Origin of the sequence: Longimicrobium sp. (genome assembly GCF_035474595.1) — a bacterium.
Classification (GTDB): domain Bacteria; phylum Gemmatimonadota; class Gemmatimonadetes; order Longimicrobiales; family Longimicrobiaceae; genus Longimicrobium.
In genome coordinates, this window is the sequence record NZ_DATIND010000099.1 from 1 (window position 1) to 45619 (window position 45619).

Below are 45619 nucleotides of genomic sequence, written 5' to 3' on the forward strand. Positions count from 1 at the left end.
GGCACTCGGAACTCAGCACTCAGCACTCAGCACTCAGCACTCAGCACTCAGCACTCAGCACTCAGCACTCAGCACTCAGCACTCAGCACTCAGCACTCAGCACTCAGCACTCAGCACTCAGCACTTTTCACCCCGGAGCCCGATGCGTCTCGAAAACAAGGTCATCTTCGTAACCGGCGGCGGCAGCGGCATGGGCCGCGTGGCCGCCGAGGCGTTCTGCCGCGAGGGCGCGCGCGTGGCCGTGGCCGACGTGACGGAGGACGCGGGGCGCGAGGCCGCCGACGCCGCGAAGGCCGCCGGCGGCGACGCCTTCTTCGTGCGCTGCGACGTGTCGAAGGAGAGCGACGTGCGCGACGCCATCGCCGCCACGGTCGAGCGCTTCGGGCGGCTGGACGTGCTGTACAACAACGCGGGGATCATGATGGAGCAGGACCGCTCCGTCGTCGACACCGACGAGTCCGTGTGGGACCGCACGCTCGGCGTGAACGTCAAGGGGATCTACTTCTGCTGCAAGTACGGCATCCCCCAGATGGTGAAGGGCGGCGGCGGGTCGGTCATCAACATCGCCAGCTTCGTGGCGCTGGTGGGGTGCAGCGTGCCGCAGGACGCGTACACGGCCAGCAAGGGCGCGGTCATCGCCCTCACCAAGTCGCTGGCCGTGCAGTTCGGGCCACAGGGGGTGCGCACCAACGCGCTCTGCCCCGGCCCCATCGAAACGCCGCTGATGACGGAGTGGCTGCTCTCCGACCCCGAGGCCAAGCGCATCCGCCTGGCGCGCAATCCGTCGGGCCGCTTCGGGCGCCCCGAGGACATCGTGAACGCGGGGATCTACCTGGCCAGCGACGAGAGCACGTGGACGAACGGCGCCGAGATCGTGATCGACGGCGGCATCACCAGCAACTACTTCTGACCGTGCGGCGCGGGGGATGAACGGCAACGGCGGGTTTGGGCGTGTTTGGCGCCGAGGCGCCAAACCGGGCTGCGCGCGCGGTAGGCAACGATACGACCGTTGCCAACCGCGCCGGGCCCCCGCCGCGCCCGGCATCCCGTCGATCCTCCCGCATCCGCGCACGCACGGCGGCGTCCCGGCCCTTCGGGCGCGCATCCCTCCCGCGGGTGCGCGCCCGATCGCCCGCGCCGCCCTCTCCCCGCGCCTGGGAGCGCTCGCCCTCTCCCGTTCCGGGCGAGGGGGGCTGTCCAGCATCGGCGCCGCCTGCATCCTCCGATCGCCCCCATCCTTCCGCGTGCCGGTGATGCCGGGGAAACGAGCCGGGCGGGCAGGATGCGGCCCCGCGGCACCGATCTCGTCCAGCTACCTCTCCCGGTACGGGAGAGGTGGAGGGCCTAAGCCGGCCGGAGAGGGCGCGGCGCCGCGGACGCGCTCATCACCCATCGATCGCACCGTCAGCCGCGCCGGAGGCCGCCCATGAGCCGCCCGCGCATCGGCGTGGCGCCATGCTTTTTCCACGCGGACCCGCAGCGGCCCATCTTCAAGGGCAAGACGCTGCTGTACGCGGAGGAATCGCTCACGCACTGGCTGCAGCGCGGCGGCGCGCTTCCGCTCATCCTCCCCACTCCCGCGGGCGACGTCACCCTCGGCGACCTGCTGGGCGAGGTGGAGGGGCTGGTGCTGCAGGGCGGCTCCGACGTGTGCCCCGGCTGCTACGGCGAGGAGCCGCTGAAGCCCGAGTGGGGCGGCGACTCCATCCGCGACCAGCACGAGATCGCGCTGGTGCGCGCCTGCCTCGAGCGCGACATCCCCGTCCTGGGCGTGTGCCGCGGGATGCAGATCATGAACGTGGCGCTGGGCGGTTCGCTCTGGCAGGACCTGGCCACGCAGAACCCCGCCTGCCGCACGCACCGCGACTGGAACGTGTACGACCAGCTTTTCCACGAGGTGCGCTTCGAGCCGGATTCGTGGATCGCGCGGCTGTACGACGGCGCGCAGGGCGGCCGCGTGAACACCGTCCACCACCAGGGCCTCCGCCGCCTGGGCGAGGGCCTGCGCGTGGAGGCCGCCAGCCCCGACGACGGCGTGGTCGAGGCGGTGCGCTACGACCCCGCCGGCGACGGCGACCCGGACTCGGCGCGCCCGTGGGCGTACGGCGTGCAGTGGCACCCCGAGTTCCAGGACCCGGCCGACGCCACGCTCCTGCACGGCACCCCCGTCCTCGCCGCCTTCCTCCGCGCGGTGGAGATGCGGAGAGGAGCGAAAACCTGAGCCCGAGCTTAGTTCTCCCCCTCCCCCGCGGAGCGGGCGGAGGGGGCCGGGGGGAAGGGGGCCCAGCCAGGCGGGCAAGATGCATCCAGAGTGCGCCGAAGCCTCTTCGCACATTGAGGTCTCCCCCTCCCCCAGTCGGGTTTGGGGACGGGGCCGGGGGGAGAGGGGCTGGATGCCGGGCGACGGCGATCCCTGTGGCTCGCGTCGATGTAGACCCACGAAGAAGGTGTGATCCCCATGCTGCAGGTCGTGAATCCCGCCACCGAAGAGGTGATCCGGGAGCTGGACGAGGACACCCCCGAAACGCTGCGCCAGAAGGCGGGGACCGCGCGCGAGCACCAGCCGGCGTGGGCCGCGCGCCCCGTGGCCGAGCGCGTGGCGTGCGCCCGCCGCTTCGGCGAGCTGCTGGCCGCGGAAGCCGACCATCTCGCCGCAACGCTCACCAGCGAGATGGGGAAGCCGATCCGCCAGGCGCGCGGCGAGCTCTCCGCCATGGCCGCGCGCATCGGCTTTTTCGCGGAGCAGACGGAGCGCGCCGTGGCCGACGAGGTCGTGCAGTCCGAAGGGACGGAGGAGCGGATCCGCTGGGAGCCGCTGGGGGTCGTCGCCAACATCTCCGCGTGGAACTACCCGTACTTCGTGGGCTCCAACGTCTTCCTCCCCGCGCTGCTCACGGGGAACGCCGTACTGTACAAGCCGTCGGAGTTCGCCACGCTCACGGGGCTGGCCATCGCCGACCTGCTGTACCGCGCCGGCATCCCGCGCGAGGTGTTCGCGCCCGTCGTCGGCGCCGGTCCGGTCGGCGCGTCCCTGCTGGAGCAGCGGATCGACGGCGTGTTCTTCACCGGCTCGTACGGCACCGGGCGCCGCATCGCCGAGACGGTGGCGGGGCGGCTCATTCGCGTGCAGCTGGAGCTGGGCGGCAAGGACCCGGCGTACGTCTGCGACGACGTGGACGTCGCCGCGGCGGCCGCGGCGACGGCAGAGGGCGCGTTCTACAACGCCGGCCAGAGCTGCTGCGCGGTCGAGCGCGTGTACGTCCACCGCTCCATCGCCCGCGAGTTCACGGAGGCCTTCGTGGAGGCGGTGCGCGGCTACGCGGTCGGCGACCCGGCGGACGAGGCGACGTACGTGGGCCCGCTGGCGCGCAGGCCGCAGCTGGACGTGCTGCGCGAGCAGGTGGACGACGCCGTCCGCCGCGGCGCCACGCTGCTGGCAGGCGGCCGGGCGCGCGAGGGGCGGGGATGGTTCTGGGAGCCGACGGTGCTGGCCGGCGCGACGCACGAGATGAAGGTGATGCGCGACGAGACCTTCGGCCCCGTCATCGGCATCATGGAGGTGGAGGGGGACGAGGACGCGGTGCGGCGGATGAACGACACCGAGTACGGGCTGACGGCGGCCGTCTACACCCCCGACCGCGACCGCGCCGAGCGCGTGCTGCGGCAGGTGGACGCGGGCACCGTCTACTGGAACTGCTGCGACCGCGTCAGCCCGCGCCTCCCGTGGACCGGCCGCCGCCACTCCGGAATCGGCTCCACGCTCGGGACCATCGGCATCCGCGCGTTCGTGCAGCCCAAGGCGTATCACCTGAACCCGACCTGCGGCATCGCCTGATCGCCGATATGCGCTCGCGGGCGGCTTAGGCCGCCCGCGCTCCTGTGGAGTCACGCATTCTTGTTTGCGATCTCCGCTCCGACGTAGGCTAGGAGCATTCCGCGGAGCCAAAAAAGCAAGCCAAGCCCGTAGGACGGCAGCAATACGAACCAAGGAAAACGATGGACATTCCACGCAAGGAAGGCGGCGTGGAAGATTCCCACCAGACTCCCGAAGAACAGGAAGAACAGGAAGGACTTCATCCACCAGTCGCGAATAGTGTTCATCCATTGAGAATTGGTTTCCCTCTCCAGATATCGCTCCACACTGATAGCATTGGGCGGCGACAGAAGGTACTCCAGATCCATCTCGTACGCTTTGGGCAGCCGGTACCGAAGATCCTCCGAGATTGCGTTCATCAGGATTTCGGCGCCGACCATGGTGGCGACGACCAGGTAGAACAGGGCACCAAGTAGGGGAGGACCTGCGAGCAGGAGCAGTGAGATCTCACTAAGCTTGAACGATGCGATCTCTCCCTCCTTTATGATCCCGGCCGAGATGAGGTAACACAGGATCCAGACAAGCACGAATCCAATGACCAGCCGGTTGAAAGACCGCATGGCCTCAGCGTGATTGTCGCGGAACATCGCGATCAGTTCGCCCAACGAGTGCTCGTTCTCCGGGGCTCGCACTGCATACAGCGCTGCGATCTTCTCGCGGATGCCCTGCTTTACGAGGGTTGCCGTCATTTTGCTCTCGAGGCTCAAAGGGAAAGGGATTCTACTGCCCCGACTTCACTTTCGCCGCTTGGCCGATCACTCTAACTCGCGCAGGCAAGCTCCAACTCGTCGCCCTTGCCGTCAATGTCCACCCTCAGCTGTGGTTGCGGGGGGGGGCGGATGCAGATATACGCAGTTCTGATGTCCATTCTCCACCACACTGATTTGCCGCCTCCGACACGGCTTCTTAGGGGCCGTGCATGAGCAAGGGTGACGATGAGCGGGAGTGGGACAGGGTTTCACCTGTAAAGGATCGATCCTCCTACTCTCCGCACGCGAAGGGGATCGTGGCGGTGACGGGCGCGCCGGCGGGGGTCTGGCCGGTGATGCGCGCGGAGAGGCGCAGGCGCGAGCAGCCGGTGCCGTACAGCCAGAAGGCCACGTACGTCCGCCCCTGCGTGGTGATGATCCCCGTCTCCTGCGAGCGCTGGAAGGTGGTGCGGCCGCGCTCCGTGACCGTCAGCTCCACCTTCCGCTCGGGGAGGTAGCTCCCCGCCTCGCCGGTGACGACGGCGACCACGAGGGTGGCGTTGGACGAGCCGCCCGCGCGGCCCTCGCCCGCCGGCGTGTTCCACAGGTCCACCGGGCGCGCGATCAGGTCCGGCGAGAAGGTGCCCTTGTCGGTGTAGAACAGCATCGCCCGCAGCGAAAGGCGGTACGGCGGCGGCGCGGCGGGCGCGCGCGCGGCGGCGTCGGCGCGCGGGAGGACCGCCGCCGCGAGCAGCGCGGCGGCCGGCAGGATCCGCTTCATTCTCATCGGCATCATCGGTTCGGGGAAGTGGGAAAGGCGGGAGAACGGCTCATCTCATCCGGTTCATGTCGATCCGGAACTCGGCTTCGCGGCCCAGGCTCAGGCGTACGCGCCGCGAGTCGATCACGAAGCCGTTGGGGCGCTCCCGCACCGTCAGCAGCACCCACCCCGCGTCGCTCACCGGCACCACCAGGTGCGCGGTGCCGCGGGGGTTCACCGTGCCCAGCAGCTGCGGCGCGCTATCCGCGATGCCGTTGAAGTACACGTCCAGCGGGCGCGCCGAGGGGTTGTCGACCAGCACCACGCACCGGCCCTGGCAGGGCTCGGCGGCGGCGGCGGGGGGGCCGGCCGCGCGGGGCTGAGTGGCGCAGGCGGCCAGCAGCGCCGCGGCGAGCGGAAGCGTGTGAAAGATTCGCATGGGCATTCGGGGGGATGGGGATCGGGAGCGAATCGCGCCGGGACGCGCATCCTCGCGGCAACGCGCGTGCCGACTGGAGGATGTGGGGATGGCGATCGCTCGCGGGCGATGCGGCGCATGGGCCCGCCCCCCCCCCCGGCGCGCGCATCCGCGTCCACGCCGGAGTCCATGCATCCCGGCGGAGACGCGGGCTCGCGCTCCGCCATCATCATCCGCCTCCTTCCCGATCTTCGCCAGCCGGTGCCGGGGGCGTCAGGGCTTCGCGCCCAGGTCGCCGGACTTGGACCGGGCACCCGCGGACACGACGGCGCTGGCGTCGTCCTCTTCATCCGCATCCGTGCCGTCCACGCCGGTGACGCGGAACGAATCCAGCGCCCGCGCGGCGATCTCCTCGTCGCGCGGGCCGGGGCGCACGCGGACCGCGAGCACCATCCACGCCACCACCGGACCCTGGCGCGAGACCGACAGGTCCATCTGTGTCCGCACCTGGCGCCCGTCGGCCGCGAAGACGACGGGCGTGCGCAGCGTCACGCGGTCGTCGCGCACGATCTCGGCCGGCTCGCCGTCCAGGCGCATGTTGCCGGCGGCCTGCAGCATCGCGGCGCGCATGATCTGCAGCACCGCGCGGCGTGTGGCGATGCTCGTGTCGTTCAGCTCGCGGCTCAGCCCCATGCGGAGCACCATCACCGCGCCGGCGTTGTTCCCGAACACGTAGGTCCGCAGCTGGTACCCGTTCCCCGCGGCGTCCCTCGTGGACAGGAAGCGGTAGCGGGCGGGGAGCACCAGGTCGTAGCCGGCGCCGTGGTACACGGAGTCGCCCCGCTGCGCGTGGAGCGGGGCCGCGGCGGCGCAGAGCGCCAGGGCGAGCGCGATTCGAATCCGCATGTGCTTTTCTCGCAAGATGAAGGGAAGAGCGGGGAGATGCGGTGGGTGCCACGTGGATGCCGCCGTCGCACACCGGCCGCGCGGGGTCCGACAAGGCACGTCGCGGACCGTAGACGGCCCACGCCGCCCATCTTCAAGCGAATATTGGAGATGCGGAATAGCTGAATGGGAGCGGCCGCCTCGGGTCCACGCCTCGGGCGAGACACGGAACGGCCAAGGTGGGACAGCGGCGTCCCGGCGGAAGGCGGCGTGGAGACGGCGGAGGCAGAGACGGAGCGCCCCCGGACGCGGGTGCGTGCGGGGGCGCGGAAATCGTCCTCGCGGCCGCGTCAGCGCGCGGGCGGCGATGCGGCGCCCACCCAGCTCACGTCGAAGCCGCGCACCTGTGACTGGAAGACATGCGCGCGGACGGCGGGGTCCTGGCGCACCACCGAGTCCGCTTCCGCCTGCGACGCCGCGCGAAACACGATCAGCGCCGCGTTGTCCCAGTAATCGCCCTTCATCCCGCCGGCCAGGATGGCGCGCCCGGCGCGGCGCTGCTCGTCCCAGTAGCGCACGTGCCCGTCCAGCGCCGCGTTGGCGGCGCTGTCGCTGGGCCAGCGCCCGGTTTCCTTCCACTGCGCGTACAGGTCCCACCGCAGCCGCAGCAGAACCACGTACGCGGGCTCCGCGGCGGGGCGGGCGCGCGCGGCGGAGGTCCACGCGCTCCCTGCGGCGGCGGCGGCGAAGCACAGGACGAGGGCGATCTTCAGGCGTGCGCGCACGTTCTCTCTTCGGAATTCTCAGTGATGGAAAGATCTCGGACCCGGCGGCGACGCGTCACCGCGCGGCGGCGAGCCGGCGCGCTTCGGCCAGCCCGGGCGCGTCGGCGTCGGCGTGGCGCCAGTTCTGGAGGAGGCGCCCGGCCGCCTCGGCGGCGCCGGCGCGGTCGCCCTGGGCGGCGCGGGCGCGGGCGAGGCCCAGCAGCGCCGCCGAGCGGTTCGGCATCAGCCGCAGCCCGGCCTCGTACGCCGCCGCCGCGCCGCGCGCGTCGCCGCTCTCCAGCAGCCACGCGCCCAGCAGCTCGTGCGCGGGCATCCACCACGGCGGCCCCACCGGCTGCGTCCGATCCTCCGTTTCCGCGGCCTCGCGCATCAGCGCGATCGCGCCGGCGCGGTCGCCGCGCGCGCGGGCGGCCAGGGCGCGCAGCTCCCTTGCGTACACGGGCACGCCCCCGCCCCCCGCGCTCCCGGCGTCGAGCAGCTGCTGGAACGCGGCGGCCGTCTCCTCCGCCTGCGTGGCGTCGCCCCGCATCGCCGCGGCGGCGGCCTGCTGGAACGCGGCGACGTTGGCGAACGACCACGCGCGCATCGTAGCCGCGGCGGAAGGCGGTCCCGGGCGCGACGCGCCGGAGGTGGATGCCGCGGCCCAATCCCCCGTGCCCGCGGCGAAGGCGAAGCGCAGCGCGGGCTCCACCAGCCGCGCGTCGGCCGCCTCCGCCGCATCGGCGGCGGCCAGGTCGGTGCCGGCGAGAACGGCGTGCGCGGTGTCGACCAGGGCGCGGGCGGCGCGGAAGCGGCCCTGCTGCAGGTAGCCGTACTGCAGCCACATCAGCCCGTGAAAGCCCAGCGCCATCGGCGACGCGTTCCGACGCGCCACCCACGCCCGCGACGCCGCCCACCCGCGCTCGTTGGAGCTCACCTCGTCGTCCCACATCCCCAGTTGCAGGAAGATGTGCGAGGGCATGTGCAGCGCGTGGTCCGCGTCCGGCGCGATGCGGGCGTACGCGCGCGCCGCCGCCAGCCCGCGCTGCGCGAAGCCGGGGGCGTCGGTGGCGTGGATCAGGTAGTGCGCCGCGCCGGGGTGCTGCGGGCTGACGCGGAAGACGCGCTCGGCCAGGGTGATGGCCGCGTCGCGGACGGCCGCGCGCCGCTCGGGCGGCACCGCGCCGGTGTACAGCGCCGTCTGCAGCGCGAGGGACGCGAAGGCCTGCGCCTCCAGGTCCATGGTGTCGCGGGCCGCCAGCGCGCGCAGCGAGTCGGCGTAGGCGGCGGTGCGCACCGCGGTCGGCGCGTCCGCGAAGAAGGCCTCGATCGCCGCGCCGTAGGCCCGCTCGCGCGGGGTGCCGGCCAGCGCCAGCCGCGCCTCCGGCGTGGGCGCCAGCCGCCGCAGCGCCGCCCGCGCGGCGGGAAGGTCCTCCTCACCCCAGACCAGGTGCGACCAGGTCAGCGCCTCGCCCCAGAACGCCATCGCGAAGCGCGGATCCGCCTGCTCCGCCGCCTTGAAGGCGTCGGCCGCGTCCTCGTACTCGAAGTTGTGCAGGAAGGCCAGCCCGCGCAGGAACGGCGCCTGCGCCGCCGCCGCGCCGGAGTTGGGAAAGCGCACCGTCCCCAGCCGCGGCGCCGCTTCCCCCGGCTGGTGCGTGTGCGCGTGCGGCGGCTCCTGCGCGAGCGCGGCGGGGGCGGTCGCGGCCAGCGCGGCCAGGGCGAGCGGGAGGAGGTTCGGCTTCATGGCGTTCGGTCGATGGAGATGGCGATCGGCGCTCGTGGGAATCATCTCCCGGACGAACGCACTTCGGAATCGGGGGATGGAGATGCGGGTCAGCCGGGGGAGACGCGCTGCCGCACGCGCGGGGCCCGCCCGGCGCGGATGCGCAGCAGCACCGAGGCGGCGACGAAGCCGATCACCCCGCCGATGAGCACGTGCACCACCTGGCCGAACTCGCTGGCCGCCAGCAGCCACCCGGCCGCGCCGCCCGCGACGGTGCCGGCCACCGTCCCCAGCAGCGCCAGGCCGATCGGCACCGTGCGCATCAGCAGCCACGCGGCGGCGGGGAAAAGCACGCCGCCCAGCACGGCGCCCACGCCGCCCACCAGCTGCAGCGCGCGGAGGTCGAGCGCCTCCAGCCCCCCGCTCACCGCCAGGCCGATGACCAGCGTGGCGATGGCCGCCACGGCGCCGAAGAGCGCACCGCCCACGATCAGGCCCGCGGTGACGGCGAGGATGCGTCGCGCCTGGCTCATGCCGTTCGCCGTCGGATGGAGATGCCGCGTGTCACGCGACGGAGACGCGGGGCTGGCGTCGCGCGTCGCGCGTGGCGGTGATGCGCAGCAGCACGGCGGCGACGAGGAAGCCGATCACCGCGCCTGCGGTGGCGTCCAGCACCGCGCTCGCCTCGGAGGTGGCGCCGATCAGGATGGCCTGGAAGGGATCACGGGCCGGGATCATCCACCCGGTCACCCCGCCGGCCACGGTGGCGGCGCCGGTGCCGAGGAGCGCGATCCAGACGGGGACGCGGCGCATCAGCATCCACACGGCGGCGGGGTAGAAGGCCATCCCCAGCACCGCGCCCACGGCGGTGACGAAGCCCAGCAGCCCGACCGTGGACAGGTTCCCCAGCTGTCCGGTGATCGCCATCGCGATCGCGAGCGCAAGCACCGCCGTGACCGCGCCGAAGGCCGCTCCGCCCACGATCAGCCCGACCGTGACCGAGAGGCTCCGCAACTTCCGCTTCATGATGTCCTCGGTGTTCAAGGGTTCCGCTGTAACAGAGGGATTACCGGCAGGATTTCCAGCGCAGGGTCGAACCGTCCATCATCATCCTCCCCTCAACATAAGCGGGTGCGGCGGAAAGGCATACGATTTTTATTGTCGGGGGAGGTTTCGCGGGGCCCTGGCCGTGTGGACCTTCCCTCGCGAGCCCGCGAGGCCCTCCCCCCGCGGCTGGGGCCGCGTACCCCCTCCCGATAACGGGCCCCGATAACGGGAGGGGGTAACTTCGAACGCGGCGCGCAGGTGATTGCGCATGCGTCCGCGGAGGTGTGGCGCGAAGCCCGAGCCCAACATCCCAGCAGCTCCGAAGTTCGGTAGCGGTGAGTTCTCCCCTCTCCCGCGGAGCGGGCGGAGGGGCCGGGGGAGGGGGCCAGCCTGGCGGGCAGGATCTCTCCTCACGCACCGTCAGCTTCTGCTCTCGCTGTTGTCCTTCTCGGGGTCAGCGCTCCGCGCCGCTCCCGATCACCCGGCGCACGAATGCGGCGGCGGCGGCGAGGACCGCGTCGGGGTGCTCGCGGTGGGGGGAGTGGCCGCATTGGGGGATGGGGAGGACGGCGACGGGGCCGCCGGACTGGCGCTGGATGGCCTCCACCTGGCGCCAGGTGCCGTACTCGTCGTCCTCGCCCTGGACGACGAGCGCGGGGACGCGGATGGCGGGGAGATACGCCTCGATGTTCCAGGCGCGGAAATCGGGATCGAGCCACACGTCGTTCCAGCCGCGGAAGGCCACGTCCACGTTGGCGCCGTGGTGCCGCGCCAGCCGCTCGCGCAGGTCCGTGGTGCGGTACACGTCGCGGATCGCGGCGATGCTGGCCAGCCCGTGCGGCTCGGTGAACACGTGCGGCGCCTCGAGCACCATCCCCCGCAGCCCCGGCGCCGGCGCGCTCCCCGCATGGATCAGGGCGATGGAGGCGCCGTCGCTGTGGCCGAAGAGGACGTGGCCGCCGATCCCCAGTCCCCCGATCACCTCGCCGAGCACCGCCGCCTCGTCGTGCATGAAGCGGACGGGGCGGGGGAGGGAAACGGGATCGGACGCGCCGTACCCCGCGCGCGACCAGGCGACGGCCCCGCACCCCGTCGCCGCCGCCAGCCGCACGGGGAAGTCGCGCCAGAGCCCGGCGCTCCCCAGCCCCTCGTGCAGGAACACCACCGTGGGCGCGCGGTCCGGCCGCGGTCCCGCCCACCGGTACTCCAGCCGCGCGCCGCCGGCCCGGATGAAGCCCGCCATCCCGCCGTCCGCCATCACCGCCGCGTCCCGGATGGCGGCGGCTCGCCGATGAGGCGGCTGAACTCCGCCAACTCCTGGCGCGAGGCGGCGCGGGAGTAGAAATCCCCGTTCCGCAGCGTCTCGAAGAAGTTGGTTCCGATGCCGAACGAGCCCTCCATCTCGCTCCCCGCGCGGAACTCCACGATGGTGTAGGGAACGGGGACGCCGTACCACGGCTGCTCCCAGCCGGCGCGGCGCTCATCCACGAAGCGGACCAGCGCGCGCAGCCGGGCGGGATCGCGGATGGTGTCGCGCCGTTCCTCCGAAGACGCCGCCTGCCCGTGCCGCACCACGGCCATCGTCACCCCCGCGTCCAGCGGCGGAAACTCCATCCCGCGATCAATCCCCCACGAGCACCCGGCGCACGCGAGCAGCACCGCGATGAGCATAGGGATGAGCTTTCCGCGCATCAGGTCGGAATTCATCGATCGTTCCGGAGCACGTGCGTCGGCGAGCGGGGCGGGAGCGGCCACGAAACGGACGTTACCATCCCGCGCGCCCGCCGCAAGCCCGGCTGGCCGATGTGGACTCGCCTGCGGGGATGAAAGGCGAATGGAATTCGCGGGCAACAACAGCACAAAGTCCCTGCGGGACTGCTTTCCCGCATCATCGCGGTCAATCCGGCATCCTGCCACGCCGGAGCCGATCCGTGCGCCGATGCCTGCTGGCCGCGCAAGAACCGTCCCTCCCCCAGGCAGTTTTGGGGGAGGGACAGGCGCTGCCCGGACGCGACGCAGTCGCGCCGGGCAGTCGCCAGGGAGAGGGCCCGCGGCGCGCCGGGGGCAGCGCAGTAAAGCCTACGGCGCGAGTGATTTGCGGAAGTGGATGGTGCGCTCCACCTCCTCGAATCCCACGGCGAGGTGCGCGCGCTCGCTGGCGTGGTTGTCCAGCAGCGTGTCGGACGCTATCTCCGTATAGCCGCGCTCGCGGGCCCACGCATCCGCGGCGCGCATCAGCAGCGCGCCGATGCCGCGGCCGCGCACGTCCGCGTCCACGAACCAGCTTTCCACGTACGGCGTCTCGCCCTCGCAGCCCTCGGCATAGTTGCGCAGGGAGAGCTCGAGCAGGCCGCAGAGCGCGCCATCTTCCCGCTCGCAGACGAACACCGCCTGCGTGTGCGGCCGCCCCGCCGGGCGCGCGGCCAGGAAGCCGTCGACGTCCTCCGCGTGGTCGGCCTCCACAGTGCCGTCGTACAGCGCGCGGAGCATGCGCAGCCACTCGGCGCGGTCGCCGGGCTGGACGGGACGGATGCGCATCGGAAGTCTCGGCGGGTGGTGGGGAGAATCGGGGCGACGGGAGATGGTGTACGCCGCGCGCGAGCCGCGGGGTCCATCCGTCATCCGACAGGGTTGGAAAGTTCCGGGCGCAGCCGATCACCGGCGACTGAAGCCGCAGCAACAACCACGGAAAGCCTCGCAAACTGCGCGAAGCTGCTGCGCTCATTCCGCGGCATCGGCGCTCACGATCGATCTCCTTTCATCCTCTCCTGGACGCGCGCAGCGCTGGGCCGAGTCAGGAAAAAATCAGTCGCGCGGAGAATCAGCGGAGCAGAGAGGGATGCACACTTTCGCACTCTCGCACTCTCGCACTTTCGCACCCAAACGCCGAAGGGGCCGCCCGGCAGCGGCCCCTCGACGTTCAATCCATCTCCATCTTCCAGAACCATCCCTGCCGTTACAGCGAGTTCACGTACGCGACCACCGCGGCCTGCTGGGTGAGGGTCAGGTTGCGGAAGCGCGTGCGCGCGTTGGCGCCCTCGCCGCCGTGCGCGGCCACCGCCTCCTGGATGGTGCTGGCGCGGCCGTCGTGCATGAACACCTCCATGAAGCGCGCGCCCATCAGCGGCTCCGTGCGGAACTCGCGCGTGCGCGCCTGGTCCAGGCAGATGTCCACGTTCTCGGCGCCCATGTCGTGCAGCAGGAAGTCGCTGAACGGCCGCACCGTGCGGTAGCTGAGTGCGGCGATGCCCACGTCGGTGGTGGTGTACTGCGCCGTGTGGCACCCCGCGCAGCCGATGGAGTTGAACAGGTCGCGCCCCGAGGCGCTCTGCGTGGTCAGCGGCACCGTGGGCGGCGGCGCCAGGAAGATGACGAACGAGTTCAGGTCGTCGAAGTCCGTTCCGCTGATCTCCGGCTCCGGCGCGGGGTCCACGCCGAACGGAATGGGCATCCCGCCGATGTTGTTCTCGGCCAGGTTGAACTTGTTGGTGATCCCCATCTCGTTCAGCAGGGCGCCGGCGTTGAAGAGCGTCACGCTCCCCTCGTTGGCCTTGTGCCCGAACTTGCCGATGTCGCCCGCGGACGTGTAGTGCGCGCGCCCCGAGATCCCGTCGTAGTTGTAGTCGTACGGGTCCTCCTGGTTCACGATGGCCGCGTTGGGGATGGCGGCGATCAGCCCGAACCCGAACAGGTCCGGCACGGTCCGCGACCCCCGCGCGTGCGTCACGGTGGGGAAGGGCTCGCTGGTCAGCCCCGTGGCGGCGAACAGCTTGGGCGTGACCGAGTCCTGGTGCACGAACCCGCCCTTGGCCGTCAGCAGGTCGCAGCTGCCGTCGCTGCGCACGTTGGTGAAGTGCGTCTCGACCTCGTCGCCCGTTCCGCCCAGCACGCCGTCGTCCTCGCCGTGGCACTCCGAGCACGAGCTGGCGTTGAAGATGGGCCCCAGGCCGTTGGTCTGCGAGAAGGTCTTGTCGAACAGCACCTTGCCCCGGTTGAACGCGGCGAGCTGGGCCAGCGTCAGGCCGGAGATGGGCTGTCCGAGCGTCGTTCCCGCCGCCGACGCGGCGTGCGCGGGGCCTTCGGGAACGACCAGGGTGGAGGTGGGCGATGGACCCTTGCGGTCGTCGACGCAGGCCGCGACCAGCAAGCCGAAGAGGAGCGTGAGGGGTACCTGGGCCGCGCGGCGCATGCGACCTCCGGGGCGCGTTGGTGGGTGGCCGGACGGTGCACGTTGCGGCGCATGCGGAACGGATGCCGCGGCGCGCCGGGAGGGGTGCCGGACCCTCGCGCGTGCCGCTCCGTGCGCATGCAACGGAACCCCCGCCAGCCGGGCGTCGCGACGCGGGGCCGGGCAGGGGTTCGGGCACTCGGTGGGGAGCGCTTGGGAATGTCGTCCCTGGGTGTCCGGCGGCCGGACGGCTCCCAGGGGGAGCCTTCGCCGGGCAGCGTCAGGTCGCGAAAGCGCTGAGCGCTGGGTGCACGGTCCCGCTGCACGGGTCCGTCGCGTGTGGGTGAGTCATATTAATCCTGGGTTAATCTCCGCGTCAATGATTTTCTTGTCAGAAACCGTGTGTGTTCGTGGTTTTCCACAGGACAAAACGTTGTGGGGTATGCAGATGCCGAGACGGCGGGAAACGGGCGATCCCTCTCTCCCCCCGGCGGCGGGACGGTGTCCCCTGTCCCCCCGCCCCTGTCCCTGTCCCCTGTCCCCTGTCTCACGTGCCGCGCAGCAGGGGTCGGATCGCCGCGGCCAGGAGGAGCGGGGGATCGTCCGGCCGCACGTCGAAGCCGTCTTCCGCGCCCCAGATGGCCGAGAGCACGGCCTGCGCGAACGCCCACGCCCGCGCGCGGTCCACGTCGATCCCCAGACGCGCGCGGAAGATGGCCAGCCGGCGCTCCACCGCCGCGGCCGACGCGAAGAGCTCGGGCCGCTCCACCGGGTTGCGGAGCGCGGCGCCCAGCTCGTACTCCGCCTCGCCGGCCACGCCCTTGGGGTCGATGGCGGTCCATCCGCGCCGCGCGTCGAGCAGCACGTTGTAGTGCTGCAGGTCGCCGTGCAGCAGCCGCGGCTCGCGCTGCGAGGCGCACAGCTCCCGGTAGACGCCGCGCGCGTGCCCGGCCAGGCCGCGCTCGATCCGCGTGTCGCCGGACGCCAGGTAGCGGTCGAAGCTGCGCGCCCACTCCTCCACCGTGGCGCATCCCGGCGGAGGCGGGGCGGGGGTGGAGATGCGGCCGATGACGTCCGCCAGGATCTCCGTCGCCTCGTCGTCGCGTCCGGCGATGGCCATCCCGGCCAGCAGGGTGGCGGGGTGCAGCCGCTCCAGCAGCATCGCGCCGGGAACGTGGCCGAGCACGCGCACCATCCCGCGCCCGCCGAACGCGGCCAGCACGGCGCCCGAATCCCACTCGTCGCCCCGCCGCCGCACCAGCTTCACGACCACGGGCTGGCCGCCGCGCGTGCCGAACGCCACGAGCGACGACTCCGTCTCGCGCGTGGAATCCGGCCGCACGCCCCACGCGCGGAGCCGCTCCTCCATCCGCTCCGCGAGGGCGGCGTCCGGCGGGCGCGGCTCCGCCATCTCCCCGCCTACTTCCCCTCGTCCGCCGTGGGGCCGTACATCTCGGGGACGGGAACGTCCACCAGGCGCAGGTACACGCCCAGCTGCGCGCGGTGATGGACCAGGTGGTTGAGGACCACGGAGCGCAGCATCTGGTAGCGGCTCTGCGTCTGGAGCACGGCGCCGCCCCGCTTCAGCGTCCACGGCACCTGGAAGTCGTCGTCCGCGGCGTTCGCGATGGCCTCGCGGGCGGCGGCGGCGTTGCGGTCGAACTCGGCCAGCAGCGTGGCCGTGGTCTCGATCGTGTACCCGGGGAACTTCGGCCCGTCCACCGGGGCGATGTCGATCTCCGTGCGCGACATCATCATCGTGGTCCACGACGGCAGGCGGGCCACGAGCTGCGCCAGGTGCGCCATGGGGAACGACTTGGGATGCGGCTTCCACTCGCCGCGGCCGTCCGGCACGCGCTCCAGCACGCGGCGGGTGGTGGCGAGCTCCTGGTCCAGCTCCGGCAGCAGCAGTTCGGCGATGGTCATCGGCGTGGGCGGGCGGTGGGTTGGAGATGCGCGGACGGCGCCAGGGTAGACCCGGCGCCGCGCCGCCGCAAGGGAGCTACTCGTCGGTGTCGAACACGTAGGTGTCGGACGAGGACTTCCGCTTCTTCAGGTATCCCTCGTCGCCGTTCGGCTTGCGGATCCTGTACTTCTCGCCCTTCGAGAACATCCCGGAAACGTCCTCCAGCACGTAGTTGCCCGCCAGGAAGTTGCGCGTCTCCAGCGTGCCGCCCCACGTCTCGTGCAACTCCCCCAGGTCCCTGCCGAAGTACCCGGGCGTCTGCAGGTGCAGCTTCCCGTCCTTCGCGACGATCTGGTACTCCTCCATCCGGTTCTCCGTGCGTCGAAGTGTGTCAGCCGCGGACCGACGGGTCGTCGCGGTTCACGGCCGGCTCGCGGTCCTCGCGCCAGACGTGGTAGAGGATGCTCCAGCGGCCGTCGCGCTCGCGGCCGAACACCATGAAGTACGTGCCCGAGCCCAGCAGCCGGGCGTCTCCGCGGGCGCGCGCCTGCCACGTGCCCTGCAGGTGCCCCGCCGGCCCGGCCATGCGCTGGTGCAGCGGGGACAGGCGCAGCGTGCGGTCCTCCATCAGGTGCCCCACGGTGCCGCGCGCGGCCACCTGCCCGCCGGTCAGCACCGTCCCGGACGGCGTCACCAGCACCGCGTCGGGCGCGTAGAGCGAGACGAGCGCCGCGGTGTCGGCGCGGTTGAAGGCGTCCTGCCACGCCTGCCGCAGCTCCGCCGGCGACCCGGGCGAGGTGGCGGGGCGGGCGGCCGGATGGCAGGCGGAGACGAACACGGACGCGAGCGCGGCGAGCTGCCGGATGTGGAGCCGGGACATCGTTTCGGGATTCGGGAGATGGAGATGCGGCGCGGAGGCCAATGCCGCCGCGCGTTCGGCCGGAGACTGCAACGCGCCGGCCCCGCCATCTCTGCCCGGCGACCCCCCGGCCGGCGCGATGAACGTACGTTCCCCCGGAGCCTTCCGAAACGGTGCTTGTCGTGCGCTGTCGCTAACTTCTACGCGCTATTCCTGATGACGTCATCCTGAGTCGAACACCGCGCTGCGCGCGACCACGATGGATGAAAGGGGGAGGCGTCCTCCAGAGCGGAACCGGCTGCCGAGCCGAACAGCCTCGCGCAGTTTGCGACGCTTCCCGTAGTTGTTGCTGCGACTTTAGTCGCCGGTGACCGGCTGCACGCGGAACTTTCCATTCAGGCCGGCCAAGCCACAACCTGCATCCACACCGTAAGTTGCAGGCCGAAGGATCTATCGCCGGTCGCGCACGTGATTCGCCGAGACGCGCCGATTTCCCGCATCCCGCTACCCATCTCCATCTTCCACCGATTTCGCCGCCAATTCACGCAGACAGCGGGCGATCTCGCCGCGGCCCAGGTGCTCGGCCCAATCGAGCGGCGTTCCGTCGTAGACGCGGTCGCGGGCGTCGAGGGGGGCGCCGGCCTCGACGAGCACCTTCACCGCGCCGAGCGAGCCGGAGTCGACCGCGTGGTGCAGGGGCGTGGCATGGGGATGGATCGCGGTGGCGTACGCCCTGACGTCGGCGCCGAGTCCGATGAGCGTCGCCAGCGCGCCCGCGTTCCCGTTCAGCGCCGCGGCGGCGAACGCGATCTGGCGGTCCTCCGCGGTCGCATCCGCCGCGAGGCGCGCCGCGTCGTCCGCGCGGTCCAGGCAGAGCGCGGCCGCGAGCGTCAGCCTCCCTCCGCGCTCGACCAGGTGCGCCGCCGCGGCCAGGTTCCGCGCGGAGAGCGCGCCGTAGCCATCGCCGGGGTTCGCGCCCGCGTCGATCAGCGCGTCCATCAGCTCCGTCTGCATGCCGCAATCGCGGGGGACGCGCCCCGTCACCACCAGCGCGAGCGCGTAGTCGAGCTGCGCCTGCAGCTCCGGCGCCTCCTCGCGCTTCGCCGCGGTGGCGATCGTCCGCGCGACCTCGGCGATGTTGGCGGGAAGGCTCCCGATGCGGATCGGGTTGTCCGCCACGAACCAGAGCAGGTACGGCGCGCGGAAGTAGCCCTCCAGCGCGCCGTTCACCCTGTCGCGCAGCCAGTCGCCGGGCGCGGTGAGGCGCTCGCGCACCAGCGCCGGATGCGCGGCGAGAAGGCGCTCCAGCGCGCCCGTGTCGCCGGCGTCGATCGCGCCGGCTGCCTCGCGAAAGAGCGTGTCGAGAGATGCGGAATCGTCCATCAACCCTCCTGACTTGCAGGAATCACACGGGGAATCGGGGGGAACGGAGGATGGATCTTCTCCGTCTCCTCCGTGTGATCCAACCAGGGGAATGGCGGCGGAGATGCTTCCCGTCACTCCGGGATGCGCGCCGCGCCGGTGATGTCCTCGCCGGGGACGAGCACGAACTCGCAGCGCGCGCCGGCCAGACGGCTCTCGCGGTACGGGCGGTACTCGTCGCTCTCGTAGAACGCCATCGCCGCCTCGCGCGACGGCCATTCGGTCAGCACGAGCACCTGCGGGGCGGCGCGCTCGCCCTCCATCTTCTCCAGCCGCGAGGTGCGGGCCAGGTACCGCCCGCCGAACCGCTCGATCATCGGCGTCACGTCCTGCACGTACGCCGCGATCCAGCCGCGGTCGGTCACGTCCATCTCCACGATCGCATAATGCTTCACGGAATCTCCCGGTGATGCCGATCCAGAGCCGTTGGAAGTGCGGAGGAGACGCGCAAAGTCCGGATGCGGCGCGGCGGGAGCAAGCGACTCGATCGACTCTCTTGCCCTCCGCGAGCCCCGGAAGTAGACTGTGTGCTCCCGAAAAAATCCCGAACAGCCATCCGGCTGCGGGACGCGCAGGGCTCACCCTCACCACGCGAGGCCAGCCGTGTCGACCGAATCCGCCGCACCCGCCGTGTTCATCACCCCCGAGGCGCTGCTGGAGCACTGGCAGGGCCACCGCCGCCTGACCCGGCGGGTGATCGAGCTCTTCCCGGACCACGAGCTCTTCACCTTCTCCGTCGGCGGCATGCGCCCGTTCGGCGCGATCGCGCTGGAGATGCTGAGCATGGCCATGCCGATGGTGCGCGGCGTGGCGACCGGCGAGTGGGACACGTCGTTCGACCGCGACCCGATCCCCAAGGACGAGATCCTGCGCCGGTGGGACGAGAGCACCGATCAGATGAACGCCGCGTGGGCGCAGATCCCGCCGGAGCGCTTCCACGAGCAGATGACCGCGTTCGGCCAGTACCCCGGCGTCGCGCACGACCTGCTGCTCTACGTGATCGACAACGAGATCCACCACCGCGGGCAGGGCTACGTCTACCTGCGCGCCCTCGGCATCGAGCCGCCCCCGTTCTGGGAGCGGTAGATCACCGCAGAACGACGAAACCGCCCGGAGCGCATTGCCCCGGGCGGTTCCTCGCCCCACGGTCCCCGCGGGCGGCTCACGGCCCGGCCGGCACCGGCTTTCCGGTGATGTCGACCGGCGCCGGGCGGATCCCGGGCGAAAAGTCCGGCAGCGGGTTGGGCGAGGCGCCGGGAATCCCCTCTTTCTTCATCTTCGCGATCGAGGCCAGCTGCTCGTCCAGCGCGGCGTAGAGCGCGACCAGCGCGTCGGTCAGCGCCTTCTCGCGATCGTCCACCAGCCCGGCGAGCTTTCCGGCCTTGAAGGTGGTCAGCGCGTCGCCGCGCAGGCCGCTCTGCAGCCTGCTCCGCACCGCCGCGGCGTACCGCTTCGCCACCTTCCCGGCAGGGGTGGCCGTGCCGCCGACCACGGTGGAGGCCTCGGTGTTGGTGAACTTCTCGTTCACCAGGAACTCGTAGAGCTCGTCGTCGCTGCTGTGCCTGGCCGCGCGTGACTCGTCGAATCCGGGCACCGCCCGCAGCCCGGCCCGCAGCGACTGGATCGCGCTGATCACCGCCGCCTTCTTCGGCGAGGTCCCGGTGGCCGCCAGCAGCGCCGGGTCGGACGCCATCTCCATCTGCTGGGCGTAGCGGCGGAACGTGTCGCCGCGCTCGCTCTCGGGCAGCTGCCGGTCCAGGATGATGCGCGCGTGCACCAGCTCGTGGAAGATGGTGGTCACTCCGTCGCCCGCCATGTTCGACGGGAAGGTCATGCGGATGTCGTGGTTGACCGTCTGTGACGGCGGCGTCCCGGTGGTGGACACGGCCTCCACCGTCTCGGCGTCGTTGCCCATCAGCAGGGTGGCCTCGATCGACTGCTGCTGGATGTTGAACTGGAGATTGAAGACGTGCTTCGCGCCGCCGACCGTCGCCTCGCGGATGCGGGCCTTCCCGTTCCCCGAGTCGGGGATCAGCCTGGCCAGGGCGGTGATGTCGTCGTGGCCCTTTTCCGCGATCTGGCGCTTGATCTGCGGGATGGTCAGGGTGACGCCCTTGCGGTGGACGGCGGGCGCGGCGGCCCGCAGCGGCCCCGCCGGGCGGCCCGCCGCCACCCGCGACGCCGCGCCGTCCGCCGCGCGCTCCGCCGCGCCGTCGGGCCGGCCCGGCACCGCCGGGGCGCCGGGTGCGCGCCCGCCGGTCTGCACCACGTGCGCCAGCTCGTGGGCCAGCAGCCGCTCCCCGGCCGCCGTGTGAGGCGCGTACTGGCCGCGTGCGAACACGATGCTGGACCCGGCCGCGTAGGCCAGCGCGCCCGCCGAAGCCGCCGCGCGCGCCCCTTCGTCGCCCGCGTGGATGCGCACCCGCGCGAAGTCGTGGCCGAAGCGCCGCTCCATGGAGGCACGCACCGGGGGCGCCAGCGGCTGGCCGGGCCCGCGCGGCGCCCAGTCCGAACGCGGCGGGGTCGCGGACTGCGTACGCGCGGGCGCGGGCGCGGGCGGCGCTGCATCGCGCGGGGTCCGGGCCTGCTTCGGGGCGAACGGCATCGGAATCCTCCCTGGCGGCGCGGAGTGCGCCGGCCGGCTTCGTGGCGAAGGAACCGGGTCGCGCCGCCGCCCGGGTTCCCGGACGCGGCGCGGCCCCGTCGCTTGCGAGCGGACTACCGCACCAGCACGCGGTATCCGTGCGCGGGGATGTCGAGGGTTCCCGACGCGGCGAGGGCAACGGGGGCCCTGCCGAACCAGTCGGTGTAGGTGCCCGGCCGCGGCAGGTCCTGGTAGGTGGCGTGCGCGGCCAGGTCGCCGAAGTTCACGGCCACCAGCACGGTGTTCGTGCCCTGCGTGCGGGTGAAGGCGTAGACGCGCTCGCCCGCGTCGGTGCGGAGCGCCGTCTGCGGGGCGCCCCAGCCGCCGTTGGCCAGCGCCGGCTGCGTGTGCTTCAGCTCGAACATCGCGCGGTAGAAGTCGGCCAGCGACGGGCCGCTCCAGTCCACCGTGTCCTTGTCGAAGAAGCGCAGCCGCTTGCGCAGGCTGGCCTCCTGGCCGGTGTACAGCAGCGGCATGGAGTTCTGGGCGGTGGCGCTCAGCACGAACGCGGGCACGTGGTTGGCGCCCATGCGCTCGAACTCGGTGCCGTTCCAGCTGTTCTCGTCGTGGTTGCTGGTGAAGTACATCCGGATGGCGTCGCGCGGAAAGCGCTGCGCCTGCCGCGCGAAGTAGCCGTCCAGCTCGCCGGTGCCCTTCTTCCCCTGCGCGATCTCGTTCAGCAGGTGGTGCAGCTCCCAGCCGTAGGTGGCGTCGAAGGCGGTGTGCATCTCCGGGCTCTCGGCCTCGGCCAGCAGGAACAGGTCCGGCTTCGCCGCCTTCAGCGCGGCGCGCGCCTGCATCCAGAAGTCCATCGGCACGCCGCCGGCCACGTCGCAGCGGAAGCCGTCCAGCCCCATGGTGTCCAGCCACCAGCGCATGTCGGCGAGCATCGCCTGGCGCATGGCGGGCCTGTCGTAGTCCAGCTCCGCCACGTCGGTCCAGTCGGTCTCGCGCCCCTCGTTGTCGCGCGCGTTGGAGATGGTGCCGTCGGCGCGGTGCACGTACCAGTCGGGGTGCGCCGTGATCCAGCCGTGGTCGAACGCGGTGTGGTTGGCCACCCAGTCCAGCACCACCTTCATCCCCTGCCGGTGCGCGGCCTCCACGAAGCGCTTGAAGTCCGCGTCGCTGCCGTACTCGGGGTTCACGGCGGTGTAGTTGGAGATGGAGTAGTAGCTCCCCAGCGACCCCTTGCGGTTCTTCACCCCGATGGGCTGGATGGGCATCAGCCAGAGGACGTCCACGCCCATGGCCTTCAGCCGCGGCAGGTGCCGCTCAAGCGCGGCGAAGGTGCCCTCGGGGGTGTACTGCCGCACGTTCACCTCGTACATCACCGCGTTGCGCGCCCACGCCGGGTGCGAGCCGGCATCCGCGCTCGCCGTCATCCCCGCGGCGGCGGGCGCCATCGCCGAGCCGTGGGTCGCGGCGTTCGGCGCCGCGCACGCGCCCAGCGCGAGGAGGGCGGTCAGGAGAAAGGACGTTCGTCTCATCGGCGCATGCGGATTCGCGGGTTCGGTCAGTCGAGGGTTCGTGTTAAGTCTACGTCCGTCCGCGCCGGACGCCAGACTTGGCGGGGTGATCGGCGAGTCGGATGGAATGATCATCCTTGACTCCGGCGGCGGGCGGCTTATCGTGGTAGATAACTGATACGGATTTACGTATCAGGTGTTTCGTCGCCCCTCTTGCGCAGGGGTGCGAAGCGATTGTCGCCCTTGTGCTTGCGCGGGAACATCCTGCGTGCGCATCGCCCTTTCATGATGGAGGTCCCCATGCCCACACCCGCCGAAACGACCTCGAACTTCGGCTACTACCCGCGTACCATGATCAACCTGGCGGTGATCTCGTACGACGATCCGATGTCGTCGATCCCGGGCGACGTGGCGGCGCTGGGATGGCAGGTGGTGTGGGGGCCGGCGGAGCTGGTGGACGACTTCGGCGTCTCCTACTCCCGCGCCTACATCGCCCACCGCTCCACGCTCGACGAGTACACGGTGGTGATCCGCGGGACGAACCCGGACAGCTGGGAAACGTGGTCGCTGCAGGACTTCGACGTCGGCACCACCGTCCCCTTCAACCAGCTGGCGCCGCACGCGCCGTCCGACGCGCTGATCTCGACGGGCACCTATAACGGGATGACCGACATTCTTTCGCTCGCCGATCCCGTCACGGGGCAGTCGATCGCGGAGTACCTGGCGCAGGCCGATCCCACGTTCCTGTACGTGACCGGCCACAGCCTGGGCGGCACGCTCACGCCCACGCTGTACGCCTACCTGAACGACGTGCTGTACGGCGGCGGATACGGGCACAACATGGCGCTGTTCAGCTTCGCGGGGCTCACGCCGGGCGACGCCGGGTTCAACACCTACTTCAACGGGCTGGGCAACCCCGAGTTCCCCTGGCGCTACCACAACACGCTCGACATCGCGCCGTTCTGCTGGTGGTCGCCCGGCGACGTGCAGAACATCTACGCGCCGTGGGACCTGAGCTGGGGATGGCCGGAGGACGAGTTCATGACGAACCTGTTCACCGAGGCCGCGCCCATCGGGTACGCGCAGCCGGTGGGCGACTGGACGCTGCCCGGCAACTTCAACCCGAGCATCATCGACGACAACTTCTGGACGGCCCAGGCCATCTACCAGCACCACGGCACCACCTACCAGTCGCTGGTCTACGCGGCGTTCCCGGTCACCGCGCAGACCTTCGTGAACTTCAAGGGGATCCGGCAGCCGGAGCCCGCCGCCGCGATCATTCCCGCGGATTCACCAGCCGGATACAGCTGATACCGGTCCGGCGGAAGAACCAGTGCACCTCGCCGAAGATGCACGAACTGACGTCCCGCGGTATCGGATGAGATGAAGCGGAGAAGCAGGGACGCAATCTCTGTTTCTCCGCTTCTCCGCGTGAACCCGGCCTTTTCAGCAGATTCTGGAGATGACGATGCGGTAGCCGATGTCCAGCTCGCCGCGCTCGAGGAGATGGCCGTGGCGCGCATGCCACGCGCCGCTGGCCAGGTCGCCGCGCAGGCGGCCGAGCGCGGGCTCCAGGCCGCCGATGCGGGCGAAGACGGAGATGCCGGCGCGCACCTCCGGGTCCAGGTACGCGGCGGGGCGGCGCCAGTACGCGCCCAGGAAGCCGTCCGCGCAGTCGGCGGGGATGGGGACCGGCCGCACCTCGATTTCGCCCAGGACGGAGGCGATGGCGGGGAGGGTCGGCATCGTCCGCGCGTCCAGCTCGTGGATGGCGGGAAAGTAGTCCTGCACCAGCCAGAACCCCGCGCTCTCGGGGTCGAAGGTGAGGAGGACGACGCGGTCCCGGGCGACGCGCGCGCACTCCGCCAGCCCGCGCGCTGCGTCCGCCCAGTGGTGGATCGTGAGCACCGCCATCACCGCGCCGGCCGACGAGTCGGCGAACGGCAGCGCCTCCGCGCGGGCCTGGACGGCGGGCGCGGCACCTCGCGCGCGCTGCGCCAGCATCACCGCCGAGGGCTCGGCGGCGGCGACGGGACGGTCATCCGGCTCGTACGCGCCCGCGCCCGCGCCGACGTTCACGACCGACGCCGCATCCCCCAGCGCCTCGGCGACCGCCGCGGCGATGCGCGGGTCCGGGCGGCGGTGGCGCACGTAGGTGGTGCCGATGGCGTCGTAGGCGACCGGCGCGGGCGACGTCATGGATGGCGCCACCGGTCGCGCCGCGTGGCGCAGGTGACCGTCGTGCGCCCCGGCCCGCCCCGTTCCACGCACGCGATGGAGTCGCTGCGCGGGACGGACGCGAAGCTGTTCCAGTAGTACGCCTCGCCCAGCGGCGGCGCGGCGCCGGCGCAGACGCGGTAGCCGTGGGTCCAGTCGCCGAAGAAGAGCACCACCGGCTCGAAGCGCCGCCCGCGCGGCAGCTCGAAGCGGCCCCCGGCGTCGGTGGTGGCCGCGCCGGTCGGCCGCGCGCAGGTGGCGTCTTCGGCGTGGTGCGTCACGGCGATCCGCGCGCCGGCCACGGGCGTTCCGTCCTCGCGCGTGACCCGGCCCACCAGCCGCGGCGAGCCCGTCTCCCAGTGCGGGATGGGAAGGCACGCCGCCGCCGAGGACGCCAGCGCCACGGCCGCGGCGGCGAGCGCGCGCCGCGTCACGGCCGCAGCCCCAGGCTGAGCGTGGCCACGAACGGGTTCTCGCTGCGCACGCCCTTGCTGTCGATGTCCAGGCGCACCAGCAGCGGCGTGCGCGGCAGCGTCATGTCCACCCGGGCGCGCGGGCTCACGCGCAGGTGGCCGCGGCTGAACACGTACGTGGGCTCCCAGTGGATCCAGCACGGGCTGGACTCGGGGCAGGCGCCGATCACCAGCGGCAGCCCGATCTGCACCCCCTCCACGCCCCAGTCGCCCGGCGCCCCGCTGGCGCCGCGGTAGCCCACCGTGATCCCCCCGGCCAGCGTGCGCACGGGCTGGTAGAGGTAGCCCACGCGCGCGTCCCACATGCGGATGCGGTCGCCGGTGAACCAGTATTGCTCGCCGCGCACGTCGGCGTAGACGTGCCGCACCACGGCCTCGGCGTCCACCGAGCCCGCGGGGCCGCCCTTCCACTCGCCGGTGATCAGCCCGCCGCCGCCCACGAACACCGCCACGTGGTCGCGCAGCAGCCCCAGCGGCCGGTCGTCCCTGTCCTCGCACGCGAAGCCGGGGAGCCGCAGCAGCGCCGGGGGCGCCACGATGAAGCCGGCCATCACCGCCAGCAGGTAGCCGTGCGGCGGGTGCATCCGCATCGAGTCGCGCTGCGCGACCGCGGGGACGCACCGGTCCGGCGCGCCGGTGCTCTTCTTCGCCTCCGGCTCCTGCGCCGGCGCGGGGCGGGCGAGAAGGAGGAGGGGGATGGCGATGAGGATCGCGATCAGGCGGTGGTGATGGGGAGCGTGCACGTTGCCTCCAATGGGCGGGAGATTCATCGACCCTGATAATGAGTGGATCACGGAATCCGGAACGGCTCCGGCGCCGGGCGCGCGCGGCCGAACCAGCGCGGCACGCGGGCCACGTATCCCTCGTACGCCGCGCCGAACGACCGGCGCAGCACCGGCTCCTCCACCAGCACCACGCGGAGATGGAACGCCGCCCAGAGCAGCGCGCCGTACACCGCGTCGGCCCGCGACGCGAACCCCAGCGCCTGCCCGAGCACCACCATCACCACCCCCACGTACATGGGGTTGCGCGACCAGCGGTACAGCCCGCGCGCCACCAGCGCCCGCGGCGGGTGCGTCGGCGACGGCGTTCCCCGGCCCGCGGTGGCGAAGTCCCACGCGCAGCGCAGGTACACCGCCGCGCCCACGGCGAACACCAGCACGCCGGCCGCGACCCGCCACGCCGGCGGCGCGGCCTCGGCGGCCTCGCCGCGCCGCAGCCACGCGGGGACGTAGCCGGCGACGGTGCCGGGGACCAGGATGGTGAACAGCAGCGTCTTCAGGAGATCCATCGCTCCCTCCGGTGGGCGGGGAACGGATGCGCATCCGCTTCCAACGCTCTGCCGCGCGGGCCGCGGGCGCAAGATTCTTCTGCTGGCATGCGGGCGGCGGGGATGAAACCTATCCCCCTCGCCGGGCGTACACCGCAGCGTCCCCCGGCTTAACACTCCGCCCCGCGAGCGCGACTTTCGCTCGAGGGGACCGCGCCGCGCGGGAGGGACCGATCGCCCGCGGCGGACCCGCGGCAATGAAAACAGCCTTGCCAACTGATTCCGGCGTGCTACTATCGGTTCATCATCCCGAACCCACACCGGCGCGGCTTTCGACAGCGCTTCCCGGAGCACCATCCCGTATGACCCGACCGCACACCCGTTCGCTCGCCGCCGCGGCGCTGCTCGCCGCCGGCATGGCCGCCGCGATGCCCGCGGCCGCGCAGGAGCACCATCACGACACGCCGCAGGCGGCGCCCGTCGCGCGGCCCGACACGGCGCGCTGGACCGCGGCCGACGTGCACTTCATGTCGTCGATGATCGGCCACCACGCGCAGGCCATCGTCATGTCGCGCCTGGCGCCCACGCACGGCGCCAGCGCCTCGGTGCAGACGCTGGCGGCGCGCATCATCAACGCGCAGCAGGACGAGATCGCGACGATGCAGCAGTGGCTGCGCGACCGCGGCCAGCCGGTGCCGGACCCCGCCGCGCCCATGCACATGGAGATGGGCGGCATGCAGCACGAGATGCTGATGCCGGGAATGCTGACCGACGCGCAGATGGCCGAGCTGGAGCATGCCACGGGAAGCGAGTTCGACCGGCTGTTCCTGACCTTCATGATCCAGCACCACCGCGGCGCCACGCAGATGGTGCAGCAGCTGTTCGGCTCGTGGGGCGCCGGGCAGGACGAGACGGTGTTCAAGTTCGCCAGCGACGTGAACGTAGACCAGACCACCGAGATCGACCGGATGCAGCGGATGCTGGCCTCCGTCGTCTTCGGGGCGCCCGCGCCGTGACCGGCCGCCGCGACACCCGCAGGACCCCCTTCACCCAGCCAGAGGAAGCAACCATGAACCTGTCGTCCCCGGCATGCCGCCGGGGGGTGAGATCCGTCTCTCCCTCCGCGTGGAAGCTGTCCCTCGCCGCCGCGCTTTCGGCCGCGCTCGCCGCGCCGGCCGCGGCCCAGGCGCCCAGCCCCGACCCGCGCGTGGGCCTGCGCGCCGGGCTGCGCGACGCCGGCGAGGCCGCGTGGAACCTGCGCGTCCTTTCCGAGACGCCGCCCTCCGAGGCGTTCGTGGGCAAGACCAACTCGGACCTGGCCTTCACCGGCCACTACGCCATCCAGGGGAGCTACAACGGCTGGCAGATCTGGGACATCTCCAACCCCAGCCACCCCACGCTGAAGACGGCGTTCGTCTGCCCGGCCTCGCAGAGCGACGTCTCCGTGTACCGGAACCTGCTCTTCATCTCGGGCGAGGGGCTCACCGGGCGCCTGGACTGCGGCACGCAGGGCGTGCAGGACACCGTGAGCCGCGAGCGGCTGCGCGGGCTGCGCATCTTCGACATCAGCGACATCGAGCACCCGCGCAACGTGGGCAACGTGCAGACCTGCCGCGGCTCGCACACGCACACGGTGCTGGCGGATCCGAAGGACCCGGAGAACGTGTACGTGTACATCTCCGGCTCGGCGGGCGTGCGCTCGCCCAGCGAGCTGGCCGGGTGCGTGCGCGCCGCGCCGGACCAGGACCCCAACTCGTCGCTCTTCCGCATCGAGGTGATCAAGGTCCCGGTGGCGCACCCCGAGCAGGCGGCCATCGTCAGCTCGCCGCGCATCTTCAACAACCTGGCCGCGCCCCCGCGCCACGGCGAGTCGCCCGAGGACATCGCCGAGGCCGCCCAGGAGGCCGCCGCCGCCCGCGCCCGCGGGATGTACACGGTGCGGGTGCAGGGGGTGGAGCGCGTGGCGCCCCCGCAGTTCATCAACCCCATGCTGGACAGCATCGTGAAGGCGCGCGGCGGCACCGGCGCGGCCACGGCGGCCGACAGCGCGGCGCTGCGCGAGAGCCTGCAGGGGATCGTGGACCGCATGTTCGGCGCGCAGGCGGCGCGCCGCACCGGGCCCACGCAGTGCCACGACATCACCGTGTACCCGGCCGTGGGGCTGGCCGGCGGCGCCTGCGAGGGGTACGGAATGCTGCTGGACATCCGCGACCCGGCCAACCCCACGCGCATCGCGGCCGTGTCCGACAGCAACTTCTCGTACTGGCACTCGGCCACCTTCAACAACGACGGCACCAAGGTGCTGTTCAGCGACGAGTGGGGCGGCGGCGGCCAGGCCAAGTGCCGCGCCAGCGACCGCCGCGAGTGGGGCGCCGACGCGATCTTCACCATCGCCGACCGCAGCCGGATGAACTTCCAGGGCTACTACAAGCTCCCGGCGCCGCAGACGGCCAACGAGAACTGCGTGGCCCACAACGGCTCGCTCATCCCCATCCCCGGGCGCGACGTGATGGTGCAGGCGTGGTACCAGGGCGGCATCTCGGTGTTCGACTGGACCGACGCCGCGCACCCCCGCGAGATCGCCTTCTTCGACCGCGGGCCGGTGGATTCGACGCGGATGGCCAGCGGCGGAAGCTGGTCGGCATACTGGTACAACGGGGTGATCGTGAGCTCCGAGATCTCGCGCGGCCTGGACATCTTCGAGCTGGCGCCCAGCCCCATGCTGTCGCAGCACGAGATCGACGCGGCCAGGACCGTGCACATCGACTACCTGAACACGCAGGGGCAGCCGCACTTCACCTGGGCGCCCAGCTTCGCGCTGGCTCACGCCTACGTAGACCAGCTGGAGCGCTCGCACGGCCTGTCGGCCGCGCGCGTCTCCTCGGTGCGCGCGGCGCTGGCCCGCGCCGAGGGCGCCTCGGGCGCGGCGCGCCGGACGGCGCTGGTCACGCTGGCGTCGCAGGTCGGCACCTACGCTCCCGGCTCGCCGGACGCGGCGAAGGTGCGGATGCTGGCGGGCACGATCCGCGACCTGTCGCCGGCGCGGTAAGCGGCGGCTGATCGGCAGCAAGACGGAGCGGCAGGAAGAAGGGCCGTGGTGATCGTGAGCCGGTATCGTTGCCGCCGCGGCTACTCGGGGCGGACGTCCAGGCCGAGCGCGGTGGCGATGACGATGGCCTGCTCCCAGGTGACGATGGCGCCGCGCAGCTCCACGTTCTCCGGCTGGACGGCGCTCAGGTCGCTGCCGCGCAGGTCGCACCTGGCCAGCTGCGCGCCGTGCATCCAGGCGCCGGAAAGGTCCACGTCGCGGAGCGAGGCACCCTGGCAGCGCACGCCGGTGAGGTCCGCCTCGCGCATCCGCACGCCGCGGAACGACGCGGTGCGCAGGTCGGCGCCGGGAAGGCCGGCCAGCGACCAGTTTCCGCCGGACACCTGCATCACGTCGAAGGTGCACCGGTCGAACATGCTGCCGACCATCTTGCAGTCGGTGAAGCGCGTGTCGAAGAAGTTGCACCCGGTGAAGGTGCAGTTGACGAACGCCGCGCCGGTGTGCGTGGACAGGTTGAACTTCGCGCGGCGGAAGGTGCAGTCGTTGAACACCGCGCCCTGGTTCACCGCCTCCGTCAGGTCCAGGTCCACGAAGAGCACCGCCGTGTGGCTCTCGCCGGCGATCTCCCGCCCGTACCAGTCCGCCCCCGCGACCGTCGACGTGGTTTCCGGCGCGCGGGCGCCGTGCTTCCGCTCAGCCACGCGGCGGGCTCCCTCCGGTGCTGCCGATCTCACCCTCACCGCGGGCGACCAGGACGCCGCCCCAGTCCGCCGGGTCCACGTCGGCAACGGACTGGGTGAAGGTCCACGCGTGCCCGGCGAAGTCGATCGCGCCGTACTGGCGCTCGCCGAAGGGGTGGGTCGTGGGCGGCTGGGTGATGCGGGCGCCGTGCCGCGTGGCCCGCGCGCAGTGCGCGTCCACGTCCTCCACGCGCACCATCACCGAGTGGCCGCCGGGACGATCGCCGGCGGGGGGATCGAAATCGCCCTGCGCGACCACCACCGCGCCGCCGCCCACGACGAGCTGCGCGCGGTGGTCGAAGATGCGGAGGTGCTCCGTGAAGCCGAATGCCGCGCACAGCCATGCCACCGCCGCGGCCACGTCGGGATAGACGAGCACGGGGATGACCGTCACGGCGGGGATCGAGCGGTTGTCGAGCATCGGGGCTCCGGAAAGCGCGGGAAAGGCGAATGAACTCGCGGCAGCAACAGCACGAAGTCCCTGCGGGACTGCGGCCGCGGCCCCGCGGCGCCAGCCCGATTCCGGTGCAAGCTAAACGCAGCCCGGGCGGTCTGGCGAGAGGGGTGCTCCGGCAACGCGCCGATGCCGGATGGGGAGTCCGCGCAGGCGGACTTCGGGCCGTTGTTGCCGCGAATTCATTCGCCCTCTCCAGGCCGGGCGACAGACTTCCCGCAGTGGGGACAGACCGGCGGCGCCTTCAGCATCTGCACCGCATCGACGAAGCCGGCGCCGAGGATGGCGGTGGGAAGGGCGAAGAAGCCGAGGCCCAGGATGGCGATGCATCCCCCGGCCAGGCGGCCGAGCGGCGTGACGGGATACACATCTCCATACCCCACCGTGGTGAGCGTGGCCACCGCCCACCACATGCTCTCGGGAATGCTGGAGAACTTCTGCGGCTGCGCCTCGTTCTCCGCGAAGTACATCACCGACGCGGCGACGACCAGCAGCATCGACATGATGGCCGTCGTGAGCACCAGCTCCTCGCGCTTGGTCCGCAGCACGTGCCGGAACACGCGCATCGCGGCGATGTAGCGCGTGGCCTTCAGCAGGCGGACCAGGCGGAACAGCCGCGCCGCCCGCAGCACGCGCAGGTCCACCGCCCCCGCCGCCGCGAAGAACGGCAGCACCGCGAGCACGTCGACCAGCGCCATCGGCGACAGCGCGAACCGCAGCCGGCCGCGCACCGGCCCGCGGTAGCGCGGGTCCTCGGTGCACGACCAGACGCGCGCCAGGTACTCGGCCGAGAAGACGAGGACGGAGAAGACTTCGAACGCGCGGAAGGCGCCGGAGAAGCGCAGCTCGAGCGAGCGCACCGACTGGAGGACGACCGCGGCGACGTTCAGCGCGATCAGCGCGAGGATGAACGCGCCGAACGCCCGCTCCGCGCGGGTGGCGTTCCCGTCGTCCGGATCGAGGATCTCCCAGACCCGCCGCCGCGTGATCGCGAGGGCGACGTGGCGCGGGGAAGCTGGAGAGCAGTCCGCGAAGCGGACTTGGTGCTGTTGTTGCCGCGAATTCATTCGCCTTCAACCCCTGTCGCGCCCACCTTCCGGGACACGCCCCGTTTCCATGGGACTGCCCCACGGGCGCGATTTCCCGGGATAGGAAGGGTTCACGCAGAGGAGCAGAGCAAAATCCTCTGTTCCTCTGCTTCTCCGCGCGAAACAACGCTGTTCGCGGCGCCGGGATCAGTTCAGCTGCGAGTCCTGCGGCGGGGTGCTGACGGCGAACTCGGTCTCGTGGGGGGGCTGGGTGCCGACCATCACCTGGAACTTGTAGACGCCGGGGCGGGGGAAGGTGAGCCCCACCAGCGTGAACACCTGGTTGGCGGTGGAGAACTCGCCCGGCGGCACCATGGGCGGGTTGATCTCGCCCGCGGCCTCGAAGAGCACGCCGCCGTCTTCGTCCACCATCCGCACCACCACGGGAAAGCCGCGCCCGCCGTCGGCGAAGTCGGCCTGCACGCGGAAGGCGAATACCATGCGCGGGTGCACCACCGGGAACTCGGCCGCGGCGATGCGGTCGAAGATCCCCAGCACGTTCAGCTTGCCCTCCTGCGAGATGTTGGCTTCGTCGGCCAGGAACGCCATCGGGATCTTCATCGTCCGCCTTCCCCCGGCCGCGCCGGGCAGTCGTCGCTTCCCTTCCGCACCCACATCGACGTGACCTTCACGCCGTCGGGCACGGAGTCCGGATTGGCCTGCGCGGGGGTCCACCCCTTCGTGGCCGCGGTGTCGAGCCCGAAGCTGAGCCCCGGCTGGTTGGGGAACCAGACGGCGATCTGCCGCTCGGCCGTGCCCGCGCACATCCGCCCGAAGCGGCCGCGCAGGCCGGCCACCGTGGTGCCGACCTCGATCCCCGCCGCGGTGCGTACCCCCGGCTGGTCGATGAGGATGCGCGTGACCGCCGAATCGGTCATCACCGCCACCACGCGGCGCCCGCCGGGCATCACCACCACGCCGTGCTCCGCCGTTCCCTCCTGCCCGCGCCAGGTGGTGTCGCGCGCCTCGGGGCAGGCGGCGCGGAGCGCGTCCACCGGCATCCCCACGCGCACCGGGCCGATGCCGTAGCGCGTGACCACCGCGTCGTTCGCGTTCCCGCATCCCCCCACCACCATGGCCGCGCCGGCGCGGATGCGGAGCGTGTCCTCGGCGGTGGCGGCCAGCGGCGCCCGGTCGGCGCGCTGCAGCTGCGCGGTGACCAGGAAGCGCGTGGACGTGTCCGGATGCGCGGCATGCGCGTGCTTCGGCTGGCCGGGGGCGGGCGGCGCGGCCACCGCGGGGGCCGGCGGGGTGCGGATGGGCTGGCGGAGCTCCACCGTCTGCCCCGCGGCCACGGTGCCGACGATGAACTTCACCCGCGTCCCCAGCGCGTTGACTCTGGATGTCGGAAGCGGCCCCGGCGCGGACGAATCCACCGGCGCGGCCACGGGGGTCTGGACGAAGAGGCTGAGCTCCGCGTCCGGCACCGGCGCCGCGCTGCCGTTGGCGATGACGACGACCACGGTGTCGCTCGCGTTCCACCCCAGCTGCTGGGGAAGGCGGAGCGTCACCTCCAGCCGTCCGGCCGGCTGGGTCTGCTGCGACGTCTGCTGTCCCGCGGGCGGAGGCGTGCGGTCTCCCCGGCAGCCGGCGAGCGCGAGCGCGGCGACCGAGATCGCCCTGATCCTTGTCCTCATGGTGTCCGTGATGCGGGTCGGTGCGGGCGGCCGGGCGAGCCCCGGTTTTGCGTGCGCCGCGGAGCGCTCTATCTTGTCGCCCTTCCCGCTCTCGCGATAGGGCGGGCCACAGACGCGACCACGGACGGGCATGGCAGACGACGGAATGCCGCGGGGGAAGGAAAACCCCACGCTGAACCGCAACGCGCGGATGGGCGCCGCCACGGAAGACGAGCAGCTGCTGCAGTCGCCGGCGGCGCAGCCGGCGCGCGCGGGCGATTTCACCAGCAGCGACCCGTGGCGGGTGTTCCGCATCATGGGCGAGTTCGTGGAGGGGTTCGACGCGCTGGCCAAGATCGGGCCCTCGGTCACCATCTTCGGCTCGGCGCGCGTGCAGCCGGACCACGAGCAGTACCAGGAAGCGCGCGAGACGGCGCGGCTGCTGGGCCGGGCGGGGTTCAGCATCATCACCGGCGGCGGGCCGGGGGTGATGGAGGCGGCCAACCGCGGCGCGCGCGACGCCGGGGCGCTTTCCATCGGCTGCAACATCGAGCTGCCGTTCGAGCAGGCGATCAACGAGTACGTCGACGTGGCCATCAACTTCCGCTACTTCTTCGTGCGGAAGACGATGTTCGTGAAGTACGCCGAGGCGTTCGTGATCTTTCCCGGCGGCTTCGGCACGCTGGACGAGCTGACCGAGGCGCTGACGCTGATCCAGACGGGGAAGATCCACGGCTTCCCGGTGGTGCTCTACGGCACCGCGTACTGGAAGGGCTTCCTGGACTGGATCCGCGGCACCATGCTGGCGGAGGGAAAGGTCTCGCCCGACGACCTGGACCTGATGGTGATGGCCGACACCCCCGAGGACGCCTGCCGCATCGTGATGGAGAAGAGCGGAAGCGTGCTCCAGGACGCCCAGCGCGGTGCTGTCCCGGAGAACCCCGAGTACCACGGCCTGATCAAGCGCAGGTCGCCCAAGCCGACGGTGGAGGAGAAGCCCGCGGTGACGGACCCCGAGTCACCGGCGGAGCCGGAGAAGCACGATGCGCAGTAGAAAGAAGAAGTCCTAAGTCCCAAGTCCTAAGTCCTGAGTGGAAGGGACGCGTGGCTTATGGCTCTTTTCGAGAGATGTGCGTAGGGCGGCGAGCATCCGGTCGACCTCCACGCACAGCGCATTGAGACGACGGTGCTGGGCGTCGGTGATGTATCCGAGTTCTTGTGCGAGGTAGAGCTGGCTTCGCACCTCGGACGCGGAGCCTCGGGCGATGGAGAGGAACCTGCGCACTTCCGGGCTGGTGAACCTTCCGAAGCCTTCGGCGATGTTCGACATCACCGACACAGCGGCGCGGCGGACCTGATCGCGCAACCCGAAGTCGCGGGCGAATGCCCCCGCGGTCGTGGCGTGATAAACCTCAAGCGAGAGTTCCTTCGAGCGCTGCCATACGACAAGATCTTCGAAGCGGCTGATTTTCATCGCACCTCCAGCGTGTGTTGGAATTCATTCGTCAAGGGCAGTGAAAGTAAGCGTAGCACGCATGCTCCGCATCCCCCCTGAGCGCATCATTTGCGACTTAGGACTTAGGACTTAGGACTTAGGACTTAGGACTCCAATGGCCCAGAGCCGGTACTTGAGTGGAAAGCGCATCGAGCCCAAGAAGATTGGCCCCGGGCTATCCGTGACCGATCTCGTCGACGGGACCTTTCAGGCCTACAACGCGGCTCGCCTGCGCGAGGGGTGCCATCTTCTGACGAAGAAGATGCTCGACGACGACGTGACGATCGGGCTGACGATGACCGGGGCGCTCACGCCCGCCGGGCTGGGGATGAGCAGCGTCATCCCGCTGATCGAGGCCGGGTTCGTGGACTGGATCATCTCCACGGGCGCCAACCTCTACCACGACACGCACTTCGGCATCGGGCTGGAGCTGCGGCAGGGGTCGCCGCAGATCAGCGACACCGTGCTGCGCGAGGAAGAGGTCGTGCGCATCTACGACATCTTCTTCGACTACTCGGTGCTGCTCGACACCGACGCCTTCTTCCGGCAGATCATCGCATCCCCCGAGTTCCAGCGGCCCATGTCGACCGCCGAGTTCCACTACCTGTGCGGAAAGTACATCTCCGCGCGCGAGGAGGAGCTGGGGATCGGGCGCAAGTCGCTGCTGGCGGCGGCGTACGAGCACGCGGTGCCCATCTACACCTCGTCGCCCGGCGACAGCTCGATCGGGATGAACGTGGCCGCCAAGGCGCTGCAGGGAAACAAGCTGATGTTCGACGTGAACGCCGACGTGAACGAGACGGCGGCCATCGTCCTGGACGCCAAGCGCGCCGGCGGCAAGAGCGCCATCTGGATCCTGGGCGGCGGCAGCCCCAAGAACTTCGCGCTGCAGACCGAGCCGCAGATCCAGGAGGTGATGGGGATCGACGAGCGCGGGCACGACTACTTCCTGCAGATCACCGACGCGCGCCCCGACACCGGCGGCCTGTCCGGCGCCACCCCCGCCGAGGCCGTGAGCTGGGGGAAGATCGACCCCGACAAGCTTCCCGACGCCGTCGTCTGCTACCTGGATTCGACGGTCGCGCTGCCGATCCTGGCCGCGTACGCGCTCGACAACCACGCGCCGCGCACCCCGAAGCGCCTGTTCGACCGCCGCGACGAGATGATGCAGCGCATCCGCGACGAGTACGAGAAGTCCGAGCGCAACGAGAGCACCCGCGACGCCGCCCGCGACCACGCCGTGCACGAGGGCGGCATGCTCGACCGCGACCGGTAGAACGATGGTGGTTGCCGGAGCGCTCCCGGCTGTCCGGTGGACTCACCTCGCGAACACTTTGCCTGACCTATGCGCCACAGTGACACGAGCCCGGAAGTCCACAGGCTGCAAATCGAACGGCTGCGGAAGATGACGGGCGAGGAGCGGATCAGGATCGCGTTCAAGCTGAGCAACTTCATGCGCCGGTCGGCCGCGTCGCGCATCCGTACCGAGCATCCCGACTGGACGGAGCGCCAGGTGAAGCGCGAACTGGTTCGGGTCTCGTTCCTCCCTGAACCTCTTCCCCCAGGCGCGTGATGGGCGACGGGGCGGATGATGCGTTGCGCCGCTTCGTGGAGGCGCTCGACACAGCCGGTGTGCCCTACATGCTCACCGGGTCGTTCGCCAGTTCCTACCACGGACAAGGGCGAGCAACGCAGGACATCGACTTTGTCATCATGCCGACGCGCGAGCAGCTTCGCGACCTGGTTTCCCGGTTCGTGCCTCCGGATTACTACGTCGATGAGAAGGCTGCTTTCGAAGCGCTCGCAGAGGCGGGGCAGTTCAACGCGATAGACTGGGAGAGCGGGTTCAAGGCTGATTTCATGTTCCGCAAGCCGCGGCGGTTCAGCGAGGAGGAGTTCAGTCGGCGCGTGCCAGCGGTCATCGACGGCATCCCTGTGACGATCGCGACGGCCGAGGACGTGATCATCTCGAAGCTCGAGTGGGCCAAGCTGGGCGGCTCCGACCGGCAGATTCGGGACGCCGCGGGAATCCTGCAGGTGCGAGGGGATGGCGTCGATCACGGCTACATCGAGCGGTGGACTCGCGCGCTCGGGCTGGAAGACCAGTGGACCGCGGCGCTGCGCGTCTCGAAACCAGGCGCCTGACCGCTTCTCCCGGTCGAGAATCCGGATTATTGCGATCTCCAGAACGGCTACGAAGGCGTTCTGGGCTTTTCCCCGCTGAGTTCGCCCGGGCTCGTCTCCGCCCATCCCGCCTCCCCATCAGAGCACGCCCATGCGCCAGTGGCTTCGCGACCCGGAGAAGTGGCTCCAGCTGATGACGCTGGTGGGCGCGCTTGTGGCCTTCGCCATCGGGCTGCACGAGTACCGCCAGGAGCAGCGCTGGAAGCGGCTGGAGTACTTCACGCAGCTGCTGCAGGCGGAGGAGGCGGAACCGGAGGTCCGCAGCGCGCTGGCGATGCTGGAGTACAACCAGCCGCGCGTTTGCGTCCACGACGACGCTGCCGACGCGCCGCGGTGCTTCGTGGCCACCGACACCCTGCTGGTCTCCGCGCTCGACGGCGCGATGCGCAACCGGGTGCTGACCGCCGACGAATACCAGGTCGTCTACGCGCTCGACCGGCTGCTGACAGGGCTGGACCGGCTGGAATACCTGCAGCACCAGGGCTTCGTGGACGAGGAAGTGCGCCACCCCACGGCCGCGTACTGGATCGCGCTGATCGGCGACCGGCGCAGCGCCGCGAAGCCCGCCGGCGTACGCGCCAAGCTGTGCGAGTACGTCCGCTTCTTCGAGTACGCCGGCGCGCTGCGGCTGATCGCCCACTACACCCCTCCGCGCGACCGCGTCCCCCAGTGCACCGCCTCCGCCGGATCGTGACCGCGATGGACTTTCCCCGCCTCTCCCGCTATCTCGCCGGGCTCGCGGCGCACAACGACAAGGCGTGGTTCGAGGCCAATCGCGCCGAGTTCCAGGCCCTGCGCGAGGAGTTCGCCGCGTACGTGGGGCGGGTGATCGCCGGGATCGCGGAGTGGGACGCGTCGGTGCGGTGGGTGGACCCGGCCGACTGCATCTACCGCATCCACCGCGACGTGCGCTTCAGCCGCGACAAGACGCCGTACAAGACGACGTTCAGCGCCGTCATCCACGAGCGCGGGCGGCGCGGCGGCGGGCCGTCGTACTACTTCCAGGTCGATCATAACGGCGTGCTGATGGCCGGCGGCGGCGTGTGGATGCCCGAGCCCGAGCGGCTGGCCCTCATCCGCGAGCACGTGGCCGCGCACCCCGAGCGGCTGCGGGCGATCCTCGACGCGCCGGGTTTCCGCGCCGCCTTCGATGGCCTGTGGGACGGCCACACGCTGAAGCGTCCGCCGGCCGGGTACTCGGCCGACGCGCCGCTCATCGGCATCATCAAGCTCAAGAGCTTCATCGTGGAGCGCGAGCGTGGCGTCTCCGCCGAGGCGGGCGACGTGACGCCGTGGCTGCTGGAGACGTTCCGCGCGATGCATCCCTTCCTCGCCTGGCTCGGCGACGCGGTGACGCCGCGCTGCGACCGCTTGGATTGATTTAGCCGCGAGTTGTCAGGGTAGGCTCCCGTCGTCGTGTGATGGGACGTAAACAGGGATGACATCACTCAAACGGCCGCCATCCTTGTCTGTGGCGGTGATTGAGATGATATACGTGTTGCCCCCGCCCAAGTAATGATGGGAATACCGGTACGTGGTGTTCGCCCATGCCTTTCCTGTAATGGGCGCGGATCCGTCACCCCAGTCGATGCTAAGCGTCGCGTTGTAGAGATCACCTGGAGCGTCTGTAAACGCATACTGGAGCGACACGAGTTGGGGCCCTACAAGGCTCGCGACACGTACGGTCGTTACAGGAATCAGGTTCGCAATCGGGATCGCCTGCGTGCGGGATCCGGACGCTCCGTCTTTGTCCAGCACGGTCACGCCCACAGCGTAAGTTCCGTTGTCTGGCCTTGCGGGGCACGGCCAATTCGTGTTGGTGGTAAAGGCGCTCCACTTCGGACCACCGCAGTAGTAGGAATACAGCAACCCGTGCACGGCGTCTGCTGGCCCGTCCGTCGCCGGGGTAGTCGAGAGCGTGAACCCTTGGCCCTCCAGCAGAGGTCCGCTGGTTGTGAGCGTTCCCGGGACCGGGGACCGATTGCTGATGGGCAGCGACAACGTAGAAGTCCCCGTCTTCCCGAACCCGTCAGACACGGTGAGTGTTACGGTGTAAGTACCGTTGTCAGCATAAGTGTGGACCACCTCATAGCCGTCCCCCGTTGTACCGTCGCCAAAGTTCCATGAGTAGGAGACCTGATCGCCATCCGGATCGTAACTCCCCGTGGAGTAGAACAGTAAGGGTCGACCTTCGGCGCGTTTGAACTCCTGGACGTGCGCCGAGGCCACCGGGGGATGGTTGCCGACCAGGTTCGGCCGCGGCCGCGGTGGCCGAACCAGCGACGCTGTCGTGTCGCCGCACGCGGCTAGCGCGGTGAGCCCAAGTACCGCGGCGATCGCCACCAGACGGGGAGATTGAGTCATGAGGGTACCTCCAATTAAAGTGTGTGGTGCCGTTACCTCCGCAAGTGGCAGAGGGCGGTTGTAAAGCCGTCGTCGCGGGTTGATGTCCGCCTCTAAAGCACGATCCAGCCACCGCGCTTGGCACTCGCGAGGTCTGGGATACGGCTCAGGGAACGATGACGTCCACCTGCCGGCCCGTCTGCGCGCCGTCCTTGTCCGTGACGCTGATATTCACGTGGTAGGTGCCGGCAGCGGCGTAGGTGTGTTGTAGCAGGTAGGATGTGTTCGCCCATGCGGCGCCTTTCAGGGCCGGAGAACTGTCGCCCCAGTTGACTTCTAGGTGGTTTCCCGCGACGTCACCAGCAGCATCGGCGAACTGGTAAAGCAAGCGCACGGCTCGGCCGGGTACGGCCGGATCGGCGAAGCTCCATCCGACTAGCGAGGTCCGTGGCGGCAGGTTCGCCACCTGTATGCTCTTCGACGGGGCCTGCCTCATCGCGCCATTCTTGTCGCGGACCATGACGCCTACTGCGATCTGTCCATTGTCCGGCCGCGCGGGGCAGGTATGTGTCAATTCGCGCGCCCATCCGCTCCAGGATGGCCCACCGCAGTAGTAAGAGTACTCCAGTCCCGCCGCCATATCCGTTGGAGCATCGGTTCCCGGGGTGGTCGAGACGTTGAATGCCTGCCCTTCTACAAGGTTGGCATCGACGCTCAGCACGCCAGGCTTGGGCTCGGCATTGGCGATATCAACGGTGAAGTCCGCGAACGCCGTCCCACCATGTCCGTCTGAGACGTTAAGCCTCGCGACATACAAACCATTGTCACTATAGGTGTGATATGTCTCATAGCCGCTTCCTGTAGTGCCATCGCCGAAGGACCATGAATACGAGAGTTTGTCGTTGTCCGGGTCGGTTGTACCGTGCGCGTAGAAGAAAACCGGACGCCCTTCGATACGCCCATACTGCCCCACGTTCCAGACAGGAAACGGCCCCTGGTTAAGACGAAATCGGGGTGGCTGTGGCGCGACCAGAGCGGATTGGGTGTCGCCGCACCCGGCCAGCGCCGTGAGCCCGAGCACGGCGACAGCCGCTGACAGATAACGAGGCCGAGTCATCGTTGTCACTCCAAGTGAGGGTTTACGACACGACATCGGCAGTAAATAGAAAGATTCGCTTGGTTATCGTTCTTTTGGTGCCGATGCTCACTGGGTTAGCACGATAAGAGACATTTCCCGAGAGGGCAAGCTTCTCGTGGGAGATTGGATCGTGGAGTGAGTAAGTGAGGTGGTACCGGGTGACGCCGGAGACTTGCGCGCCACCCCCTTGACTCACCCGCTAGAGTGGCTCACGCTCATACTCCCAATCCCGGTTTATCCCCGCGCACTTGGCGGGGCGCGCCGGTGGCGCTAATCTACAGATGTTTATCCCACCATCTCCCACCGCCGTGCGTACGCTCTTTCCGATGAAATTCCCGCTTCGCGCCGCCGCCGCCACCCTGCTGGCGGGGATGCTGGCCGCGTGCTCCGATTCGCCCACCGGGTCGAACGGCTCGGTTTCCCTCCAGCTCACCGGGACCACCTCCCCGCCGGAGCACGTCCTGAGCAACGATGGCAGGCCGGTGCTGCAGTGCACCGTGGACCTCACCGCCACCGCCACCGGCAAGGCGAACGCGACGGCGCTGTGGGCGGGGAGCAAGGTGCGGTTCTACATCGGCCCGGACCGCTCCGCCGTGGCGGACTCGGCCTCGCTCACCGGCGGGGAGATGCAGCAGGCCTGGGGCGCGTCGGCGATCACGGTGGGGCAGACGCTGATGTCGCAGCTGGTGCTGCAGGCGGGCGTTCCCTTCGCCTTCCAGCTCGAGGTCGCCTACGCGCCGTCGGGCGGCTCGTCGCAGCGCACGGCCAAGTACGAGGGCAGCTGCGGCGCCGGGGCCGCGAATTCCGCCGCGCCCACCGTCACCAACCTCACCGTGACGCCCGCGGACGGCGAGATCGAGCCGGGCGACCTGCTGACGGTGCAGTACTCGTTCACCGCGCCCGCGGGGCTGTGGGACACCTCGATCATCCTGGCCGGCGGCGCGAGCGCGGCCGTGGCCGAGCAGGGACAGTTCGAGACCTCCGGGACGCGCACGGTGACGGTGCGCGTCCCCGGCGGCATCATCGCGGGCTCGCGCGCCGTGGTCTCGGTGCGGGTGACCGACGCGCTGCTGCGCCAGGCGCAGGCGGGCCCGGTGAACGGGCCGGTGCTGGCGGACCATCACCCGCCCGAGCTCCTCCAGGTCACCACCCGCACCACCTTCGGCAACGGCCCGGTGAACCTGGCCGGCGCCTGGGCACCGGGCGACACCATCCACCTCCACGCCCTCGCCACGGACAACAACCGGGTCGCCTGGATGGTGTGGGAGCTGGGCGCCCCGGCCGGCACGCGCGACTCGGTGCCCGCCGAGCCCGGGCCCGTGGCGGGCGCGGCGGACATCGTGGTGCTTCCCGGGTGGGCGGGCACGCCGCAGCTGAGCGTGTGGGTGGTGGACGCGGCGGGGAACCGCAGCGCGGTGCTGCGCTCGCTCCCCGACAGCATCCGCATCATGGGCACGGCCACGCGCGCCGTGCACAGCGCCGTGCTTCCGCGCGGGTCGGCGCTGGACGCGGTGGTCGACCCCGTGGGGCGGCGCCTCTTCGTGGCCAGCGACTTCGGCAGCCACGTCGCGGTGCTCCCGCTGGCGTCGCTGATCCCGGGAACGCCGATCGGCTTCCCCTCGCCGCCGATGTCGATCGACCTCACGCCGGGCAACGACTCGCTGGTGGCCGCGCTCCAGCTCGTCCGCTCCATCGCCTGGGTGAACCTGGCGTCGGGAAGCCTGAGCGTGGTGCCCGTGACCACCGGCGACTCGCTGGCCGGCCCCTACCGGGTGCGCGTGGGCGCCGACGGCTCGCTGGTGGCCACCTTCACGCGCGCCGACGGAGCGCTGGTGCTGGCGCGGGTGAACCGCGCCACGGGCGCGCTCGCGCGGCTGGCGGCGGTGCCGGGGGGCGGCGCCGGGAGGCTGACGCGGACGCCCGACCGCTCGCGCATGTACCTGGAGCAGTCGCTCTGCGTGCGCGAGCTGGTGGTGGCGACCGGCCATCTGGGCGACTGCCTGCCGCTGCAGGGGACGCGGCTGGTGGCCACGGACCGCACCGGGAGCGTCGTCAGCAACGGCGAGTCGGTGTTCTCCGCGGCCAGCGGGCAGCTGCGGACCTTCCCGTACGAGATGGCCATCACCGGCGCCACGCCCTCGCTGGACGGCGCGGAGCTCTGGATCAGCACCGTGCGCGGTCTGGTGCACGCGCGCCCCGACGGCACGCTGCTGGACCGCGCCGCGGGGATCGGGCCGATGTACAACGGGATGTTCGTCATCGACGACGGCGCCACGCTGGTGGGGGTGACGGAAGACGGCCTGACCGCCACCGTGCACGTGGTCGACCTGCGCTGACCGGCGCCGCGAAACCCGCCGCCGTCCACGGGCGTACTCCGCGCGGGGCCGCACCGGCCCCGGACGTGCGCCCACCCGGACGGACCACCTCGATGCCCTCCCCCCTCTCCTCCGTGCGTGTCGGCGTGGCCGCGCTGCGCGTGAACCCGCTGCGCACCACGCTCTCCACGCTGGGCGTGATCATCGGCGTGGCCTCGATCGTGGCCGTGCTGTCGCTGGGCGACGGGATGGAGGCGTTCGCCCGCAGCCAGATCGCCGGTACCACCGCGCTGCAGAACGTCTTCATCTCCCCCGCCACGCACGACACGGTGGACGGGATCGCCGTCGCGCGCGAGCGGATCACGCTCTTCACCGCGGGCGACGTGGCGGATGCGGCGCGGCGCATCCCCGGGCTCTCGGCCGCGGCGGTGACGGTCAGCGGGACGACGCTGATGGACGATCCGCGCGGAGGCCGCCCGCGCGCCGCCCGAGTCACCGCGGCCACGCCGGGTGCCGCGGCGCTGTACGGGGTGGAGATGGGGCGCGGGCGCTTCTTCACCGGCGCCGAGGTGGCGCGGGATTCTGCCGTCGCCGTCGTCTCCGACGCCACCGCGCGCGCCCTCTCGCCGGATGGCGATGCCGCGCGGGCGCTGGGGATGACGGTGCGGCTGCGGGGGACGCCGCTGCGCGTGGTGGGCGTCGTGGCGCCCGACACGGCGGCACGCGGGCTGGCGGTGTACGTGCCGCTGGGCGCCGGCCCACGCGTGATGAGCGCGGCCGAGGCCGGGCGCCCGCGCATGCTGGTGCTGAAGGCGGCGCGCGTGGAAGGAGTGGATTCGGTCACGCGCGCGACCGAGGCGTGGCTGCGGCGGCGGTTCGGCGGGGGGACGAAGGACTTTCAGGTGGGCACCTACCGCGCGCGCGCCGAGCAGGCCAGCCGGGCGTTCCTGCTCTTCAAGGTGTTCATGGGCGCCATCGCGGGGATCTCGCTGCTGGTGGGCGGGATCGGGATCATGAACGTGCTGCTGGCCTCGGTGACCGAGCGCACGCGCGAGATCGGCATCCGCAAGGCCGTCGGCGCGCGCCGCCGCGACATCGTGCTGCAGTTCCTCTCCGAGGCCGTGGCCATCACCGGCTCGGGGAGCCTGCTGGGGCTGCTGCTGGGCCTGGCCGCCGCGTTCGGCATCACCGCCGCGATGCGGGCGTCGCTCGGCGCGCCGGTGCACGCCGGCCTCTCCGTCTCCACCATGCTGGTGGCCGCGCTGTCGGCCATCGTCGTCGGCCTCAGCTTCGGCACCTGGCCCGCGCTCCGCGCCGCCCGCCTCTCGCCGATCGACGCCATCCGCCACGAGTGATACGACGGGGTTCGATCGACCGAAAAACGAAACGCCGGACGGCAGAAGCCGCCCGGCGTTTCGTTACCCACCCGGTGTCCGCCCGCCCGGCACGGCTGCTTGGAAGTATCCCCGCCCCCGCGCGCACCGTACCGGACGAGCGAACGCGTGGACTATGTGGCCACAAGTTGATGAAGTCAACGAAGCGCCAAAACACCGCCATCGTGCGGACATTCGCACCCCATGCAGCCGGATTTGCCCTCTCGGATGCGGAGGGAAAGGCTCTCGATCGCCACACCCGCGCTGGAAACGGAAGCGCGAACGAACCCACATGGGGATTCGTTCGCGCTAATTCGAGCTCCCGGAAACGGAGCGCGGTCAGCCGCTGCGAAGCTTTTCCTCGACCATCGGACGCAGGCGTTCCCAGGCTGCCCTGTCAACCTCATCCGCGAGTGCCGCGATCTCGTCATCCGTCATGTCGAACTTCCGGCTTCCGACCTCCACGAGGAGATAGTCGAAGAACCGCGAGATCTGTTCGCGTGGAATGGCATCCGTGCGGACGCGGATCACGTAGTCGCCGCCGCTCTCTTCGAAACGGCAGTCGGGAATCGGCTCCATCGCACCCCTTTGTGATCGAACCGGAAGAATGTTGGCGTACATCACCGAATCACGTGCTGGACATGCTATGGATCCTTCGGCCTGCAACCATTTGCGTGGACGCGGCGCCAGCCTGGCCGGCCTCAGGATGACGTCTTCTTCGTGCGTATTACTCCTGCCGTTGAAGTCCGCGCAGGCGGACTGCGTGCCTTTGTAGCCGCGACTTCAGTCGCATTTTCTGCACGTAGGCCGCGCCCCGCTCACCCGCTCCGCGACACGCCGAGGTCGCGGACGATGCCGTCGGCGATGCCGTAGATCCAGCCGTGCACGGTCAGGTCGTTCCCGCGGTGCCACGCGTCCTGCACCACCGTGGTCTGGCAGACGTTGTTCACCTGCTCGATCACGTTCAGCTCGCACAGGCGCCGGTGGCGCTCGGCCTCGCCCTTCAGGCGATCCATCTCGATGCGGTGCTTGAGCTTCACGTCCTGCACGTGGCGCAGCCAGTTGTCGACCAGCCCGACCCTTTCGTCGCGGAGGGCGGCGAGCACGCCACCGCAGCCGTAGTGGCCGGTGATGAGCACGTGCTCCACCCGCAGCACGTCGACGGCGTACTGGAGCGCCGAGAGGCAGTTCAGATCGGTGTGCACCACGACGTTCGCGACGTTGCGGTGCACGAAC

49 protein-coding genes are annotated in these 45619 nt (G+C 70.8%); 15 read left to right on the plus strand and 34 right to left on the minus strand.

Annotated features, from left to right (window positions below):
- Nucleotides 1-142 precede the first annotated feature (142 nt).
- The 3 genes from VLK66_RS18390 (at nt 143) to VLK66_RS18400 (ending at nt 3835) form a co-directional block, all read left to right on the plus strand.
- On the plus strand, nt 143-910 hold the full coding sequence (locus VLK66_RS18390; protein ID WP_325310924.1) for a glucose 1-dehydrogenase: 768 nt from the start codon (nt 143-145) through the stop codon (nt 908-910).
- Nucleotides 911-1426: 516 nt separating this feature from the next.
- Nucleotides 1427-2221 (plus strand): gamma-glutamyl-gamma-aminobutyrate hydrolase family protein, encoded by a 795-nt coding sequence (locus VLK66_RS18395; protein WP_325310925.1) that lies wholly within the window; start codon nt 1427-1429, stop codon nt 2219-2221.
- A 237-nt stretch (nt 2222-2458) separates the two neighbouring features.
- Complete coding sequence (locus tag VLK66_RS18400; RefSeq protein ID WP_325310970.1) at nt 2459-3835, plus strand: aldehyde dehydrogenase family protein; 1377 nt, start codon at nt 2459-2461, stop codon at nt 3833-3835.
- Nucleotides 3836-3885: 50 nt separating this feature from the next.
- Here the strand turns inward: VLK66_RS18400 and VLK66_RS18405 are convergent, their stop codons facing one another.
- From VLK66_RS18405 to VLK66_RS18490, 18 genes are all read right to left on the minus strand, one after another.
- Nucleotides 3886-4563, minus strand: coding sequence for a hypothetical protein (locus VLK66_RS18405; RefSeq protein ID WP_325310926.1), 678 nt, complete (start codon nt 4561-4563; stop codon nt 3886-3888).
- A gap of 292 nt (nt 4564-4855) precedes the next feature.
- Nucleotides 4856-5350, minus strand: coding sequence for a hypothetical protein (locus tag VLK66_RS18410; RefSeq protein WP_325310927.1), 495 nt, complete (start codon nt 5348-5350; stop codon nt 4856-4858).
- A gap of 43 nt (nt 5351-5393) precedes the next feature.
- Nucleotides 5394-5762: a hypothetical protein gene (locus tag VLK66_RS18415; RefSeq protein WP_325310928.1), complete on the minus strand. Its 369-nt coding sequence runs from the start codon at nt 5760-5762 to the stop codon at nt 5394-5396.
- A 252-nt stretch (nt 5763-6014) separates the two neighbouring features.
- Nucleotides 6015-6647, minus strand: coding sequence for a hypothetical protein (locus VLK66_RS18420; RefSeq protein WP_325310929.1), 633 nt, complete (start codon nt 6645-6647; stop codon nt 6015-6017).
- A 329-nt stretch (nt 6648-6976) separates the two neighbouring features.
- The gene (locus VLK66_RS18425) at nt 6977-7411 is read right to left on the minus strand and encodes a YciI family protein (RefSeq protein WP_325310930.1); all 435 of its coding nucleotides are present in this window, start codon (nt 7409-7411) and stop codon (nt 6977-6979) included.
- Nucleotides 7412-7466: 55 nt separating this feature from the next.
- The gene (locus tag VLK66_RS18430; RefSeq protein ID WP_325310931.1) at nt 7467-9137 is read right to left on the minus strand and encodes a hypothetical protein; all 1671 of its coding nucleotides are present in this window, start codon (nt 9135-9137) and stop codon (nt 7467-7469) included.
- A gap of 89 nt (nt 9138-9226) precedes the next feature.
- Nucleotides 9227-9649 carry a hypothetical protein gene (locus tag VLK66_RS18435; RefSeq protein ID WP_325310932.1) on the minus strand — a complete coding sequence of 141 codons (423 nt, stop codon included), beginning with the start codon at nt 9647-9649 and terminating at the stop codon, nt 9227-9229.
- A gap of 31 nt (nt 9650-9680) precedes the next feature.
- A complete protein-coding gene (locus VLK66_RS18440) occupies nt 9681-10142 on the minus strand; it encodes a hypothetical protein (RefSeq protein ID WP_325310933.1) in 462 nt (153 codons plus the stop codon).
- A 475-nt stretch (nt 10143-10617) separates the two neighbouring features.
- Nucleotides 10618-11406, minus strand: a complete 789-nt coding sequence (locus VLK66_RS18445; protein WP_325310934.1) for an alpha/beta hydrolase — start codon at nt 11404-11406, stop codon at nt 10618-10620.
- A gap of 14 nt (nt 11407-11420) precedes the next feature.
- On the minus strand, nt 11421-11870 hold the full coding sequence (locus VLK66_RS18450) for a hypothetical protein (RefSeq protein ID WP_325310935.1): 450 nt from the start codon (nt 11868-11870) through the stop codon (nt 11421-11423).
- Nucleotides 11871-12242: 372 nt separating this feature from the next.
- Entirely contained in the window at nt 12243-12701 is a 459-nt protein-coding gene (locus tag VLK66_RS18455; protein ID WP_325310936.1) for a GNAT family N-acetyltransferase, read from the minus strand.
- Nucleotides 12702-13119: 418 nt separating this feature from the next.
- Nucleotides 13120-14352 (minus strand): di-heme oxidoredictase family protein, encoded by a 1233-nt coding sequence (locus VLK66_RS18460; protein WP_325310937.1) that lies wholly within the window; start codon nt 14350-14352, stop codon nt 13120-13122.
- A 526-nt stretch (nt 14353-14878) separates the two neighbouring features.
- A complete protein-coding gene (locus tag VLK66_RS18465) occupies nt 14879-15742 on the minus strand; it encodes an aminoglycoside phosphotransferase family protein (RefSeq protein ID WP_325310938.1) in 864 nt (287 codons plus the stop codon).
- Between the two features lie 8 nt (nt 15743-15750).
- Nucleotides 15751-16257, minus strand: a complete 507-nt coding sequence (locus VLK66_RS18470) for a DinB family protein (RefSeq protein WP_325310939.1) — start codon at nt 16255-16257, stop codon at nt 15751-15753.
- Nucleotides 16258-16333: 76 nt separating this feature from the next.
- The gene (locus VLK66_RS18475) at nt 16334-16603 is read right to left on the minus strand and encodes a hypothetical protein (RefSeq protein ID WP_325310940.1); all 270 of its coding nucleotides are present in this window, start codon (nt 16601-16603) and stop codon (nt 16334-16336) included.
- A 25-nt stretch (nt 16604-16628) separates the two neighbouring features.
- A complete protein-coding gene (locus tag VLK66_RS18480; RefSeq protein ID WP_325310941.1) occupies nt 16629-17117 on the minus strand; it encodes a nuclear transport factor 2 family protein in 489 nt (162 codons plus the stop codon).
- Nucleotides 17118-17600: 483 nt separating this feature from the next.
- Entirely contained in the window at nt 17601-18479 is an 879-nt protein-coding gene (locus VLK66_RS18485; RefSeq protein WP_325310942.1) for an ankyrin repeat domain-containing protein, read from the minus strand.
- A gap of 113 nt (nt 18480-18592) precedes the next feature.
- Nucleotides 18593-18913: a DUF1330 domain-containing protein gene (locus VLK66_RS18490; RefSeq protein WP_325310943.1), complete on the minus strand. Its 321-nt coding sequence runs from the start codon at nt 18911-18913 to the stop codon at nt 18593-18595.
- Between the two features lie 208 nt (nt 18914-19121).
- Here VLK66_RS18490 and VLK66_RS18495 point away from each other — a divergent pair, with 208 nt between their 5' ends.
- Entirely contained in the window at nt 19122-19604 is a 483-nt protein-coding gene (locus VLK66_RS18495; protein WP_325310944.1) for a DinB family protein, read from the plus strand.
- A gap of 76 nt (nt 19605-19680) precedes the next feature.
- On the opposite strand, the gene VLK66_RS18500 is transcribed toward VLK66_RS18495, so the two are convergent.
- Entirely contained in the window at nt 19681-21123 is a 1443-nt protein-coding gene (locus VLK66_RS18500; protein ID WP_325310945.1) for a DUF4157 domain-containing protein, read from the minus strand.
- Nucleotides 21124-21236: 113 nt separating this feature from the next.
- Nucleotides 21237-22649: an alpha-amylase family glycosyl hydrolase gene (locus tag VLK66_RS18505; protein WP_325310946.1), complete on the minus strand. Its 1413-nt coding sequence runs from the start codon at nt 22647-22649 to the stop codon at nt 21237-21239.
- 279 nt (nt 22650-22928) lie between these two features.
- Here VLK66_RS18505 and VLK66_RS18510 point away from each other — a divergent pair, with 279 nt between their 5' ends.
- Nucleotides 22929-23939, plus strand: a complete 1011-nt coding sequence (locus tag VLK66_RS18510) for a lipase family protein (protein ID WP_325310947.1) — start codon at nt 22929-22931, stop codon at nt 23937-23939.
- Nucleotides 23940-24074: 135 nt separating this feature from the next.
- Here VLK66_RS18510 and VLK66_RS18515 read toward each other — a convergent pair whose 3' ends face one another.
- Genes VLK66_RS18515 through VLK66_RS18530 form a run of 4 tightly spaced genes read right to left on the minus strand, consistent with a single transcriptional unit; the run spans nt 24075 to nt 26609 of the window.
- Nucleotides 24075-24827 (minus strand): class I SAM-dependent methyltransferase, encoded by a 753-nt coding sequence (locus VLK66_RS18515; RefSeq protein WP_325310948.1) that lies wholly within the window; start codon nt 24825-24827, stop codon nt 24075-24077.
- Nucleotides 24824-25279, minus strand: coding sequence for a carboxypeptidase-like regulatory domain-containing protein (locus VLK66_RS18520; RefSeq protein ID WP_325310949.1), 456 nt, complete (start codon nt 25277-25279; stop codon nt 24824-24826). The genes VLK66_RS18515 and VLK66_RS18520 overlap by 4 nt, the downstream gene beginning before the upstream one ends.
- Nucleotides 25276-26061, minus strand: coding sequence for a hypothetical protein (locus VLK66_RS18525; RefSeq protein ID WP_325310950.1), 786 nt, complete (start codon nt 26059-26061; stop codon nt 25276-25278). Before VLK66_RS18525 ends, VLK66_RS18520 begins: the two co-directional genes overlap by 4 nt.
- A gap of 47 nt (nt 26062-26108) precedes the next feature.
- The gene (locus VLK66_RS18530) at nt 26109-26609 is read right to left on the minus strand and encodes an isoprenylcysteine carboxylmethyltransferase family protein (RefSeq protein WP_325310951.1); all 501 of its coding nucleotides are present in this window, start codon (nt 26607-26609) and stop codon (nt 26109-26111) included.
- Between the two features lie 341 nt (nt 26610-26950).
- Between VLK66_RS18530 and VLK66_RS18535 the strand changes: the two genes are divergently transcribed.
- Together VLK66_RS18535 and VLK66_RS18540 are read left to right on the plus strand one after the other, a co-directional pair.
- Nucleotides 26951-27604, plus strand: coding sequence for a DUF305 domain-containing protein (locus VLK66_RS18535; RefSeq protein WP_325310952.1), 654 nt, complete (start codon nt 26951-26953; stop codon nt 27602-27604).
- A 53-nt stretch (nt 27605-27657) separates the two neighbouring features.
- Entirely contained in the window at nt 27658-29637 is a 1980-nt protein-coding gene (locus tag VLK66_RS18540; protein ID WP_325310953.1) for a hypothetical protein, read from the plus strand.
- Nucleotides 29638-29717: 80 nt separating this feature from the next.
- Here the strand turns inward: VLK66_RS18540 and VLK66_RS18545 are convergent, their stop codons facing one another.
- The 5 genes from VLK66_RS18545 to VLK66_RS18565 form a co-directional block, all read right to left on the minus strand.
- A complete protein-coding gene (locus VLK66_RS18545; protein ID WP_325310954.1) occupies nt 29718-30338 on the minus strand; it encodes a pentapeptide repeat-containing protein in 621 nt (206 codons plus the stop codon).
- Nucleotides 30331-30798, minus strand: coding sequence for a VOC family protein (locus VLK66_RS18550; RefSeq protein ID WP_325310955.1), 468 nt, complete (start codon nt 30796-30798; stop codon nt 30331-30333). The genes VLK66_RS18545 and VLK66_RS18550 overlap by 8 nt, the downstream gene beginning before the upstream one ends.
- Before the next feature lie 215 nt (nt 30799-31013).
- On the minus strand, nt 31014-31898 hold the full coding sequence (locus VLK66_RS18555; protein WP_325310956.1) for an ion transporter: 885 nt from the start codon (nt 31896-31898) through the stop codon (nt 31014-31016).
- 168 nt (nt 31899-32066) lie between these two features.
- Nucleotides 32067-32480 (minus strand): DUF6941 family protein, encoded by a 414-nt coding sequence (locus tag VLK66_RS18560; RefSeq protein WP_325310957.1) that lies wholly within the window; start codon nt 32478-32480, stop codon nt 32067-32069.
- Nucleotides 32477-33556, minus strand: coding sequence for a hypothetical protein (locus VLK66_RS18565; RefSeq protein ID WP_325310958.1), 1080 nt, complete (start codon nt 33554-33556; stop codon nt 32477-32479). The genes VLK66_RS18560 and VLK66_RS18565 overlap by 4 nt, the downstream gene beginning before the upstream one ends.
- Before the next feature lie 130 nt (nt 33557-33686).
- On the opposite strand from VLK66_RS18565, the gene VLK66_RS18570 reads away from it, so the two are divergent.
- A complete protein-coding gene (locus VLK66_RS18570) occupies nt 33687-34589 on the plus strand; it encodes a TIGR00730 family Rossman fold protein (protein ID WP_325310959.1) in 903 nt (300 codons plus the stop codon).
- Nucleotides 34590-34601: 12 nt separating this feature from the next.
- Here VLK66_RS18570 and VLK66_RS18575 read toward each other — a convergent pair whose 3' ends face one another.
- The gene (locus tag VLK66_RS18575; protein WP_325310960.1) at nt 34602-35009 is read right to left on the minus strand and encodes a four helix bundle protein; all 408 of its coding nucleotides are present in this window, start codon (nt 35007-35009) and stop codon (nt 34602-34604) included.
- Between the two features lie 136 nt (nt 35010-35145).
- Between VLK66_RS18575 and VLK66_RS18580 the strand changes: the two genes are divergently transcribed.
- From VLK66_RS18580 to VLK66_RS18600, 5 genes are all read left to right on the plus strand, one after another.
- Nucleotides 35146-36306, plus strand: a complete 1161-nt coding sequence (locus VLK66_RS18580) for a homospermidine biosynthesis protein (RefSeq protein ID WP_325310961.1) — start codon at nt 35146-35148, stop codon at nt 36304-36306.
- 129 nt (nt 36307-36435) lie between these two features.
- Nucleotides 36436-36603, plus strand: coding sequence for a hypothetical protein (locus VLK66_RS18585; RefSeq protein WP_325310962.1), 168 nt, complete (start codon nt 36436-36438; stop codon nt 36601-36603).
- A complete protein-coding gene (locus VLK66_RS18590) occupies nt 36603-37175 on the plus strand; it encodes a hypothetical protein (protein ID WP_325310963.1) in 573 nt (190 codons plus the stop codon). The genes VLK66_RS18585 and VLK66_RS18590 overlap by 1 nt, the downstream gene beginning before the upstream one ends.
- Nucleotides 37176-37305: 130 nt before the next feature.
- Nucleotides 37306-37908: a hypothetical protein gene (locus tag VLK66_RS18595; RefSeq protein ID WP_325310964.1), complete on the plus strand. Its 603-nt coding sequence runs from the start codon at nt 37306-37308 to the stop codon at nt 37906-37908.
- Nucleotides 37909-37913: 5 nt separating this feature from the next.
- Nucleotides 37914-38594 carry a DUF2461 domain-containing protein gene (locus VLK66_RS18600; protein ID WP_325310965.1) on the plus strand — a complete coding sequence of 227 codons (681 nt, stop codon included), beginning with the start codon at nt 37914-37916 and terminating at the stop codon, nt 38592-38594.
- A gap of 15 nt (nt 38595-38609) precedes the next feature.
- Here the strand turns inward: VLK66_RS18600 and VLK66_RS28775 are convergent, their stop codons facing one another.
- Both VLK66_RS28775 and VLK66_RS18605 read right to left on the minus strand, forming a co-directional pair.
- On the minus strand, nt 38610-39578 hold the full coding sequence (locus VLK66_RS28775; RefSeq protein ID WP_414676502.1) for a PKD domain-containing protein: 969 nt from the start codon (nt 39576-39578) through the stop codon (nt 38610-38612).
- Between the two features lie 145 nt (nt 39579-39723).
- The gene (locus tag VLK66_RS18605; RefSeq protein WP_325310966.1) at nt 39724-40638 is read right to left on the minus strand and encodes a PKD domain-containing protein; all 915 of its coding nucleotides are present in this window, start codon (nt 40636-40638) and stop codon (nt 39724-39726) included.
- A 383-nt stretch (nt 40639-41021) separates the two neighbouring features.
- Here VLK66_RS18605 and VLK66_RS18610 point away from each other — a divergent pair, with 383 nt between their 5' ends.
- Together VLK66_RS18610 and VLK66_RS18615 are read left to right on the plus strand one after the other, a co-directional pair.
- Nucleotides 41022-43031 carry a hypothetical protein gene (locus tag VLK66_RS18610; protein WP_325310967.1) on the plus strand — a complete coding sequence of 670 codons (2010 nt, stop codon included), beginning with the start codon at nt 41022-41024 and terminating at the stop codon, nt 43029-43031.
- Nucleotides 43032-43123: 92 nt separating this feature from the next.
- Entirely contained in the window at nt 43124-44365 is a 1242-nt protein-coding gene (locus VLK66_RS18615; protein ID WP_325310968.1) for an ABC transporter permease, read from the plus strand.
- Between the two features lie 357 nt (nt 44366-44722).
- Here the strand turns inward: VLK66_RS18615 and VLK66_RS18620 are convergent, their stop codons facing one another.
- Nucleotides 44723-45004, minus strand: a complete 282-nt coding sequence (locus tag VLK66_RS18620; protein WP_325310969.1) for a hypothetical protein — start codon at nt 45002-45004, stop codon at nt 44723-44725.
- Nucleotides 45005-45201: 197 nt separating this feature from the next.
- On the minus strand, nt 45202-45619 hold a 418-nt coding region (locus VLK66_RS18625), incomplete at its 5' end, for a carbonic anhydrase (protein ID WP_349260518.1).

Excerpts from the sequence above, each read along its gene's own strand:
- VLK66_RS18575 (WP_325310960.1), bottom strand. The coding sequence starts at position 35,009 with ATGAAAATCAGCCGCTTCGAAGATCTTGTCGTATGGCAGCGCTCGAAG.
- VLK66_RS18510 (WP_325310947.1), top strand. The coding sequence starts at position 22,929 with ATGCCCACACCCGCCGAAACGACCTCGAACTTCGGCTACTACCCGCGT.
- VLK66_RS18435 (WP_325310932.1), bottom strand. The coding sequence starts at position 9,649 with ATGAGCCAGGCGCGACGCATCCTCGCCGTCACCGCGGGCCTGATCGTG.
- VLK66_RS18560 (WP_325310957.1), bottom strand. The coding sequence starts at position 32,480 with ATGAAGATCCCGATGGCGTTCCTGGCCGACGAAGCCAACATCTCGCAG.
- VLK66_RS18570 (WP_325310959.1), top strand. The coding sequence starts at position 33,687 with ATGGCAGACGACGGAATGCCGCGGGGGAAGGAAAACCCCACGCTGAAC.
- VLK66_RS18515 (WP_325310948.1), bottom strand. The coding sequence starts at position 24,827 with ATGACGTCGCCCGCGCCGGTCGCCTACGACGCCATCGGCACCACCTAC.
- VLK66_RS18600 (WP_325310965.1), top strand. The coding sequence starts at position 37,914 with ATGGACTTTCCCCGCCTCTCCCGCTATCTCGCCGGGCTCGCGGCGCAC.
- VLK66_RS18595 (WP_325310964.1), top strand. The coding sequence starts at position 37,306 with ATGCGCCAGTGGCTTCGCGACCCGGAGAAGTGGCTCCAGCTGATGACG.
- VLK66_RS18585 (WP_325310962.1), top strand. The coding sequence starts at position 36,436 with ATGACGGGCGAGGAGCGGATCAGGATCGCGTTCAAGCTGAGCAACTTC.
- VLK66_RS18450 (WP_325310935.1), bottom strand. The coding sequence starts at position 11,870 with ATGAATTCCGACCTGATGCGCGGAAAGCTCATCCCTATGCTCATCGCG.
- VLK66_RS18480 (WP_325310941.1), bottom strand. The coding sequence starts at position 17,117 with ATGTCCCGGCTCCACATCCGGCAGCTCGCCGCGCTCGCGTCCGTGTTC.
- VLK66_RS18390 (WP_325310924.1), top strand. The coding sequence starts at position 143 with ATGCGTCTCGAAAACAAGGTCATCTTCGTAACCGGCGGCGGCAGCGGC.
- VLK66_RS18465 (WP_325310938.1), bottom strand. The coding sequence starts at position 15,742 with ATGGCGGAGCCGCGCCCGCCGGACGCCGCCCTCGCGGAGCGGATGGAG.
- VLK66_RS18530 (WP_325310951.1), bottom strand. The coding sequence starts at position 26,609 with ATGGATCTCCTGAAGACGCTGCTGTTCACCATCCTGGTCCCCGGCACC.
- VLK66_RS18400 (WP_325310970.1), top strand. The coding sequence starts at position 2,459 with ATGCTGCAGGTCGTGAATCCCGCCACCGAAGAGGTGATCCGGGAGCTG.
- VLK66_RS18485 (WP_325310942.1), bottom strand. The coding sequence starts at position 18,479 with ATGGACGATTCCGCATCTCTCGACACGCTCTTTCGCGAGGCAGCCGGC.
- VLK66_RS18415 (WP_325310928.1), bottom strand. The coding sequence starts at position 5,762 with ATGCGAATCTTTCACACGCTTCCGCTCGCCGCGGCGCTGCTGGCCGCC.
- VLK66_RS18420 (WP_325310929.1), bottom strand. The coding sequence starts at position 6,647 with ATGCGGATTCGAATCGCGCTCGCCCTGGCGCTCTGCGCCGCCGCGGCC.
- VLK66_RS18430 (WP_325310931.1), bottom strand. The coding sequence starts at position 9,137 with ATGAAGCCGAACCTCCTCCCGCTCGCCCTGGCCGCGCTGGCCGCGACC.
- VLK66_RS18590 (WP_325310963.1), top strand. The coding sequence starts at position 36,603 with ATGGGCGACGGGGCGGATGATGCGTTGCGCCGCTTCGTGGAGGCGCTC.
- VLK66_RS18505 (WP_325310946.1), bottom strand. The coding sequence starts at position 22,649 with ATGAGACGAACGTCCTTTCTCCTGACCGCCCTCCTCGCGCTGGGCGCG.
- VLK66_RS18610 (WP_325310967.1), top strand. The coding sequence starts at position 41,022 with ATGAAATTCCCGCTTCGCGCCGCCGCCGCCACCCTGCTGGCGGGGATG.
- VLK66_RS18580 (WP_325310961.1), top strand. The coding sequence starts at position 35,146 with ATGGCCCAGAGCCGGTACTTGAGTGGAAAGCGCATCGAGCCCAAGAAG.
- VLK66_RS18440 (WP_325310933.1), bottom strand. The coding sequence starts at position 10,142 with ATGAAGCGGAAGTTGCGGAGCCTCTCGGTCACGGTCGGGCTGATCGTG.
- VLK66_RS18620 (WP_325310969.1), bottom strand. The coding sequence starts at position 45,004 with ATGTACGCCAACATTCTTCCGGTTCGATCACAAAGGGGTGCGATGGAG.
- VLK66_RS18395 (WP_325310925.1), top strand. The coding sequence starts at position 1,427 with ATGAGCCGCCCGCGCATCGGCGTGGCGCCATGCTTTTTCCACGCGGAC.
- VLK66_RS18550 (WP_325310955.1), bottom strand. The coding sequence starts at position 30,798 with ATGCTCGACAACCGCTCGATCCCCGCCGTGACGGTCATCCCCGTGCTC.
- VLK66_RS18475 (WP_325310940.1), bottom strand. The coding sequence starts at position 16,603 with ATGGAGGAGTACCAGATCGTCGCGAAGGACGGGAAGCTGCACCTGCAG.
- VLK66_RS18540 (WP_325310953.1), top strand. The coding sequence starts at position 27,658 with ATGAACCTGTCGTCCCCGGCATGCCGCCGGGGGGTGAGATCCGTCTCT.
- VLK66_RS18555 (WP_325310956.1), bottom strand. The coding sequence starts at position 31,898 with ATGAATTCGCGGCAACAACAGCACCAAGTCCGCTTCGCGGACTGCTCT.
- VLK66_RS28775 (WP_414676502.1), bottom strand. The coding sequence starts at position 39,578 with ATGACTCAATCTCCCCGTCTGGTGGCGATCGCCGCGGTACTTGGGCTC.
- VLK66_RS18460 (WP_325310937.1), bottom strand. The coding sequence starts at position 14,352 with ATGCGCCGCGCGGCCCAGGTACCCCTCACGCTCCTCTTCGGCTTGCTG.
- VLK66_RS18500 (WP_325310945.1), bottom strand. The coding sequence starts at position 21,123 with ATGCCGTTCGCCCCGAAGCAGGCCCGGACCCCGCGCGATGCAGCGCCG.
- VLK66_RS18405 (WP_325310926.1), bottom strand. The coding sequence starts at position 4,563 with ATGACGGCAACCCTCGTAAAGCAGGGCATCCGCGAGAAGATCGCAGCG.
- VLK66_RS18535 (WP_325310952.1), top strand. The coding sequence starts at position 26,951 with ATGACCCGACCGCACACCCGTTCGCTCGCCGCCGCGGCGCTGCTCGCC.
- VLK66_RS18615 (WP_325310968.1), top strand. The coding sequence starts at position 43,124 with ATGCCCTCCCCCCTCTCCTCCGTGCGTGTCGGCGTGGCCGCGCTGCGC.
- VLK66_RS18445 (WP_325310934.1), bottom strand. The coding sequence starts at position 11,406 with ATGGCGGGCTTCATCCGGGCCGGCGGCGCGCGGCTGGAGTACCGGTGG.
- VLK66_RS18455 (WP_325310936.1), bottom strand. The coding sequence starts at position 12,701 with ATGCGCATCCGTCCCGTCCAGCCCGGCGACCGCGCCGAGTGGCTGCGC.
- VLK66_RS18470 (WP_325310939.1), bottom strand. The coding sequence starts at position 16,257 with ATGACCATCGCCGAACTGCTGCTGCCGGAGCTGGACCAGGAGCTCGCC.
- VLK66_RS18410 (WP_325310927.1), bottom strand. The coding sequence starts at position 5,350 with ATGAGAATGAAGCGGATCCTGCCGGCCGCCGCGCTGCTCGCGGCGGCG.
- VLK66_RS18565 (WP_325310958.1), bottom strand. The coding sequence starts at position 33,556 with ATGAGGACAAGGATCAGGGCGATCTCGGTCGCCGCGCTCGCGCTCGCC.